This is a genomic window from Archangium lipolyticum, from assembly GCF_024623785.1.
GTDB classification, from domain to species: domain Bacteria; phylum Myxococcota; class Myxococcia; order Myxococcales; family Myxococcaceae; genus Archangium; species Archangium lipolyticum.
On record NZ_JANKBZ010000036.1, the window covers coordinates 1 to 57,671 of the forward strand.

General features: G+C 68.1%; 38 protein-coding genes (1 of these 38 running past the window's edge). 19 read left to right on the forward strand and 19 right to left on the reverse strand.

Features of this window, described 5'->3' with window-relative positions:
- Nucleotides 1–1,483 precede the first annotated feature (1,483 nt).
- Both NR810_RS43760 and NR810_RS43765 read left to right on the forward strand, forming a co-directional pair.
- A complete protein-coding gene (locus NR810_RS43760; RefSeq protein WP_257461453.1) occupies nt 1,484–1,957 on the forward strand; it encodes a hypothetical protein in 474 nt (157 codons plus the stop codon).
- A gap of 429 nt (nt 1,958–2,386) precedes the next feature.
- The gene (locus tag NR810_RS43765; protein ID WP_257461454.1) at nt 2,387–2,788 is read left to right on the forward strand and encodes a DUF4386 domain-containing protein; all 402 of its coding nucleotides are present in this window, start codon (nt 2,387–2,389) and stop codon (nt 2,786–2,788) included.
- Nucleotides 2,789–2,808: 20 nt separating this feature from the next.
- Here the strand turns inward: NR810_RS43765 and NR810_RS43770 are convergent, their stop codons facing one another.
- A complete protein-coding gene (locus NR810_RS43770; RefSeq protein ID WP_257461455.1) occupies nt 2,809–3,039 on the reverse strand; it encodes a hypothetical protein in 231 nt (76 codons plus the stop codon).
- 32 nt (nt 3,040–3,071) lie between these two features.
- A complete protein-coding gene (gntD, locus tag NR810_RS43775; protein WP_257461456.1) occupies nt 3,072–4,094 on the reverse strand; it encodes a guanitoxin biosynthesis L-enduracididine beta-hydroxylase GntD in 1,023 nt (340 codons plus the stop codon).
- Nucleotides 4,095–5,177: 1,083 nt separating this feature from the next.
- On the opposite strand from gntD, the gene NR810_RS43780 reads away from it, so the two are divergent.
- Nucleotides 5,178–6,524 (forward strand): ABC transporter substrate-binding protein, encoded by a 1,347-nt coding sequence (locus NR810_RS43780; protein ID WP_257461457.1) that lies wholly within the window; start codon nt 5,178–5,180, stop codon nt 6,522–6,524.
- A gap of 120 nt (nt 6,525–6,644) precedes the next feature.
- Here the strand turns inward: NR810_RS43780 and NR810_RS43785 are convergent, their stop codons facing one another.
- The gene (locus tag NR810_RS43785) at nt 6,645–10,088 is read right to left on the reverse strand and encodes a tetratricopeptide repeat protein (RefSeq protein ID WP_257461458.1); all 3,444 of its coding nucleotides are present in this window, start codon (nt 10,086–10,088) and stop codon (nt 6,645–6,647) included.
- A 906-nt stretch (nt 10,089–10,994) separates the two neighbouring features.
- On the opposite strand from NR810_RS43785, the gene NR810_RS43790 reads away from it, so the two are divergent.
- Nucleotides 10,995–12,080, forward strand: coding sequence for a serine aminopeptidase domain-containing protein (locus NR810_RS43790; protein ID WP_257461459.1), 1,086 nt, complete (start codon nt 10,995–10,997; stop codon nt 12,078–12,080).
- A 14-nt stretch (nt 12,081–12,094) separates the two neighbouring features.
- On the opposite strand, the gene NR810_RS43795 is transcribed toward NR810_RS43790, so the two are convergent.
- Both NR810_RS43795 and NR810_RS43800 read right to left on the reverse strand, forming a co-directional pair.
- A complete protein-coding gene (locus NR810_RS43795; RefSeq protein WP_257461462.1) occupies nt 12,095–12,727 on the reverse strand; it encodes a TetR/AcrR family transcriptional regulator in 633 nt (210 codons plus the stop codon).
- A 352-nt stretch (nt 12,728–13,079) separates the two neighbouring features.
- Nucleotides 13,080–15,350, reverse strand: a complete 2,271-nt coding sequence (locus NR810_RS43800) for an alpha,alpha-trehalose-phosphate synthase (UDP-forming) (RefSeq protein ID WP_257461463.1) — start codon at nt 15,348–15,350, stop codon at nt 13,080–13,082.
- 123 nt (nt 15,351–15,473) lie between these two features.
- On the opposite strand from NR810_RS43800, the gene NR810_RS43805 reads away from it, so the two are divergent.
- Nucleotides 15,474–15,755 carry a hypothetical protein gene (locus NR810_RS43805; protein ID WP_257461465.1) on the forward strand — a complete coding sequence of 94 codons (282 nt, stop codon included), beginning with the start codon at nt 15,474–15,476 and terminating at the stop codon, nt 15,753–15,755.
- A 241-nt stretch (nt 15,756–15,996) separates the two neighbouring features.
- On the opposite strand, the gene NR810_RS43810 is transcribed toward NR810_RS43805, so the two are convergent.
- Both NR810_RS43810 and NR810_RS43815 read right to left on the reverse strand, forming a co-directional pair.
- Nucleotides 15,997–17,121, reverse strand: a complete 1,125-nt coding sequence (locus tag NR810_RS43810; RefSeq protein WP_257461573.1) for a trans-sulfuration enzyme family protein — start codon at nt 17,119–17,121, stop codon at nt 15,997–15,999.
- 347 nt (nt 17,122–17,468) lie between these two features.
- Nucleotides 17,469–18,656, reverse strand: coding sequence for a hypothetical protein (locus NR810_RS43815; RefSeq protein ID WP_257461466.1), 1,188 nt, complete (start codon nt 18,654–18,656; stop codon nt 17,469–17,471).
- 167 nt (nt 18,657–18,823) lie between these two features.
- Between NR810_RS43815 and NR810_RS43820 the strand changes: the two genes are divergently transcribed.
- Nucleotides 18,824–19,924, forward strand: coding sequence for a LysM peptidoglycan-binding domain-containing protein (locus NR810_RS43820; protein WP_257461467.1), 1,101 nt, complete (start codon nt 18,824–18,826; stop codon nt 19,922–19,924).
- 24 nt (nt 19,925–19,948) lie between these two features.
- Here the strand turns inward: NR810_RS43820 and NR810_RS43825 are convergent, their stop codons facing one another.
- Nucleotides 19,949–21,244 (reverse strand): hypothetical protein, encoded by a 1,296-nt coding sequence (locus NR810_RS43825; protein ID WP_257461468.1) that lies wholly within the window; start codon nt 21,242–21,244, stop codon nt 19,949–19,951.
- 139 nt (nt 21,245–21,383) lie between these two features.
- Between NR810_RS43825 and NR810_RS43830 the strand changes: the two genes are divergently transcribed.
- The 3 genes from NR810_RS43830 to ligD all read left to right on the forward strand — a co-directional run bounded on the left by NR810_RS43830 (nt 21,384) and on the right by ligD (nt 27,279).
- The gene (locus tag NR810_RS43830; protein ID WP_257461469.1) at nt 21,384–22,874 is read left to right on the forward strand and encodes a C39 family peptidase; all 1,491 of its coding nucleotides are present in this window, start codon (nt 21,384–21,386) and stop codon (nt 22,872–22,874) included.
- Between the two features lie 176 nt (nt 22,875–23,050).
- A complete protein-coding gene (locus NR810_RS43835; RefSeq protein ID WP_257461470.1) occupies nt 23,051–26,107 on the forward strand; it encodes a sensor histidine kinase in 3,057 nt (1,018 codons plus the stop codon).
- 107 nt (nt 26,108–26,214) lie between these two features.
- Nucleotides 26,215–27,279 (forward strand): non-homologous end-joining DNA ligase, encoded by a 1,065-nt coding sequence (gene ligD, locus NR810_RS43840; protein ID WP_257461472.1) that lies wholly within the window; start codon nt 26,215–26,217, stop codon nt 27,277–27,279.
- Nucleotides 27,280–27,301: 22 nt separating this feature from the next.
- On the opposite strand, the gene NR810_RS43845 is transcribed toward ligD, so the two are convergent.
- The 4 genes from NR810_RS43845 to NR810_RS43860 form a co-directional block, all read right to left on the reverse strand.
- Nucleotides 27,302–28,483 carry an ATP-dependent DNA ligase gene (locus tag NR810_RS43845; RefSeq protein ID WP_257461474.1) on the reverse strand — a complete coding sequence of 394 codons (1,182 nt, stop codon included), beginning with the start codon at nt 28,481–28,483 and terminating at the stop codon, nt 27,302–27,304.
- Between the two features lie 120 nt (nt 28,484–28,603).
- On the reverse strand, nt 28,604–30,055 hold the full coding sequence (locus tag NR810_RS43850) for a hypothetical protein (RefSeq protein WP_257461476.1): 1,452 nt from the start codon (nt 30,053–30,055) through the stop codon (nt 28,604–28,606).
- Nucleotides 30,056–30,376: 321 nt separating this feature from the next.
- The gene (locus NR810_RS43855) at nt 30,377–31,285 is read right to left on the reverse strand and encodes a UbiA family prenyltransferase (protein ID WP_257461477.1); all 909 of its coding nucleotides are present in this window, start codon (nt 31,283–31,285) and stop codon (nt 30,377–30,379) included.
- Nucleotides 31,282–31,785, reverse strand: a complete 504-nt coding sequence (locus tag NR810_RS43860) for a hypothetical protein (RefSeq protein WP_257461479.1) — start codon at nt 31,783–31,785, stop codon at nt 31,282–31,284. The genes NR810_RS43855 and NR810_RS43860 overlap by 4 nt, the downstream gene beginning before the upstream one ends.
- Nucleotides 31,786–32,018: 233 nt before the next feature.
- Here NR810_RS43860 and NR810_RS43865 point away from each other — a divergent pair, with 233 nt between their 5' ends.
- Both NR810_RS43865 and NR810_RS43870 read left to right on the forward strand, forming a co-directional pair.
- Entirely contained in the window at nt 32,019–33,761 is a 1,743-nt protein-coding gene (locus NR810_RS43865) for a DUF4231 domain-containing protein (RefSeq protein ID WP_257461481.1), read from the forward strand.
- A gap of 14 nt (nt 33,762–33,775) precedes the next feature.
- Nucleotides 33,776–35,095 carry a toll/interleukin-1 receptor domain-containing protein gene (locus tag NR810_RS43870; protein WP_257461482.1) on the forward strand — a complete coding sequence of 440 codons (1,320 nt, stop codon included), beginning with the start codon at nt 33,776–33,778 and terminating at the stop codon, nt 35,093–35,095.
- On the opposite strand, the gene NR810_RS43875 is transcribed toward NR810_RS43870, so the two are convergent.
- Nucleotides 35,024–40,993 carry a type I polyketide synthase gene (locus NR810_RS43875; RefSeq protein WP_257461483.1) on the reverse strand — a complete coding sequence of 1,990 codons (5,970 nt, stop codon included), beginning with the start codon at nt 40,991–40,993 and terminating at the stop codon, nt 35,024–35,026. The two genes, NR810_RS43870 and NR810_RS43875, sit on opposite strands and share 72 nt — an antisense overlap.
- A 102-nt stretch (nt 40,994–41,095) precedes the next feature.
- Here NR810_RS43875 and NR810_RS43880 point away from each other — a divergent pair, with 102 nt between their 5' ends.
- The 5 genes from NR810_RS43880 to NR810_RS43900 all read left to right on the forward strand — a co-directional run bounded on the left by NR810_RS43880 (nt 41,096) and on the right by NR810_RS43900 (nt 48,000).
- A complete protein-coding gene (locus tag NR810_RS43880; protein WP_257461485.1) occupies nt 41,096–41,863 on the forward strand; it encodes an enoyl-ACP reductase FabI in 768 nt (255 codons plus the stop codon).
- An 84-nt stretch (nt 41,864–41,947) separates the two neighbouring features.
- Nucleotides 41,948–42,502 (forward strand): DUF2165 domain-containing protein, encoded by a 555-nt coding sequence (locus tag NR810_RS43885; RefSeq protein ID WP_257461486.1) that lies wholly within the window; start codon nt 41,948–41,950, stop codon nt 42,500–42,502.
- A 128-nt stretch (nt 42,503–42,630) separates the two neighbouring features.
- The gene (locus NR810_RS43890) at nt 42,631–44,277 is read left to right on the forward strand and encodes a hypothetical protein (protein ID WP_257461487.1); all 1,647 of its coding nucleotides are present in this window, start codon (nt 42,631–42,633) and stop codon (nt 44,275–44,277) included.
- Nucleotides 44,278–44,518: 241 nt separating this feature from the next.
- Nucleotides 44,519–45,487 carry an ABC transporter substrate-binding protein gene (locus NR810_RS43895; RefSeq protein ID WP_257461488.1) on the forward strand — a complete coding sequence of 323 codons (969 nt, stop codon included), beginning with the start codon at nt 44,519–44,521 and terminating at the stop codon, nt 45,485–45,487.
- Complete coding sequence (locus NR810_RS43900) at nt 45,484–48,000, forward strand: ATP-binding protein (protein WP_257461490.1); 2,517 nt, start codon at nt 45,484–45,486, stop codon at nt 47,998–48,000. The genes NR810_RS43895 and NR810_RS43900 overlap by 4 nt, the downstream gene beginning before the upstream one ends.
- A gap of 15 nt (nt 48,001–48,015) precedes the next feature.
- Here NR810_RS43900 and NR810_RS43905 read toward each other — a convergent pair whose 3' ends face one another.
- Nucleotides 48,016–50,460, reverse strand: coding sequence for a PAS domain-containing sensor histidine kinase (locus NR810_RS43905; RefSeq protein WP_257461492.1), 2,445 nt, complete (start codon nt 50,458–50,460; stop codon nt 48,016–48,018).
- Between the two features lie 88 nt (nt 50,461–50,548).
- Nucleotides 50,549–51,178: a TetR/AcrR family transcriptional regulator gene (locus NR810_RS43910; RefSeq protein WP_257461493.1), complete on the reverse strand. Its 630-nt coding sequence runs from the start codon at nt 51,176–51,178 to the stop codon at nt 50,549–50,551.
- 125 nt (nt 51,179–51,303) lie between these two features.
- Between NR810_RS43910 and NR810_RS43915 the strand changes: the two genes are divergently transcribed.
- Together NR810_RS43915 and NR810_RS43920 are read left to right on the forward strand one after the other, a co-directional pair.
- On the forward strand, nt 51,304–51,744 hold the full coding sequence (locus tag NR810_RS43915; RefSeq protein WP_257461495.1) for a nuclear transport factor 2 family protein: 441 nt from the start codon (nt 51,304–51,306) through the stop codon (nt 51,742–51,744).
- Nucleotides 51,745–51,746: 2 nt separating this feature from the next.
- Entirely contained in the window at nt 51,747–52,601 is an 855-nt protein-coding gene (locus NR810_RS43920) for an ergot alkaloid biosynthesis protein (protein WP_257461497.1), read from the forward strand.
- 37 nt (nt 52,602–52,638) lie between these two features.
- Here NR810_RS43920 and NR810_RS43925 read toward each other — a convergent pair whose 3' ends face one another.
- The 4 genes from NR810_RS43925 to NR810_RS43940 form a co-directional block, all read right to left on the reverse strand.
- Nucleotides 52,639–53,121 (reverse strand): GFA family protein, encoded by a 483-nt coding sequence (locus NR810_RS43925; protein WP_257461498.1) that lies wholly within the window; start codon nt 53,119–53,121, stop codon nt 52,639–52,641.
- 82 nt (nt 53,122–53,203) lie between these two features.
- Nucleotides 53,204–53,371 (reverse strand): hypothetical protein, encoded by a 168-nt coding sequence (locus NR810_RS43930; RefSeq protein WP_257461500.1) that lies wholly within the window; start codon nt 53,369–53,371, stop codon nt 53,204–53,206.
- 177 nt (nt 53,372–53,548) lie between these two features.
- Nucleotides 53,549–55,840, reverse strand: a complete 2,292-nt coding sequence (locus NR810_RS43935) for a molybdopterin-dependent oxidoreductase (protein WP_257461501.1) — start codon at nt 55,838–55,840, stop codon at nt 53,549–53,551.
- Between the two features lie 166 nt (nt 55,841–56,006).
- The gene (locus tag NR810_RS43940; protein ID WP_257461502.1) at nt 56,007–56,945 is read right to left on the reverse strand and encodes a LysR family transcriptional regulator; all 939 of its coding nucleotides are present in this window, start codon (nt 56,943–56,945) and stop codon (nt 56,007–56,009) included.
- Between the two features lie 111 nt (nt 56,946–57,056).
- Between NR810_RS43940 and NR810_RS43945 the strand changes: the two genes are divergently transcribed.
- Nucleotides 57,057–57,671: the 5' portion of an MBL fold metallo-hydrolase gene (locus NR810_RS43945; protein WP_257461506.1), read on the forward strand. Its footprint extends 387 nt past the window's final position; 615 of the gene's 1,002 nt are visible here — the first part of the coding sequence; the start codon lies at nt 57,057–57,059; its stop codon lies off the right edge, out of view.

The window sequence follows — 57,671 nt, forward strand, 5'->3', positions numbered from 1 at the left end:
GGACAAGGAGAGAATGCGTTTGGCGTGCAGGTCCTCCTCGAAGAGCGACTCCAGGAACTTGTGCACCTGCTGGTCATTGAGGCGTGGCTTGCGCATGACCGCAGAAGTAATAGCGCCCGTCCTACTTCTCGCACCACTCAGCCTACACACCGCTCCCTTGCTCCCCTGCTAAAATGAGGGGATGGCTCAGCCATCGGGGATGAACGGGCCGCCGCGCCCGAGGTGAGGTGAGCCTCAGCCTCAGGAATTGGAGGTGGCACCGCTGCCGCGCCAGGAAGGGTGTAAGACGACTCGTAGGTGGCGAGGTGTCGTAACGAGTTCTTTGACACCTTCCCGGTTGCCGCCGAGCCCCTTCGGCCGAGAGACGGGCGGGCTCCGGGAGAAGGGGATACGCTTTGAAATCCCTTTCGTCACGAACGTCTGGTCTCGTCTCCATTGGGGTATGAGAGGATGCGGAGCTCCTGATGCGCAGGGCCCCGTGCAGTGGGTTCCATCTCGGTACAACATCCGGGCGCATTCTCAGGACGGCCGGCTCGTTCATTGGCTCCAGGAGGGAAGAATGAGCACATCGGGTATGGCGGCACTTTTCGTTGCTTCTTTCGTACTCGTCAGCGCTCCCTCCAGGGGTCAGCCGGATCCCACCCATCAAATGGCGCTCGTCGGGTTGAAGCATGAGGATGCGCTCACTTCGGGGACGATGGAGCTACGGAGTCAGCCAGTATCAGGGAGTGGGGCAACAACGAGCCAATGGTCTTTTCGGCTACGCCCTGCACCGCAGGGGGCATTCACACACATCGATCTGGTACGGGAAGTTCGGGGCTGCACCCCTGAGCCTACGCGAGAGCAGGGCTGCGGGCGCGCGAACATCGACCTATTCGAGAACCTGGTGTGGGTTCGCTATGCCGACCCTCGCAAGGGCGTGGGTATGGCAGTGGAGTTGAAGAACTTTCCAAGTCCGAGCACACTTCGCGCGCTACCGGCAGAACTCGTGCGACTGTCTTCGACACCGACCGGGCGGAATGGCGAGTTCCAAGTCGATGTCGTGCTGGGCCGAGCCCGCCCGGACGTCTTGCGCACGAGTTTTACCGCCCTTTTCGGGGACACCTCCTACGAACTCCAGGTGGAATACGCGCTCAACAGAGGACGAAATGGGCCGACACTGCGAGAAGCAGCGGTGTTGCCCTTGGTCGAGTTACTCGCACGCATCGTCGACAGTGAGGCGGGCCGCTCCCCAGTCACCATCCGGGAGTCAATAGACGTGCCCGTCCATGAAGGTGACGGAAACCCCGGTGGCGTCTGTACTCTCTGCGATTTCTGCTCGGATTTGCCCGGTGGTCACACGCTGGGCGGCTGCCTCGGTGGAGGCGGCCCGGGCGGCGGCAACGGTGGAGGCGGCGGGCAATTAACCTCCGGGAGGCCTACATCACGTCCCGGACCGTCGGGGCCTTGTTCGGTCACGAACGAAGAAGCAACTCAACTGCTCGTGCAAGTCCTGTTCTCGGAGTTCTCGTTCGTCGCCTTCTGCGAATCGTCTCTCTTCTCGGTACCTGCAGCCCCCGTGCAGTTGCTCTTCGAGCGCGACAAAGACATCTTCAGTCGCTTCATGGACACAGCGACCGACGACCCCTCCTACACCTGTGCGGAGTGCCTGTTCCTAAATAACGACAAATTCCGTCTCGGCACCGGAACACGCCCGATGGGCCCAGGGTTGCGGTCGGTGGCAAGCATTCTCAACCCCAAGTGCATCAAGAGCCTGGACACGCTCACCGATCCGTCGAATGCCACCGAGCTGGCCGCTATGAGAGACATCGCAGATAAATACCGGAGGGGGCTTGCCTCCTGTAAGAGCAACTGTGATTCCGGGCCCGCGCCGCACCGAGCATACTGCCGCTGTGGTGCATTCTACCTGGATTACGCGCCACCACCCCACCCTGGAGATGCGGCGTGCGTGCCGTGAACTTTGGAGTCGTCGCGTATAGGCGGGCTAGAGGCCAGGTTGAGGGGGAGGGCTGGAGCGGAGGAACCGAGGAGGGCCGCTGACGGGGGCTGCCCGAGCAGTGCGCCAGGCTGGTGGAGAAGCCGCGCAGCCCCTTGGAGTACACGCCGGCCCTGGCTCGGGATGGAGGACCCCAGAGCGGCGCCCGGGTAGGTATCCGCGAGCAGCAGCGTGCCCGTTCGGGATGGGGCGGGCCTGCCCCGGTACGTGGAGCGGGACTTCACAAGAGCGCGGCGGTGCACGTCAGCGGACGCTCCGCCGACGCGTGACCACCAGCACGGCTACCGCGAGCGCCGACAATCCGAGCCATGCACCCCTCACGATGAGGCGGTACACCCTGCTGCCGGGAAAGTCGTTCTCGTCCGCGATGAGGAGGTTATCCCCTGCGCCTTGTTGCTCATCCCGCTGAGCCAGGAGTACATCAGCTCGGGCGCGGCGGATGCCGCCCATTATCAAACGGCGGGCTTGTTGCTCAAACAGGCCAGGTATCTGTGTTTGACGCCCATGATGTTGTTTTTCCTGGGTCTTGGCGGCGTCATTCTTGCCAGCTTGCTGTGGAAGTCCCGGCTCGTTCCACGGCCCGTTTCCGCGGTCGGTGTCGTTGGGTACGCCATGTTGTTGCCAATGGCCATACTTCCTTTGTTGGGTGTTATCGATACCTCGCCGAGCGGCCGAGGAGCGATTCTCGCCATTCCAATCATGGTTTTCGAGATCATCCTGATGCCGATATGGCTGTTGGCAAAAGGCTTCAACCCATCGGCGCTCGAAGCCAGGCTAGCCACCCACTCCTGAACGCCGTCCGGCACCAGCGTTCAGGGCGACGGCCGAGGGGGCCGCAGCAGGAGGAAGTCGCCTTCCACGATCTCGGCGTCGCCGTGGTCGACGGGCAGCACCGCTTCGGTGTGCACCAGCGGCTGGCGCTCGGCTCCAAGGGCGAGGCCGTCGACATTCTCGTGATGACGGCAACCCCTCCCATTGCAAAAAGCCACACTTCGTGCACCTCCATTGGAAAGGTGGTACCGCGGAACGCGCGAGTTCGTCATGTTCGAGAGCTCCTGGGAGTTGAGTTCCCCACTCAGTGGATCACTCGGGAGTCCGAGGCGAGGCGGGCTTCGCGAGACTTCCTCAAGTCCCGAGTGATGTTGAGACGCTTGAGCCAGCGATCGCGCCCATCATGGCGTGCCTTGAATGGCTTGCGGCCGTGGACCGCCTTGTAGTTGTCGATGAAGCAGAAGTCGCCGGGCTGGAGTACCAGATCCGTGAGCGCCGCATCCACCTGACGAAACAGCTCATCCAGTGCCTGCTGTGCCTCCTCATTGTCCTGAACCGGGTCCGTGAGGTACGGGTCCAAGCGAATATACGGAGAGCTGGTCGCCCCAAAAAGGACGGGAACCTTCCGCGGGCGGCTCACCGTCTCCTCGATCTTCCGGTAGGACACTTCGAGCTGGGCGTCCAATTCGCTGGTTTCCCCCCGGTACTTCACCCGGTGTGACTCGTCAGGACGGATGGTGTAGTGTGGCTCGGAAAGGATTTGAATCTGCTCCGGCGTGAGGCGGATCTTCTCCATCGAAGCGAAGGTGGTGGCGACTGAGTCAGGGTTCTTCAGGCACATCATCCCGAGGTAGTCACCACGGAAAGGATGGAAAGCGTCCTCCGTGTGCCAGAAGAGCCCCTGTTCGCCCCCACTCCCGAGTTGCTCTGTTTCATGTCCTCGAATCGGGAAGATGTCATGGACGATCCGCCCGTCCTGCTGGGTGGCCCATCCAATCGGGTCACCCAGCAGGGCGCCAAAAAGGACGAGGAGCATTTCCTCGGCCACCGAATTGGTGGAAGGGTGCTTCTCCTTCCAATGCCGCGGAGTCTGGCCGATCTTCTCCTCGTTGATTGGATAGCCAGAAATGACGCAAAGCGCGCCCATTGGTTCGGTGAGCCGGAAATCACGCAACACGCCACGAAGCCTGCGCGGAAGCTCGTGCGCGAAGACGTCCGCACTCCGAAGAAACCGCGGATCCTCGGCCGAGTCGTAGCGAGAGGTGAGCTCCCCAAGCAACTCTTGGATGGATTCAATCTCCGAGCGCTCCAATATAGTCTTGTTCATGCCGATCTCCGTTATTGATAGGAACCTCGTTCGGCTGCTACGAACGAGGGTTGAGTGATCGCGCGGGTGAGCCCGCGGCGGTACCAGGTGGTATCCGCCAATCCGGCAGAACGAGAGCGGGCCTGGGTTGCGCGCAAGCCCCCGGTGCACCCGGTTCCTGATGCCTCGGCTCCACGGGAATCTCGATGTACAGCTCACTCAGGCTCTATTCATCGTCTACGACAAAAATGAGCCTCATCGCATCCACCGTTCGCAGTGACCCGATTTCGACCGTTGATGGGGTGGAGTCGTGTGCTGGCCGTTGTGAGCGAGATGACGAGTGCGTTGCTCCAGGAAGCTCGAAGCATCACGAGCGCGCATCCGAGCAGGCAGTCGTCTGCCCTTCTGGAGACCCGGTAGGGACGGCTACTCGTGCGAGCCTTCATTCCGACGGCGAAGAGCTCGACCGCACGCACCAGCCGCAGCCAGAGCAGGTACGTGCGAAACGGCAACCCCGTATGCTCGACGAACAGGTGGCGGGTCCGCCCCGGCGAGCTCCCCCAAGCAGGAGAGGAGGGAGCGAGCGTGGCCCCCCAGGCAACGGTCAGCAAGGAGCCAAAGAAGGAGAGGACACCGCGAGTGGACCAGGCGCAGCAGCTGCGCAGGGGACTGCCCGGCACGCGTGGTGTTGAGCCTCGAGCCGTCACGCTGCCAAAGAAGCCCACGCCCCTGCTGCCTCCCCCTGGGGAGCCACCTGGGCCGGCGTGTGCCTGAAGGGGCTGTACCGCCTCTGCACCGGCACGGCGCACAGCCCGCGTGGCACCCGGCAGCAGCCCTCCTCGACCCCTCGGTTCCAGCCCTCCCCCTCTACAGTTCCCCTATCCCGCCTATACGCACAACGCCTTTGTGGCGCGCACCCATGAGGGCGTCGTCGGAGTCTGCATCGACTTCAATGTGCTGCCTGCCGAGGACGATTCAGCAGAAACGGATTGAACACAGGCCCAAGCGTCAGGAAGTCAATCGCTGGATGCATGAAGCGGCCTGAAAGGAACCCAAGCGACATACGTTCACCTCCGGAACCGTTGGAGTTTTACAGGAGGAAGAATGCGCAACGTGCTGAAGGGACTCGCCATTGCCATGGTCCTGACCAGTCCCGCCCTCGTCCATGCGGAGAAGGTCACCATCACCATCGCGTGTGGCCCCGAGGACGAGGAGGAGCGCAAGCAGTGTAAGAAGGGCGCGGATGACTGGGCGAAGAAGACGGGGAACGAGGTGTATTTCGCGCTCGTGCCCCCGGACCGGAAAAAGCAGTTCAACTCCTTCAAGGAGCAGCTGGAGGCGAAGCGCCCGGATGTCGACGTGTACCGCGTGGACGTGGTGTGGACGGGCCTGTTGGCAGAGCACTTCATCGATCTCAAGCTCTACGTCTCCGAGGAGGTGCTCAAGCAGCACTTCCCCGCCATCGTGCGGAACAACATCGTGGGCGGGAAGCTGGTGGCCATGCCGTGGTTCGCCGACGCGGGCCTTCTCTTCTACCGGGCGGATCTGCTGAAGAAGTACGGGTACGGCCAGGAGCCGCCGCTCACCACCTGGCAGGAGTTGGAGGAGGTAGCCAGGAATATTCAGGAGGCCGAGCGCAAGGCTGGCAACGGCAAAATGTGGGGCTTCGTCTTCCAGGCCAAGGCGGACGAGATACTCACGTGCAATGCGCTGGAGTGGATCGACTCCTTCGGCGGGGAGACCATCGTCGCGGAGGACGGCAAGGTCACCATCAACAACCCGCAGGCGGAGAAGGCGTTGACGATGGCGGCCAGGTGGATCAACGACACCCCGCCCTACTGGCCCATCTCGCCCCGGGCAGTGCTCGAATATGGCGAGAAGGAAGCGCTCGACTTCTTCCTGGAGGGCAACGCGGTGTTCATGCGCAACTGGCCGGAAGCGTGGGCGAAGGCCAAGGGCAGCAAGGCGAAGTGCAGGGAGAAGGGGAAGTGCGAGGTGGCGGTGATGGCGCTGCCCAAGGGCGGCAAGGACGGCAAGACCACCGGCACCCTGGGCGGCTGGCATCTCGCGGTGTCCAAGTACTCCAAGCACCCGGAGATCGCCGCGGACCTGGTGAAGTACCTGACGAGCCCCGAGGAGCAGAGGCGCCGCGCCATCAAGGCGGCCCACAACCCCTCGGTGATGGCGCTCTACAAGGACCAAGAGGTGCTGGAGGCCAACCCGTTCTACATGGGACTGCAGGAGACCTTCACGAACGCGGTGGCGCGGCCCTCGCAGGTCACGGGTCGCCAGTACGACTCGGTGAGCTCCGCGTTCTACAACGCCGTGCACGCCTTCCTGACACCTCGCCTGCCGGGCACGTCAGAGGAGGTCAAGCTGAAGGACCCGAAGAAGACGCTGAAGGACCTGCAGAAGACGCTCGAGGACATGAGCAACGAAGGCAAGTGGTGAGCAGCCCCGGCGGTGCCTCGACGGCCACCGCTGGCAGGCCCGCACCGCCGCCAGCCAGGGTCCTGGCCCTGGTCCGGCAGCGCATGCGCTCGGCATGGCCGTTCCTCCTGCCCACGCTGGTCATGCGGGGCCTCTTGCTGAACCCGCCGATTGCAGACACACCGGCGCGGGCTTGGTCGGGACCTCACCGTTGGAGAATATCTTGTCCTCCCGCACCTGGTCGTTCTGGCGGATTTGCTCCAGGAGAGACCTGGCCCTCTGCCGCAGGTCCCATATCCGTCCCTCGTCGGAGCCGCCCCGCGCCTCCAATCGAGCGGCCTCGCACCGATAGGCCTGCGCGAGGTCCCACCAGAACTCGTCGAAGATCGCATGCTTGAACTTGCTCTGATCTATCTTTTCTATCTTTTCGATCTCTCGGATGGCATCGAGGGGGCGAGCCCGTCCGAGGAAGACCTCCCCCAACGCGGAGATGGCCATCGCCCACTGGGTCTTGTCGCTGCTGCCGCTGCTCAATTCGCTCGCCCTGCGGGCGAACTCCTCCGCCAGCTGGCCCTCCTCCTCACTCGGCCCGAGGGGATCATGGGGAAAGCGGAAGCTCCACTCCCAGAAATTGTACGCATAGCGGAGCATCGCATTGACGTTGGTCGGATCGAGATTGATCGCCTGCTCGTACTCCATGAGCGCCGCACGATAGATGCGGGAAATGCGGGAAACCATTTCGCGACGGCTCTTGTCGTCGTACCAGATACCCTCCCAATCCCAGACGATGTCGCCATACCTATCCGCCCGGAAGACGTGAGCACTGGCATCCTTGCTCAGGAGCATCATCGGAGCCTCTTTGCCGAGCCGGTAGTCCATCCTGGCCGCGCCGCACTGGAACGAGACCTTCCGCAAGGGGTCATTGGAGCGCGCCGCGGCCCCCTTGTAGTACTTCGAGGCCTCTCGGAAGTGCAGAAGCCGGGACCGCTCCGCCCACGGGGGGAACGCCCGTGGCAGCGGCTGCTCGCCGTCTGTCAGGGGACACTCCTGGCGCACCCCGTCAAAGCCCTTCGTGAATTGGGGCCGCTCGAAGAGCATCCCGAGCGTGCCCTGCACGTGAGCCGCGCTCTCCCGGATGTCCGAGACGATATGCCAGGTGGTGGGCAGATTCCCGTACACCCTCTCCGCGCGCTTGCAATAAAAATAGGCCCCAAGGCGCTTCTGGGAGGCCAGGTCCGCATGGCTTTCCGCGTTGGCCGCATTGAACCCCAACAGGCAGAGCCCATAGTAGGCCTGGGTCTTCTCCAGTTGATGGCCCGGGAACTGGATGACCCGTTGCCAGAGGACGCGTGCCTCGCTCTGCCTCGCATCCGTCTTCCCCGATATCATCATCGGCTCCGGCGTCGGCGGGGAGGCGACCGTCGTCCGTTGCAGGAAGCCCGTCGGGCCGGAGTGGAAGGACATGGAGGCCAGGGCCACCAGACCGGGGAGGAACTGGGGGTTGAGCGTGATGCTGGTGCGGAAGGCATTGGTGGCCTGGTCCGTCTGACCATCCGTCTGCAATGCAATCCCCAGGCTGTAGTATGCCAGGGTAAACCTGGGGTTCACCCGGATTGCCTCGCGAAACCGCTCGATGGCTAGGCCCAGAGAGTCGTAGTCCGACGTACGCACGAACGACTCCCAGCTCTCCACCCCCTGGTGGAAGGACTCGAAAGCCTCCCGGGAGCGGGCGATAGCCTCTCGGGAGCGGGTGATGCCGGTATCCTTCAACCGGGGGTCCTTGCTGATGATCTCGAAGGCCAGGTCCCGGGTGAGGCGCGAGACGGCGTCAGCGAGCTTCGGCTCGGCCGACAGCTGGTTCTTGTCCAGCTCGACCCGCCAGGACTCTCCGTTGCTGCTCCTGGCAAGCAGGATGTAACGGGTCTGCTCTTCATAGAGGGTGCCCCGAATGACGTTCACGCCCAGCAGCGCGCGCACCGGAGCCTGGATGGGCGCGGCCAGCATGCGGAAGGGAACCTTGATGCCTCCACTGAGCTCCAGGACCAGGTTCTGGGTGGCGGCGGCCGAGGTCCCGGACGTGTCCGACGCATAGCCGAACTGCTTCATCTGATGGGTGTCCCCAGGCTGCTGGAGCATGACCTCCGGCTGGAGCACCCACTTGAGGTCTCCGAGGGCACTCATGAGGCTCTCGGCGAGGGTCTGGCCAAGCGCCTGCTCCTGCGCCTGCTCCTGGGGTGCGGAGAGCCCCGTGACCATGAGGGGCTCGATGACCGTCTTGCCCGCGTTGGGCACCTCGTTGGCGGCGATCAGGAGGACCAGGGTCAGGGGGAGCGTCGCCAGCAGGAGCCGGAGGGGCTTGCGAGCACTCAGCCAATCGTATCCGCGTTTCAGGTGCTCGCCGGCCCGGGTGAGCCACCTGGGCCGGGTCACGCGCCCCTCCGGGCCGGGTTCCGGCGAGCCCTTCATGGCGGACGAGCGCCAATGGCGGAAGAGCTGGAACAGTGGCCCCTCCAGGAGCGTCTCCGCCAGCACGAAGGCGATGAGGAGCACCCCGGCCAGGGAGAAGAGCATCCCGAACTCCGAGGAGAAGAGCAGCATGGCGATGAGCCACGGCAGGGCGAGCAGCGCGCCCATGACGATGCGCCGGCACGGCAGCGACAGCCCGGGCAGTTCGACGCCCCTGAGCCGGCGGGCGGCGGCGACCACCGCGAGGGTGAGCATGCCCGCGAGCGCCGCCCAGAAGGGCCATGGATGAGCACCAGCTCCATGCAGGGAGAGATGCGGGGAGAGCGCGACGAGCCCCACTCCAATAAGCCCCATGCCAATGGTCCACGAGATCGCCACCAGCGCCTCGTGGCGCCCCTTGCGGAGCCACGCCCACCGGCGCTGGAGCTCCCGCAGGAGAAGAGAACTCCAGAGGCCCAGGCCGAGGGGAACGGCCAGCATGAAGCAGAGGCGCCAGACCAGATGCCACAGATAGGCAGATGTCGACTCCGTGAACTCCGCCCGGCCGAAGCTGAGGAGGGCCAGCACGGAGATGAAGGCCGCCGCCAACCCGGCGAGACTCTCGAGGGAGCGCACCCGAAGCAGGTCGAGCACGCACCCGGCAAGACAGAGGCACAACCAGAGGAGCAGGGGCGGCGACCAGAGGTCGTAGGAATAGATGGGTGGCAGTTCCGGCTCGTTCAGGCCGCGGAGCGGGTAGATTTGGATGGCCGCCAGCACCGCGACGAGCACGCCAGGGCCAAGCCGCCATGCCAGGGACTTGAGCAGACCCTCGCGAGAGCCGCCATGACACGAGTTCCAGGCCAGTCCGGCTCCAATGGAGATTCCCCCGAGGAACAGGTACATCCCGATCCGGGTGAGTGTCCTTCCCTGCACCAGCATCACACCGAAGCCGGAGCTGACCACCAGCCGCCCCTGGATGAAGAAGTGGGCCCAGAGCAGCACCCACCCCGCGATGACGAGCAGGAGCAGCCCCCAGGCCCGCTCATGGGAATCCCGTCTCGGCCGGCGGAGGAACCAGAGGCCCTCGAATGCCAGCAGAGCCGCAGTCAGCGCGACGGCGATGGCGCTCTGTCCCATAAGCGAACCCTTCTGCGGGTATACATGCAGTATGCCTGGACGCATTCCGCCCCGTGGCCTCACAGGAAGGAATGCCGGAGCCGGGAGACGGCGGAGGAGCCCAGCGCCAAGATGTCGCACTCGGTTCGTTTGTTACCGGTGCGCTACGTCCGAATCGAAGATCACAGTCTCCTGGCCAACCTCCACTTCGCCGTACCTGAGATCACCGGCGCGTTCGTAGACGTGCAGGACGGCACCGGTGGAAGCCAGCTGTGTGTCGACAAGCCGGAAGGCCCCAGGGGTCGTGCCTTCGCCGAACAGGCGCTTGCCGGTGCTCCCCCAAGCAGGAGAGGAGGGAGCGAGGGTGGCAGCCCAGGCAGAGGTCAGCAAGGAGCCAAAGAAGGAGAGGACACCGCGAGTGGACTGTGCGCAGCAGCTGCGCAGGGGACTGCCCAGCACGCGTGGTGTTGAGCCTCGAGCCGTCACGCCGCCAAAGACACCCACGCCCCTGCTGCCTCCCCCTGGGGGGCCACCTGGGCCGGCGTGTGCCTGAAGGGACTGTAGCGCCTCTGCACCGGCACGGCGCACAGCCCGCGTGGCACCCGGCAGCAGCCCTCCTCGACCCCTTGGCTCCAGCCCTCTCCCTCAACAGCAGCTGGCAGGAGCCGCTGCCCGCGTACTGCAACTGAACGCCGCTGGTCTGGACGCCGATCGCGGAGCGCGGCACAGCCGCTCCACCTCGCCTTGTGTGGGCGGCGGCAACGGTTCAAAGAGCACGCTGCCCTCTCCCTGCACGAAACGTCCGTCCCGTGGGTCCCCGAAGTCGTGGAGCACCTCGCCGGACAACATAATGTGAGCACACCTCACATTCATGTGATACAACCTCACATTCATGCGTGTCGCCACACGCTTGTCCGGAGGGGTGCCGTGAAGAAGACGCTGATGCTGATGCTGGCCGTGTCCTGGATGTGCGCATGCGCGCAGGTCGCGAGGCCAGCGGGACAGTGGGCCGTTGGTTCGCGCACCTGGGTGGCGGCGCACGAGCCCGAGGTGCTCGACGTGCTCGCCGACGCTCCCGGCACCGTGCGGAAGCTGCCGGTGAAGGCGTATTTCCCCGTCGACGGGAAGGCGGGAGAGCTGTCGGACAACACCACCTACACGCCCGCGGGCAACCCGGTGCTGGTCTTCGTGCATGGCACGGGCAGCGAGCTCGACGCCCATTCCTACCTCGCCGAGGAGCTGGCGAGCCGCGGATGGGTGGTGTTGACCGCGGCGCACCCGGGCCTCGCGCGCACCGCCGACTACCCGAAGGACCCGAGCAGAGGGCCGTCGAAGAAGCTGCAGGAGCTCCTCGCGAAGAGCGCCTTCGGAGACCCCTTCGTCCGCGACGCGGTCGAGCTGCTCGAGAGCGACGTGCGGCTCATGGTCAGGTCCGCGGCGGCCGAGCTGCCGGGACTCTCCCTCGACCGGATCTCCTATGGCGGACACTCCATGGGAGCCGTCGTCACCATGGGCCTCTGCCGGGAGCCCGAGTCGAACTGCGCTGCCTTCGTGAACCTCGACGGCCCGCCGCTGGCCGACCTGGCCGACGCGGGTGAGGGCTCCTCACGCATCGAGCCCAGGCCGGTAACGAAGCCGATGCTGATCGTCACCTCCGAGCTGATGACCACCGGGGAGAAGACGAAGGACCTGTGGGCATCGATCGACGCGCAGGCGCGGCTCGGTGACGCGCCCATGCTCTCGGCTCGGCTGTTGAAGGCCGGCCACCTGGATCTCTCCGATGCGCCGATGGACATGGGCCATGTGCTCATCGGCCTGCTGTTCGGAGAGGGAGCGGCGGGCAGCATCGATCCCGTGCGCGCCGTCGACTCCACCAAGGCCGTGGTGGCCCGCTTCCTCGAGCGGTACGGCCACTGCGATGCGCGGGCCGACGTGCTCCAGGAGGTCCGCGCGTGGCCCGAGCTCGAGGTGCGTGACGCCCGGCGGCTCGACGAACCCCCCACCTGTCCCTGAGCGGCTCGCCGGGCTCAGGGGCGGCGCGGCCCGGGCGCCAGCGTGGCTTCGAGCCCCTGGCCGAGAACCCCCGTCACCTCGAAGGCGAGGCGCTCGGCCGTTGCTCCGTCGACCTCGCCCAACAGGCCATCGACGAGCATCCGCGCCAACCCGAAGACGAGCGCCTGAGCCGCCAGATGCGCGGCGCTGCGAGCCGTCACCTCGGCGCTCACGGACGCCGCGGAGCCGCCGAACGCGGCCTCCATCGCCTTGCGAGCCCCCGTGTTGAGGCTGGCCACCAACTCGGACTCCTGGAGGGTCTCGGCGCGCGTCAGGATCCGGAAGTAACCCGGCTCCTCGACGGCGAAGCGCACGTAGGCCATGGCTCCCCGGCGTTGGGCCTCCCCGGGATCGGTCTCACCCGCGGTCGCGGCCTGCATGCGCGCGATCAGCCGGCGGGCGCCCTCTTCCGCCACGGCGACGAGCAGGGCCTGGCGTGAGGGGAAATGGCGGAAGGGCGCCGTGCCCGAAACGCCAGTCTTGCGCGCCAGTGTCGACAGCAGGACCGCGTCGACTCCTTCACGAGCCGCGAGCTCGACCGCTGCCTCCATCAGCGCGGTGCGGAGGTCTCCGTGGTGGTACTGGGAGCGGGATTTGCGCTTCGCCATCGTCGGTGGGCGACCCTAGCACTTCTGGAGGCAGGATCTGCCCAGGGGCACCGGGGCCAGCTTCGCAGGCCGCGTCGGCGCCCGGGTGAATGTGCTCGTCAGTCAGGCCGGCTGCCAGCGGGTGGCCCGTGGCAGCCGGCCAGTAGTAGACGAGCAGTCGCGGCCAGCGGGCCGTGGTGTTGGTGTACTCGCGCGAGTCGTACACCGAGCGGCTTCCCGGGGAGTCGAGCTTGAAGGAGATGACCCCCTCCGAGGCCAGCGCCTGCTGCGCGGGCGCCACCAGCTTCGGGCTCGCGTTGACGCCCACCTGCGTCGTGTACTGGTCCGCTCCTCCCTGCGAAGCCGGGGGGACTCAGCCCACGCGCTGTCCCCCTCCGGGGACGAGGTTCAGCCCCCGGCCGGGCAGCCGCACGTTGAGCCTGTCCCTCTGGCGCAGCCGGGCCGCGTCCACCAGCATCCGCCCCGCCCAGCGGTACACGTTGAACTCGGCCACGAAGGCGCGCAGCGAGCGCATGCGCGCGGCCTGCTCCTCCCGGGGCATCTCCACCGCGGCGAGGATGGCGGCGCTCGCTTCCTCCAGGTCATACGGATTGACGATGAGCGCCTCGGTGAGCTCGCGCGCCGCCCCGGTGAAGTGGCTGAGCACGAGCACGCCCTGCTCGTCCTCGCGCGCGGCGATGAACTCCTTGGCCACCAGGTTCATCCCGTCGTGCAGCGAGGACACGTAGCAGAAGTCCGCCGCGCGGTAGTAGCGGAACACCGAGAGCGGCTCGTGGTGGGCGCGCAGCAGGATGATGGGGCGGTAGTTGCCAGTGCCGAAGCGCTGGTTGATGCGCTCGGTGAGCGCCTCCACGCTGGCGTTGAGCTGGCGGTAGCGCTCGATGACGGTGCGGCTGGGCGCGGCGAGCTGCACGAAGGTGAGCCGGCCGCGCAGGTGGGGGGCGCGCTCCAGCGTGCGCTCCACCGCGAGCAGCCGCTCTTCAATGCCCTTGGTGTAGTCCAGCCGGTCCACGCCCACGCCGAGCAGCGTGTCCGGAGGCAGTCCGAGCTCGGCCAGTACGGAGGCGCGGCACTCGCGCACGGGGGGCGTGGCCTGGGCCCACTGGCTCGGCCACTCGATGGAGATGGGGTAGGGGCGCACGAGGCTCTGCCGCTTGCGGTGCACCACGGCGTTCTGCTCCCGGTCCAGCCGCGCCTCCAGGAAGCGGTCCACCGCGTCCAGGAAGTTGTTGCAGTGCGCCTGGGTGTGGAAGCCCAGGATGCTCGCGCCGAGCATTCCCTCCAGCAGCTCCACGCGCCAGGGGCAGATGCCGAAGCGCTCCGAGTTGGGCCAGGGGATGTGCCAGAAGGTGATGATGGTGGCGCGGGGCAGCCGCTCGCGAATCATCCGGGGCGCGAGCGCGAAGTGGTAGTCCTGCACGAGGATGACGGGGTCCTCTCCCTCCACCTCCTCGCAGACGGCGTCGGCGAAGCGGCGGTTGACCTCGCGGTAGTGCCGCCAGTCCTCGGCGCGGAAGAGGGGGCGCGTATCGGCGATGTGGCACAGCGGCCAGAGGCCCTCGTTGGCGAAGCCGTAGTAGTAGCCCTGCTCCTCCTCCTTCGACAGCCACACGCGCCGAAGCGTGTAGGACTGCTCGCCCGGAGGCACGCGCACGCGGCCGTGCGCATCCGCCGTCTCGTGGTCCGCGCTGCCGCTGCCATGCGCCACCCACACGCCGGAGCACGCGCGCATCACCGGCTCGAGCGCGGTGACGAGCCCGCTGGCCGGGTGCGACACCTGGATGCTGCCGTCCGGGGCGCGCTGGTGGATGTAGGGCTCGCGGTTGGCCACGATGATGACGCGCTCGCCACTCAAGTGCCGCGTCAGCGTGCTCTTGAGCCGGTTGGCCGTCCACGTGCCGCCCTCGCCCTCCTGCTCCTTCTCCTGGTGCAGCCGCTCCACCAGCTCGCGCACGTCCGCGAGGATGGGCTGGAACTCGCGCGCGGAGCCCTGCTGGCCCTCTCCCTGTAGCAGCCGCCGCAGTTGCTCGCTCCACCCGCGCCAGGAGATGCGCGCCGCGATGAGCGTCACCACCGGGGCCGCGATGGCCAGGATGGCGAAGGCCGCGAGCAGGAAGGCCTGCGTCGTCCCCTCTCGCCGCTCCACCCAGCTCAGGTCGTGCACGAGAATGACGTAGCCCCGCACGCGCGAGCCCTCCAGCAGTGGCACCACGTTGGTCTGCACCTCGCCGCCCTTGAGCCGGGTGCGCACGGCGAAGGGGGTGGGCTCCCCGGAGTCCCTACGCTCCGGCCCCGCCAGGGAGCTCCGGTCGCCACACCCGAGCGTCCCCGGATACTCGGGCGTGCTGGCCAGGCGGTGCGGGCTCGCGTCACAGATGGCGGCGGCCATGATGCGCTCGTCCCGGGTCAGCTCCCCCAGCAGCCGCGCGAGGCCCTCCCCATCCCCCAGGGCCATGCGCTCGAGCAACGAGTCGCGGGCGCCACTCACCGCCAGTTCCGCCCTCAACCGCATGTCCTTTTCGAACCAGGCCCGGGTGGTACTGCCCACCGCGAACAGCGCCACCCCGGTGAGGACGGCGAGACCCACCACCAGTGCGATGATGAACCGTACGGAGCGTGTCATTCCAGGGCCTCCTTGGCAGATGATAAGTACCCACTTAACATGTGCCGCACCGCGGGGATACCCCTGGGGCTCCAACGACAGTGCAATGCGTCAGTTGTCCGACGGGCAGCTGGAGGAGTGGTGATGAGCGTCCAAGAGAACAGTGCTCCCTTGATGGTGCCCGCGGGGCAACCGCGCGCCCATGAAACACTGCTGGAGCGGTACCTGAACCTGCTCCGGGACGACCCGCACATTCTCGCGGCCACGGCCCAGCCCAGCCGGGAGCACACGTTGCAGTGGGCGGCCGATGAGCTGCGGCTCACAGCGTCCACGCTGCGCGGCGCCACGCGGGAGGACGCCGAGTACGAACTGGAGCGCGTGCTTCACGAGGTCCGAGAGCGGTTGGGCCTGGCTTGGGGGCGCTGACGCAGGCCTCCAGAGGCAAGGGCCCTCAGCTCCGGACGGGCACCTGGTAGCGCTCCGAGGGATTGTGCTCGCGCGTGGTGGACAACGATGACGTGCTGCACCGCCTCACCGTGCCGGTGCTCGTGTCCCACGGGCTGGAGGACCGGGTGGTGCTCCCCGAGTCCAGGTGTCGCTCTATCCGGGCATCGGCCACTCGGCCCTTCTGGGCGGATGCGCGACCTCGGTGAACTGCAAGTGGGACCTATTCGTCCCGCAGGGCCGAGGTGAGGTCTGCCCAGAGCTCCTCGACGTTCTCGATTCCGACGCTCAATCTGAGGAGAGAGGGGGGCAAGTGCTCCTGGCCGGGGATGCCTGCACGGCGCTCAATCGTCGACTCGACGGCCCCCAGGCTGGTGGCGTGTTGAATGAGCCTGACCCGCGAACACACCGCGTCGGCCGCCGCGGCGTCGCCGCGAACGTCGAACGAGATGATGGTGCCGAAGCCTTTCAGCTGAGCGCGCGCGATCGAGTGTGTCGGGTGGCTGCTCAGTCCCGGGTACCGGGTATGGGCGACACGAGGATGTGCCTGCAGGCGCTCCGCGAGGACCATGGCGTTGGCCTGGGCTCGCTCGAGCCTGAGCGCCATCGTGCGTGCGCCACGCACCGCGAGGTATGACTCGAGTGCGCCGGGCGTGGCTCCGTTCAACTCACGCGAGCGCCGCAGGGCCGCGCGGAGGTCGTCGCGCCTCACGGTGACCACCCCGGAGAGGAGATCTGAGTGCCCCCCGATGAACTTGGTGGCCGACTGGAAGGAGACGTCAGCGCCCAGGTCGAGCGGCCGCTGATTCAGGGAGGTCGCGAACGTATTGTCGACTGCCACGAGGGCAGTTGGCTTTCGGGCGGCCGAACAGATGGCGCGCACGTCGGCCACGGCCAGCAACGGATTCGACGGAGACTCCAGCCAGATGAGGTCTGCGTCCGCGCAGGCCCGTTTCCATCCCTCCGTATCGTCGACCGCCAGTCTGCGGAGACTCCAGAGGCCCTTTTGCCTCCCGGACTCAGCGAGCCCGACCACGCCCTGATAGCAATCGTCCGGGATGACGACCTGCGACCCGACGCGCAGTTGGTCGAAGATCGCGGCGACGCCGGCCATGCCCGAGGCGAACGCGACGGCATGACCTCCTTCCAAGAGCCCGACTATCTCCTCGAGCGCCTCCCACGTGGGCGTGCCGTCGTCTCGTGCGTAGGCGCGTTCGGTACCGAGGACGAAATTCGAGGCTGGAACGGGTGGCCGGTTCAGCGGCGCCCCAGGGCGTCGGTCGCGTCCTGCCGCGACGAGCAGTGACTCGGCTGATGAGATCCCCGCGAGATGTAGGTCCGTGCTCATGCTCACGAAGGTATACTGCGGTCGTCAGGAGATGCAGTAGCCCCCGTTTCGGAAGGATGGCGACGGGCGGAGGTGGGTCTGACATTTCGGACGGGCAAGACCAGCTCCATCCTTCCGCTCGTCCACGCGTGCTCTCCCTGGCCTCCCTGTCTGCCCCAAGGCCTGGCGAGCTTCTTCGCATGGAGCCTTGTGAATCGCCTTACATCCATCTGGTCAAGCGGCTCACAGCGTCCTCGCAACGCATTGGGCAGAGTGGCCTCACCTCCACACGGTAGCGGTTCCGCCCCTTGAAGGACTCTCGCGGCGGCGGCCGGGTGCGCACGGGTTCCCCCTGGGGCGTGGGGGGGTCAGCGGGCCGGCCAGAAGGTGGTGGCGCGCGCCGTGTCGGAGCGGAACGCGAGCTTGTTCGCGCGCAGGTCATAGAGCCGCGGGTGCGTGCCCACGCGCTCGGCCGAGACGAGGAGGAACGGACCCCGCGTGCTCACGGAGACCAGATCCGAGTCCCGGAAGCCCACGTCCTTCAAGGGCTGCAGCTGTCCCCCGGTCTCGACGACGATGTGCCCCGTGGTGTATGCGCCCTCGCCGGTGACCTGCCAGACGTAGAAGGAGCCGGCCGGCGTGGTGCCGTGGGCCCAGCTCCCGTACGTCTCCACTCCTTCCGCCTTGACCTTCTCCACCAACGGAGCGGGGACGAGGGGAAGGAGCTTCGCGAGCTGCGCCTCGGTCGGCTCGGGACCCTCCTCATCCAGCTGCGAGCGCAGCATGTCGGTGGAGCGGGGGCCCTGCCCGGAGGCTGCATCCAACGCGCTGACGCCGAGCGACAGGTCCGCTCCCTGGCTGGTGCCCTTCACCTCCACTCGCTTCCACTGGCCGTCCTTGTCGAGCCGGTAGGCGTAGGCGATCGCCGGAAGGCCCTCGAGGTCCGAATCGAAGGTGATGGCCTGTCCATCCACGGTGATGGGGCCCTGAGCCTGCTGCTGCTCCTCGGACAACGAGCCCAGGGAGAGCGCCAGGAGGTCCGCGCCCTTGTAGCCGAGCTCCTGCAGCTCTCCTTCCACGGAGGGCACGGGCACCGTGCGCACCTCGCCCGAGGCCACCGTGACCTCGTACATCCGCTGGGGCGCGCCCGGCGTGGGCTTCTCGTCGGGATAGCCCTGGGGCGAGGCGTCCGGCGAGGAGTAGCCGGAGGACTGCACCGAGCGCGGGTCGAACCAGACGAGCGCCTTGTCCAGGTTCGTGCTCCAGGCCATGCGGGCGCCCTTGCAATCACCGTCGAAGGAGGCCACGACCGCTCGCTTCTGGGCGACCGGATCCTCACGCAGCCACTGGCACTTGCCGTTCTGGGCATCGAGGAGGGACAGGGTGGAGTCCGTCCGCGGCACCTCGGCGAGCGGGTCCTTCTTCACGGCGGCGGGAGCCGTGGCGGCCGGTGCGGCCTCGCTGGTCTTGGACGGGGTGGGGCCCGGGGGCTGCTCCTTCTTGCAACCGGTGGCGGCGGTGGCGAGCGCGGCGAGCAGCATCAGACGAGACTTCATGAGTAGGGTGCTCCGGTGATGGGAACGGCCGCCGTCATACTGGATCTTCCAACGTGAGTGCCAGCGGCCTACATCCCTATCGGGGGGCGACTTGCCAATACCCTTCGTTCATCGCCAAAGTACCGAAGTCGGCACTGTTGGGCTGGTGTCCGATGCGAGGCTTTTCCATGGCACCCAGTGACGTCGTCTCCGCGCAGGCGCTTCAAGGCGATCCCGCTGTTCGGGAACTCCAGATGCTGCTCGTCCGGTACGGATACATGACCGACTCGCAGGTGCAGACGGGCCTTGGCATCCTGGGGCCGAAAACCCGGGAGGCGGTGGGCCGCATCCTGGCGGGCAAGCAGAAGGCGGCGCCCATCTCCGCTCCCATCCCCCTGGCCGGCAAGGCCGCGGACAAGGCGAAGGGGGAGGGCGCGATCGATACCCACTTCTACATCGTGCAGGCAGGCGACAGTCCGGAAGCGATCGCGAAACGGCTGGGCGTGAGCACGAGCCAATTGGAGGCCCATCCGCGGAACGCGTTCATGAAGGAGCGCCAGAAGAAGGGGGGGTATGCGCTCCAACCGGGAGATCGGCTCGCGATCCCCGACAAGGCGCGGCCGATGATCCGCAAGGAAGAACCCAAGCAGGATCCCTCCACCATCAGTGTCATGGTCGATTACCTCCTGGCCCTGACCCAGATGCATCCGGCGTCTTCCCTCCTGGGCCTGATGGGAATCGGGTCGGAGCAGCAGCCCGCGCCCAAGCAGCAGAACCCCGCGCCCAAGCAGGCCACCCCGAAGGCGTCCGGTTCCACGAAGAACGCCTCGGAGATGCTGCCGTTGAAGGGCTACTCCAAGAAGCATGCGCGGATGTTTCTCGATGTCATCCTGACTGAGCCGATCGAGTCCGCGTTCCTCGTGCTGCTGCCCTACCTGCCGAAGGTCACCGTGATGACCTCGGGCTACCGCTCGGATGACGATCAGGCGCGGCTCATCCAGAAGTACTACGGCCGGCACAAGGGCAACCCGCTCGAGAAGGACGTCGAGAAGCAGCGCCAGTGGCTCGTGAAGAAGAAGGGGCTGAAGATCGCCCGGGTCGGCTCGAGCCCCCACCGCACCGGGCTGGCGTTCGACCTCTCCGGTGGCAGCATCGATGACATCAACGCCGCGGTGCAGAAGTGCGCCAGGGAGCAGGGCAGCAAGTTCCCCCTGCTCAACACCATCATCGAGAGGAAGCAGAACTGCCTGCACGTGAATCTGAAGCCGACCCTCACCAAGACCTCCTAGCGAGGATCGGCCTCGGGCCGGCGCTCACTTCTTCTGGAGCGCGGCCTGGGCGGGCTCGACCTGGAGCTCGCCCTGCACGACGGTGAGCTGCCCCTCCCGCACCGCGCAGGTGGCCTCCTCGGGGTACACAAGGTACACGGGGTTGAGCGTCTCCGGTCTGCCGGGCTTCAGCTCGCTGGTGGCCACCCGCGACTCCGGCTTCTTGCCGCTGTCGCTGTCGCTGTAGACGAGGCCGATGCCCAGGAAGGGCAGGGTGGGCAGCTTCACCTTCAGCCGGTAGCCGTTGCCACCGGGCAGCACCGCGCGCTCCACTCCGAGCGTCTCCTTGGGCGCCCCGAAGGCCGGGAACACCTTGCCATCGGCGATGCGGATGCTCCACTGCATGGGCTTCTGCGCCTCCGTGGGCGCGCCACAGCCGGTGAGCTGGTGGGGTGCCATCGGCGCCAGCCAGAGCTCCACGTGGTCGTCGTTGAGCCAGGTGGCGCTCGGGCCCGTCCACTTGTCATCGAGCACCTCGACGATGAGCGTGTCCTCCGCCACCAGCAGGGCCTTCAGGGAGGCGTCCTGTTGGTTGCCGAGTTGCTCCTTGCCCAGCAGGATGGCGTTCGCCCCGAGGTGGCACTCGCCTTCTCCGGAGCCCAGCCCGGTCTGCTTCCACCCCCCCTGGAGATAGGCCTCGTCCACCTTCACCTGGGGCAGGTACGGAAGGGTACGCTCTCCGAGCGAGGACTGGCCCGGCCGGCACTCGGAGGGAGCACGGACGACCTCGCCGCGCAGTGCCGCGTAATCCCAGAACTCTCCATCCTCTCTTTCCTGTCCGGAGGGGGAGACCCGGGTGGATTCATTGTTGTCGCTCATCAGGCGCAGCGGGGAGAGCTGTAGCACCCGCGTGGTGGTGAACCGCGTTCCGCGCCGCTCGCCCGACTGCATGTAGCGGACACGGTTGTTGCTCACCGCCAGCTTCTCCTCGCGCACGGCGCCCTGGCCGTCGTTGCACACGGACAGCAGGAGCTGGGCGGGCTGCTCCGGGCGGACCAGCCACCACTCGGTGGCCTCGCACTGCCCCTTCACCTTCTTCGGTCCCGGGTCCTTGCGTCCTTCGGGGCCGAATTGACGCCCGGTGAACCGGGCGGCCGTCTCCAGGCTCGTCCACCCGAGCGACAGCCGCTTCACCTGCAGTGGATGGCCTTGCTCGTCCTGGCCCGCGTCGCGCGTCTCCACGACGCGGCAGGGCTCGCGTTTCGCGCAGAGTGGATCGGTGGAGGCCGCGGGCGGAGCGCCCAGCAGGGAGAGAATCAGCAGGGTACTGGTGGCGTTCATGCGGCTCAGCCTACACTGCTACCTATTGGCTGCGGCGTGTGAGTGGGGGCGGTGAACCCAGGTCTTGTCCACGGCCCAAGTCGATTGTCAGAGTGCCGAGTCGGGCTCTCTCTTGCTGGTGTCTCCGTGAGGCCGAGTCATGTCACTCAATGACATCTTGTTTCGCTACAACTCCACCGGCGCTTCGGCGGCCACCGCGAAGCAGGACAAGCTGAGCCCAGGGGTGAAGGCCTCGCATCAGATGGCCAAGACCGACCTGCCCCGGTTGCAGAAGTACGCCGCTGAGTTCATCGCCATGGGCAAGAAGTACGGACTGCCCCCGGCGTTGCTGGCCGCCATCGCCAGCCGGGAGACCCGTGCCGGCGCCCAGCTCGATGACAGCGGGTACGGGAGTAATGGCGCCGACTTCGGGCTCATGCAGGTGAACGAGCACTCCCACGTCCTGAAGGGAGGGCCCTACAGCCGTGAGCACATCGAACAGGCCACCGGCATCCTCAAGTCGTTCTACCAGGCGGTGATCAAGAAGCACCCCTCCTGGCCGAGCGATCAGCAGCTGCGCGGCGCGGTGGCCGCCTACAACTTCGGTGTCTCCAACGTGCGATCGCTGGAGGGCATCGACCAGGGCACCGCCAACGACGACTACTCCAGTGACATCTGGGCGCGCGCGCAAGCGCTGGCGCCCCTCTTCGGAGGCGCGAGCACGACCACGCCGCTCGTGGTCTCCACCCAGACTCCGAGCCAGCCCCAGCCCGGGCCGAAGACTCAAACCCAGACCGGGCCGAAGACCGGGAGCCCGACGCCCAAGAGCTCCTCTCCGGGCTCCCAGGGGGAGAAGGGGACTCCACTGGTGAAGGACCTGCAGCTGCTGCTCGTCAAGTATGGGTACATGACCGAGCAGGAGATGAAGACGGGCCCGGGCCTCCTCGGTCCGAAGACGCGGGCGGCGGTGGCCCGCTTCCTGGAGGAAAAGACTCGAATCACGTCGGGCAAGCCGGCGGGCACCAGGACCACCGCGGGCACGACCCCGAGCAAGGACCCGGCGCTGACCCTACCGATGAAGTCGGTGGCCATGATCGACGGCGTGCCGCTCTACAAACAGGGCGACAAGGACTGGGGGAAGCTCTACCTCGGTGCCAGGGAGAACCTCACCATTCATGCGGCGGGTTGTGCGATGACGTCCACCGCCATGGCCATCAGCAAGATCTCCGGCCGGCCCATCAACCCGAAGGAGCTCGACGAGTACCTGGACACCCACGGTGGATACGGGGGCGACTCCGGCAACGGCATCATGTGGGACGTGGCGGCGCAGGCCCGGGGTCTCAAGGCGAAGCGGCTGTCGGGTTGTTCCCTGGTCACCATCGACAAGGAACTGACCTCGGACCGTCCCGTGGTGGCGGGCGTGCACTACAAGGCCGGCAGCGCGGGTGGCGCCAATGGCACCGATCACTGGGTGACCATCACCGGCAAGTACACCGAGGGCGGGCAGATTCGTTACGCCGCCCACGATCCGGCCACCGGGGAGAAGTTCTCCTTCTCGGTGGAGGGCAACAAGCTGCGGGCCAACGACGACGCCTTGAACAACTACGTCACCACGGGCGAGTTCTGCGCCTTCAAGGCCGCCACGGCGTGAGCGAGCGGGAGCTCCAGCGTGGCCGTCGCGACGGCGGCTTCCAGCAGTCGCCCGCCAGCATTCCACCGGGACACCGCGCCGGGTGTGAAACAGCCGGGAGATGAGAACGCGCCTCTCCCTCGATTCCAGATGTGATACCCGCGGCGTGTAGATTCCGCTCCGTGGAGAACACCGGTATGACGTCACGCGAGTGGCTCGGATGCATCACGGGCATCGGCTTGCTGATGTGCTGCGCGTTCGGCGGCGCGCACGCCGCGGAGCCGGGCCGCGTCATCAAGGACTTCCACCATACCGCGTGGACGCTCAAGGACGGCGCACCCGCGGGGATCTGGGTCATGGCGCAGACCGAGGACGGTTGGCTCTGGCTGGGCACGTCCGCGGGGCTCTGGCGCTTCGACGGGGTCGTGTTCGAGCGATACGACCTGCTGCCGGAGGGAAGCACGGCGCCGCGCTCGGTCAGCACTTTGTTCGCCTCCCGGTCGGGTGGATTGTGGGTGGGCTACTCCTACGGTGGCGCCAGCGTCCTCGAGGGCGGCGTGGTCACCCATCATGGCACCAAGGAAGGCCTTCCTCAGGCCATTCCGATCGAGACCTTCGAGGAGGATGGCGACGGGCGGATCTGGGTGGGGACCGCCAAGGGTCTCTACGTGCTCGAGCAGGGGGCCTGGCAGCTGGCCGACGCGCGGTGGGGTTTCCCGGCACCTGACAACACCGCGTTCGTTCGAGACCGGACGGGCACCCTGTGGGCCTCCAGGGACGACGGCGTCTATGTGCTTCGCATCGGTGCGCGGCGCTTCGAACGCGTCGAAACGGACGCACGTCCAGGCGCCTCCTTGCATCGCACGAACGAAGGAACCCTTTGGAAGTACGACGACAGGGGATTCAGCCCGCTTCTCGGTCCCGACGTGCCGTCGCGGTCGGCCACATTCTCCGAAACCGCGTCACGGTACGCGAGCCCGCTGCTCTTCGACCGAGAGGGAGCCCTCTGGACGGTCTCCTGTCCCGTCTCCCTGTGTCGTACCGAGACCCCCTACGCCTTCGGCCAGCCCTTCCGCGGGCGGGCCCTCACCGGCGACACCTTCTCGGCGTTGGAGGGTCTGTCGTCCGATGTCTCGATGACCCTGCTGGAGGATCGTGAAGGCAATATCTGGGTGGGGACGAAACTCGGGCTCGACCGTTTCCGGCGCAACGACGTCATGACCGTCCGGTTTCCCAAGCCGCTGGTGTACTTCGCTCTGCTGCCCGGTGAAGCCGGCGAGATGTGGGCCGGAACGGCGTCCGATAGCCCCGATATCGATCGCTTGTGGCGGCTGGATCCGCTCCCGAGCCTCGTGCCTGGCTTCGCCGGCGAAGTGACGGCGGCCTATCGCGATACCGACGGCGGCATGCTGCTGGCCGGTCGCGCAGGCGCGTGGCGCTTCGCTGACGGGAAGGTCACACCCCTGCCCATTCCGAAGAAGGAAGAGGGCGTCAAGGTGCAGGCCATCACGCGCGACGGTGCCGGGCGGCTGTGGATGTCCTTTCGTGCGTCGATCGTCTACAGGCTGGACGGCGACACGTGGACACCGCGTGGGGGGATCGCCGACCTGCCGGAGCTGCCTGCCACCCGCGCCGTGACAGACGAGCAGGGGCGCGTGTGGTTGGGGTACGGCCAGAATACGCTGGCCATCGTGGATGGCCCCACGGCGCGGGTGTTTTCCGAGGCCGACGGATTGCGGACGGGCATCGTGAGCGCGATCCTCCCGGGCCCGGACGCGCTCGTGGGCGGTGAGCTGGGACTGGCCGCCTTCGACGGGCGACGCTTCCGTCCGCTCGTCGCCACGCGGCCGGACGTGCTCACCGGTGTCACGGGTCTGCTACGAACGCGGGATGGGACGCTCTGGGTGAACGGTAACGCGGGCGCCGTGCGCATCTCGGCGGACGACCTCCGCCGGGCGCTCGCCGAGCCGGGCTTCCAGATGCCCTTCAAGCTCTTCGACATGCAGGACGGCATGCCGGGAGCCGCGCAGCAGGTCCGTCCCCTGCCGACGCTGGTCGAAGGCACGGACGGGAAACTCTGGTTCGCCGCGACGAACGGGCTCGCGTGGATCGATCCGGAACGCATCCACCACAACCCCCTGCCTCCGTCCGTGGTGATTCGCTCCCTCATCGCCGGTGACCGTCGTCATGCGCCGCGGGCAGACCTCCGGCTGCCGCCGCTCACGCGCGGCTTGAAGATCGAGTACAGCGCGCTCAGCCTCGCCGTGCCCGAGCGTGTCGCCTTCCGCTACCGCCTCGAGGGCGTGGACGATGGCTGGCAGGACCCGGGAACACGGCGCGAGGCCATCTATACGAACCTCGGGCCGGGCCACTACCGCTTCCATGTCATCGCGGCCAACGACGATGGCGTGTGGAACGAGCAGGGCGCATCGGTCGCGTTCGAGATCGAGCCGACGTTCTTCGAGACCCGCGGGTTCCTGGTGCTCTGTGTGCTCGCCGCGTCGGGCGTGTTGTGGCTGTTGTACGTCCTCCGCCTGCGGCAGATGACGGCGCGCGTGCGCCAGCGCCTGGAGGAGCGCCATGCCGAGCGCGAGCGGATCGCCCGAGAGCTTCACGACACGCTGTTGCAGGGCATCCAGGGGTTGATGCTGCACTTCCAGGTGGCCACCGCGCGCCTGCCTCGGGGCGAGCTCCGGGAGGGGCTGGAGCGGGTGCTCGACCGCGCGGATGACGTGCTCGTCGAGGGCCGCGACCGGGTGCGGGAGCTGCGCGCGTCGAGCGGCGGCATGCAGGACCTCGCGGACGCGTTCACGACGCTCGCGGGCGAGTTCGGCGGGAATGACGCCCCGGCCTTTCGCGTCCTCGTCGAAGGGGCGTCGCGCCCGGTGGATCCGCTCGTCGCCGATGAGCTCTACCGCATCGGCCGGGAGGCGCTCTTCAATGCCTTCCAGCACGCGGACGCGAGCGAGATCGAAGCCGGGATTTCGTATGGCGTGGACGCGCTGCGCCTGCGCTTCCGCGACAATGGGCGAGGGATCGAGTCGTCAATCCTCAGCGCTGGCCGGGCCGGCCACTGGGGACTTCGCGGCATGCGCGAGCGGGCGGAGAAGATGGGGGCGCGCCTGGACATCCTGAGCGGCGTGGGAAAGGGCACCGAGGTGAGCCTCTCGCTCTCCGCCGACCGGGCCTACGTTCCGCGTGCCGGGGACAGATGGCGGCGCTGGATGCGTCGCGTCTTGCGTCTTCACGGATGACCCGGACACGAACGAGGCCTTCGTCCTCCACGTGCTCGCCCGCCGGGCAGTCGGGCGCTCCCCCCCTCACTCCGTTCACCCGTCACGTGTGGATCTACCTTGAGGACATGTCCGACGCGTTCACCCACCTGGAGGTCGCGGGCCGTCACGTGCGCATCAGCCGGCCGGAGAAGGTCTTCTTCTCCGCGCGCGGCGAGACGAAGCTCGACCTCATCGAGTACTACCTGGCCGTCGGTGAAGGCGTGCTGCGCGGCGTCCGCGAGCGCCCGTGCGCCCTCAAGCGCTACCCGGACGGTGCCGAAGGCGCGTTCTTCTTCCAGAAGCGGGTTCCGGCCGGCGCGCCCGAGTGGCTCCAGACCGCCGCGGTGACCTTTCCCAGCGGCCGGAGCGCGGACGAGCTCTGCCCGGTGGACCTGGCGCACATCGTCTGGGCGGTGAACCTCGGCTGTCTGGACTTCAACCCCCATCCGGTACGCCGGAGCGACCTCTCGCACCCGGACGAGCTCCGCATCGACCTCGACCCGCAGCCGGGTGTGCGCTTTTCCACCGTGCGTGAGGTCGCCCTGTGCGTGCGCGAGGTGCTCGAGGATCACGGGCTCGTTGGATACCCGAAGACGTCCGGGTCGCGCGGCATTCACGTCTATGTCCGGCTCGCACCGCACTGGGACTTCACCCAGGTCCGCCACGCCGCGCTCGCGCTCGCGCGTGAGGTGGAGCGGCGCATGCCGCGCAAGGCGACGAGCGCCTGGTGGAAGAAGGAGCGCGGCCAGCGGGTGTTCGTGGACTTCAACCAGAATGCGAAGGACAGGACCATCGCGTCTGTCTATTCCGTGCGTGCCAACCCCGAAGCGCGCGTGTCCTGCCCGCTGCGCTGGGACGAGGTCGCGGACGTGGAGCCCGAGGAGCTCACGCTCGCCACGGTACCCCGGCGCTACAAGAAGCTTGGCGACGTCTGGGAACAGATGGATGCGCGTGCCTTCACGCTCGACAGCCTTCTCGAGCTCTTCGAGCGACAGAAAGCCGCGGGGCTCGGTGAAGCTCCCTTCCCTCCGCACTTCGAGAAGCAGAAGGACGAACCGCTCCGTGCGCCGCCCCGCGAGGGCGCTCTCCGCGCGAAACCGGCGCTCGCGGCACGTGCGAAGCGACAGCCGCGTCGCGGCGGAAGCCGTTGAGCCGGCGTCAGGAACGGCGCATTCAATGGGCCGGGGAGACCTCGGGCCCGGAGGCGAAGACATCGGCGAGCTCGGCCGGGACCGAGCGCTCCAATTGCGCGTAGGTGCACGAGCGCGGCGTCCGGTCCGGGCGCCACCTCCGGAAGTGCGTGGCGTGACGAAAGCGCATGCCCTGCAGGTGGTCGTACGCCACCTCGACGACGAGCTCCGGGCGCACGGGCTCCCAACTCAGGTCGCGCTTCGCGCTCCAGCGGCTCTGGGCCCCCGGCATCCGGACCGCGTCGTCCACCACCTCCGCCCACTCGCGCCAGGGGTGCGTCTCCATCGCCCGCTTCCGGTACGGCTCGAGCTTCTTCGCGAGCTCCACCCGTTGCTTCGCGGTGAACCCCGTGGCGACGCCCGCGTGCTGCAGCGTGCCTCCCGCATCGTAGAGGCCGAGCACCAACGAGCCGATGCCCTGGCCGTCCTTGTGCCAGCGAAAGCCACCGACGACGCAGTCCGCGGTGCGCTCGTGCTTCACCTTGTACATCTCGCGCTTGCCTTCGAGGTACGGCAGGGCGAGCGGCTTGACGACGACACCATCGAGCCCGGCGCCCTCGAAGCGGCGGAACCAGGTCTCGGCCACCTCGCGGCTGCGCGTGGCAGGCGTGAGGTGGATCGGCGCGCGGACACCCGCGAGCGCTTTCTGGAGCAACGTCCTGCGCTCGTGGAAGGGCCGCGGCCGCAAGTCCCGCTTGTCGAGCGCGAGCAGGTCGAAAGCCACGAACGAGGCGGGCGTCTCCACCGCGAGCTTCCGGATGCGTGAAGCCGCCGGGTGGATGCGCTGCAACAGCGCGTCGAAATCGAGCCCGCCGTCCTCGCCCACGATGACGATTTCACCGTCGACGACGCAGCGGCGCGGCAGATGCGTGCGTATCGACTCGACGAGTTCGGGGAAGTAGCGCGTCATCGGCCGCTCGTTGCGGCTGCCGAGGATGACCTCGTCCCCGTCGCGATAGACGATGGCGCGGAAGCCGTCCCATTTCGGCTCGTAGAACACCTCGCCTTCCCCCGGAAGCTCTCGCTCCAGCCTGGCGAGCATGGGCGACACCGGAGGCATGACGGGCAGCTTCATGAAGGGAAGCTGGGCCCGACCCGCGCGGCGATCAACCCGGAGCGCGGGTGTCTCCGCCGCTGATGCCTGCTCGCTCAGCGACCGGGTCATCCAGCAGGAGGCGCTTCCTCTACCCACCCTGAATCCCCGACACCCAGAACACCTGGTGAGGTGAGGCGGGCCTGGCGTCTGGTTCACGGACGCCAGGCCCGCGGGGCGAAGACGCTCGAACTACGGCCTGCGCCAGCCCACCTGGAGACTCACGCTCGACGGCGCCTTGCTGCATTCGACGTCGAGCGTGGAACTCCACGACCCACGGTAGGTCAGGTTCTCCGAGGTCAAATCGATTGACTTACCGGAATCGAGGAAGACCACCGAGCGGCGACCATACTTGTCGACATGCGTGAAGCTGGCGTTGTAGGGGCTGCTGTTCTTGACGGTGGTGATCAGCATGTCATCGGACTCCATGCCGACCTGCGTCGGGTTGCCGACGCCGGTCACCGAGTACGGACCGCAGGTATTGATGGCGGTGCGCAGGGTGACGAAATCAGTCCCGCTCGTGTAGCGGCAGACATTGCTGATGCAGCTGAGCGCCGCCGACGTATCGCTATCGCAGGGCGAGCTGGTGGGGCAGCACTCCTCGCCATTCCCACCACAGGGCGGAGGAGGCGGGGGGGGAATCTGCTCGCAGCGGTCGGTCGAATTGCAGAACAGGCCGTCCCCGCACGAAATGGTCCGCTCGAGGCAGCAGCGACTGCCCTCCACTCCGCACGGCCGCGAATGGCAGGTGTGCTGGGTGCCGCCCCCGTGGAAGTCCAGGTAATAGTACCGCTTGCCCATATCGCAGCCGAGGTAGCTGTTGCCGTAGCACGCGAGCTGGTTCTCGCCACCGCAGTCATCGCGGAATTCCTGCAGCGGGACGTCCATCCAGTCCACCAGGCCCGGCTTGAAGATGATCAGCCCGAACATGATCACGCGCTCGCTCGTGAACCGAAAGGTGAAGGTCGGAAACGCGGCGGGGAGCCCATTGCGCACGGAGTAATCGTTGGCGGCACGGAACAGATGGCCCACGTCCGCCGTGGCGGGGAAGCCCAATTCGCAGGAAGGCACCTCACGGAACTCGACTGCGTCGGAGCCCCAGAAGTGGACTCCGCGGACCTCCACGCCGTTGACGTTGCCCATGTGGAAGGTCGGAAGGGCTCCGACGAATCCATTGCTGGTGGCGTATCTGTGCGCGGCCCGGAACATCTCCGGGACGTTCTCGATGGAGGCGTTCCCGAGCTCGGACACCGGGACGTCACGCCAGGTGGCGGAGCCGTGCTTCACCAGGAACGTGCCGTTGAAGATGGTGCCATTTTTCTCGGCCTGGTGATGATTGCGGAAGCCAGTCGCGTAGCCCATGCGCCTGGCTTGTTCATGGGTGGCCTGGTGCATCCAGGCCCAATCCGTTGGCCACGGTTCCGAGGTCGGGGGCACGTGGTAGGTGGTGCTTCCACAAGGATTGGGAGGGGGAGGCGGAGGGGGAGGCGGAGGCGGAGGGCAGGTCTCGCAGATCGCCTTCGCGGAGACCTGCCCCAGCTCGGAGAGCTCATCCGCCCCGGTGGGAACGGTGGGCCCGCAGGCGGACAGGTACAAGCCCGCGAGCAGCGCGGCGAGCGGCTTCAAGACATGGTGCTTTCTCATGCGGTTGTTTCTCTTGGATGGTCGTACCCGTTCACGGGCTTGTGCACGGGTTCTGGGCGCCCCTCTCCCTGACTCGGGTTCCCATGTCCCGGTGCTTCAGCATCTGGCGTGCCAGCGCGGCCATTCGAGCGGCTTCAGAGAGGAGCTCCGCGGGATATGCCGCGGGAGGAGGGCGGCGCTCCCTGTTCGCCGCGTGTGGTGACCACGCACCCGCGTGTCGACCGCACGCAACGGGGTTCCTCGCGGGTATCCGCACCCGTGCGGAATTCTCAGAGCAGGAGAAGGCGCTGCCGGGAGATGCCAGCACGCGGCCTGGGGTGCCTAGCGGCTGAAACCGGAGAGCACACCAAGTCCGAAGAGGAGCAGCGTCTGCATGAGCACGAGGAGGTGGGACCAGCCGCGCCCTGTTTCGATGTCGAACCGCAGCCACACGAAGGTGAGCAGCGGGTTGATGAGGATGAGGGCCCAGATGCCAGGCAGCGTCCGGGTCAGGACGGCTGTCCCAACGAGCGCCACGATCAGCAGATTGCCCACGTGGACGAGACGTCTCGCGGCCGGAACGCCCAGCACGACCGGCAACGAGGGGATGCCCGCCACGGCATCTCCACGGACATCACGGATGTCCCAGAGGACCTCCACCGTCCAGACCGCCAGGAACATGCAGGCGGCGGCGACCCAGAATGCCACTCCGAGGCCGGCGCCGGAATGCAGGCCGGGATAGAGGACGGTCATGAGCGTCCATCCGAATGCGCTGCTCACGTTCTTGATGCCGAACAGACGCTTCAGGCCGAAGCTCTCCATTCGGGAGCGGAATGCATAGAGCCAGCCGAGCAGCAGTCCGATCAACACCACCAGCACACCGGTCGCGCGCCCCACGAGCAGGGCACCCCCGAGCGCGAGAATCGACCCGAGAAGGCAGGACACCCGGATGAGCCCCCGCGCCTGTTCGGCCGCGGCGAGCTCGTCTGGACAGTTCACCGCGTCCTCGAGGACATCGTTGAGCCTGTTCCACTGGTAGATGCTGAGCACCAGCACCGGAACCACGAACAGGTCCACCCCCAGGAGGGGAATGCCCATCATGCGTCCCCAGGCCCAGGTCGCCGCGAGTGAGCAGGCGGCCACATGGAGCTTGTTCCGGATGAGCCACTGGAGAGCGGCCCGCCACGTGCCCTGGTCGCGGTGCACGGGGACTCTGTGAGCCAGCGACAACCGCAAGGGACGGCTGCTCATGAGTGGAACTCCGAGGGCGGGTGCTGCCCCTCCGAGGCCTGCTTCGGATCCGGCGGTGGGGGAGGCGCGCCGGCTCGGGAGGGCCGCGGCTCGGGGCAGTTCTCCTCGACGACCCGCTCGTCCCGCCCGCGATCTCCCAGCACGTACCCGGCGATGGCCCCGAGCAGCGTCGAGACATGCGAGCTCTCCAATTGCCCCACCAGGCTCAGGGTGACGATGACGATGATGATGTACGTCACCGTGACGAACTTGATGAGCGGCCCCCGTTTCACGAGATCGATGAGATCACCCAAGGCATTCTTCCGGGCGAACAGCCAGGTAATGGCCACCCACGCGACGGTGATGGCGGCAATGCCCAGGCCGTACATCGCCAGGACCAGGTTGGGTGTCAGCTCGAACGGCTTGGGGCTCTCGGGCGCCTGAGCCAGGACGAGGACTGGCATGAGGATGAGTCCGACTGCCAGGGCGAAGCGCGAGCCTTGGTGCGATCTGATGGACATGGCGGACTGAGCCTCCGAGGTGGAGGATAGGGCGCCGAAGCCTGACGGCCAGGAGCCCTTTCCCGCTCAGCCCCGGAGGGCGATATCCCGTGCTGCCTTCATGACAGCCCTCTTCCCCGGATGCGCGGAGGAGGGTCGCGTATCCGAAGGTCGGGGTAACAGGTCTGAGACGGACACCGCTACATCCCCTCGGACGGATGGGAGGAGGTCGGAGCTGGCATTACCTTCCGTCCATGTCGGAGCCCCGCACCGGGGACATCCCCTTTCCCAATGGGAACCGTGCGAAGTGGGTACGTGCTTCGCCCGGGGAAGATCCTCGCGCGCTCATCCATGCGCTCGACCTGCCCCGGCCTCGCGCCCTCATCCTCCTGCTCGGAGGTGCCAACGGGTTGGCGCCTGAACTGAACGCGCGTCTGCGGCAACTCCTCAGCCGAGGGGTGGCCCGCTGCGCCGTGGAGACGGGAGCCCTCATCCTCGATGGCGGCACCTGGTCCGGCGTCATGGCCCTCATGGGTCAGGGGGTGGCCGAGCGCGGTTACCGCTCGCTGCTCGTCGGCGTGGCTCCCTCGCAGCTCGTCACCTGGCCCGGAGGCCCCTCCGGGAATGGCGCCGGGGAACGGACGCCGCTCGACGAGAACCACACCCACTTCGTCCTGGTGGAAGGCGACACCTGGGGCGGGGAGACGCCCACCCTCTACACGCTCGCCTCCGCGCTCGCCGAGGGCGGCATCCCCGTGGTCGTGGTGCTCGCCAACGGCGGGGACGTCGCCCGGCAGGAGGCCCTCGCCGCCGTCCGCCATCACTGGCCCCTGGTGGTCCTCCAGGGCTCCGGCCGGCTGGCGGACGAGCTCTCCACCCAGGTGTCCCGGCCTTCTTCCGACATCGCCGACCCGGTCCTCGCGGAGATCCTCTCCGATGGCGACATCTGCCTCTTCCCGGTGAACGGCTCGCCGCGCGACCTCAAGCACCTGCTCCACCGCGAGCTGCGCGAGGACTCCATCCTCAAGCTGGCCTGGCAGCGCTTCGCCCTCTACGACGCCAATTCCACCCGGCAGCAGCGCATCTTCCGGCGACTGCAGTTCTGGAGCTTGACCCTGGGCTTCCTGGGCACGTTCATCGCCCTGCTCGACACACAACTGATCCTCCTGAGGCTCATCGAGGAGAAGGGCCGGGTGGATGGGTTGTTGAGAATGCTCATCGTGCTCCTGGCCGCGGCGGTCACCGTGCTGGTGGCCGCCTCCAGCCAGTTCAAGGCCGGCACCCGGTGGATCCTCCTGCGCGCGCACGCCGAGGCACTCAAGAAGGAGATCTTCCGCTATCGCTGCCGCATCGGCCAGCGGAGCGAGCCCAGGTCGGGCCGGTTCTCCTGTGAGAGCCGGTTGGCCAGCCGGATGAAGTCCATCAGCCGCCAGCTCCTGCAGACAGAGGCCAACCTCTCCGCACCGCGCACCTACCGCGGCCCACTGCCCCCTCCCGGTTCACTGGCCCCCGGCGATGACGGCTTCAGCTGGCTCACCCCCTTCCGGTACGTCCGCTACCGCCTGGATGATCAGCTCGGCTACTACCGGCGGAAGATAGACAGGCTCGATCGGAGCGCCCACCGGATGCAGTGGCTCACCATCCTCGCCAGCGGCACGGGCACGGTGTTGGCGGCGATGGGGGCGGAGCTCTGGGTGGCCCTGACGACGTCGCTGGTGACGTCCGTCACCGCCTGGCTGGGCTACCAGCAGGCCGAGAGCCGTCTGATGAAGTACCACCAGTCCACGACCGACCTGGACAACATCAAGGCCTGGTGGAGCGCCCTCTCCCTCGAGGAGCAGGGCCGACGCCGCAATTTCGAGAACCTCATCGACAGCACCGAATTCGTCCTCCAAGCGGAGCTGACGGGCTGGGTGCAGGAGATGAGGGACACCCTGGCCCGGATGCAGGCGCGACACGAGAAGAAACCGGGAGAGGCCCAGACGGACAAACACTGACCGAGGGGGCAGGGATGGCACGAATCTTCGTCAGCTACCGGCGGGAGGACAGTCCGGGGCACACGGGCCGGCTCTATGACCACCTGGTGGCCCATTTCGGAGAGAGGCTCGTCTTCCGGGACATCGAGGCCATCGCGCCTGGCGCCGACTTCGTACGCGCCATCGAGGAGGCAGTCAGCTCGTGCGGCGTGCTGCTCGTCGTCATCGGCCCGCAGTGGATCAACGCCCGGGACAAGCAGGGACGGCGCCGGCTGGACAACCCCGGGGACTTCGTCCGGCTGGAGGTGGCCGCGGCCCTGTCGCGCAACGTGCGGGTCATCCCCGTGCTGGTGGGCGGCGCCACCTTCCCCTCCGAAGAGGAGCTTCCTCCGGCTCTCGCCCCCCTGGCCCGGCGCAACGCCATCGAGATCAGCGATCCCCGGTTCCGCACCGACATGGCGAACCTCATCGGCGCCATCCAGGCCGCGCTCGGTGGAGGGCGTCCACCCGGAGAGCCCACTCCGGGACCCGGAGCCCAATGGCGTCGGTGGGGCGCGGTCGGGTTCGTCATCGCCCTCACCGTCGTGGTGTTCTCCGGGATTCTGTGGGTGTGGGAGCGAGCGCCCAAGCCGACAGATGACATTGGAGGCGCCGGGGACGCGGGAGTGGCCGAGGGACTCGCTCCGGCGCGGACGCAGCAAGAAGAAGCCATCGGAGGCGCCGGGGACGCGGGAGTGTCCGAGGAGCTCGCTCCGGCGCGGACGCCGCAAGAGGCCATCGGAGGAGCCGGAGATGCGGGGGTGACCCCATCGGGCACAGCGAGAACCAAGAAACGAACGTCACGCTCATCGCGCGGAGACGCGGGTGTGGTGCAACCACCGCTGGACGCGGGGAGCGACGCGGGTGTGGTGCAACCACCGCTGGATGCGGGGAGTGACGCGGGCGTGGTGCAACCGCCGCTGGATGCGGGGAGTGATGCGGGTGTGATGCAATCACCGCTGGACGCGGGGAGCGACGCGGGCGTGGTGCAACCGCCGCTGGATGCGGGGAGTGACGCGGGTGTGATGCAACCACCGCTGGACGCGGGGAGCGACGCGGGTGTGGTGCAACCGCCGCTGGATGCGGGGAGCGACGCGGGCGTGGTGCAACCACCGCTGGATGCTGGGAGCGACGCGGGCGTGGTGCAACCACCGCTGGATGCGGGAACGATGGACGAGGATGGGGGAACCGCTGAGCTGCTGAGCACTGCCGCGCGAAGAGGAGCCCTCCGAAGGCTCCTCACATCAGACATCGGCGAGCTTCTGGAACTCGAGCCCGCTCCACGCTTCCAGGAGCCTCCCGTCATCTCCCCGTAGCCACACGTCGAACCGGCTGGCCGTCCCGAGGTGCGACCGCGGCGCCGCGGTGGCCTCCACCTGCTCGCCTTCTCGCGCCTCCTGGAGGATGTGCACCTGCTGGATTCCCACGGGCAGCCCGGCCTGCTTGCGCGCGGCCCAGAGGAAGATGCCAGCGGCTTGAAGGGCCACCTCCCGCGCCATGGCCCGGACGCGGGCCGAGGGGGCAAGGTCCTCGCCCAGCGGCGGCCGGAGCGGCTTGGAGCGGGCCAGCAACATGTGCTCGGACATCCAGGTCGACTCCACGGCCTGGAAGGAGGGCCCATGGAAGAAGAACCGGTAGATGGCCTCCGCGTCAGGGCCGGGAGCCGTGGGGCGGGCCGTGGGCGCCTCGGGTACGGGGAGGGCTCCGCCCAGGAGCAGCTCCGCCCGGTGATGGAGCGTGTCCCCTACCTGGATGTGTGCCCGTGTGATCAGCCCCTCGGGGCCTGCCTGCCCGCGCTCTGCCCGCACGGTGGCTTCCCTCGGCTTGTCCGCGAACACCTTCAGCGGAGCGGCGAAGGACAGGCCCCTGATGGACGTCAACGGCAGCTCGGGGGCCACGGTTCTCGCCGCGAAGGCCATCAGCTCGAGCCCCACGACTCCGGGCAGCAGCCCTCCACTCGTCGCGCGGTGATCTCTCAGGAAGGCGCAGTTCTCCATCGCCAGCGAGAAGGAGTCGACGCGCTCCGCGCCTGGAACGAACAGCTGGTTCCGGGTGGGGAGTGGCGGCTCGAAGGCAAGCACACCCGGGAGCCTGCCGCAGATCACCCACTCGCCGGGCGCACCCGGCCCCACGGCCGCGCGAAGGATCTTCACCCCCTCCCCGGGAGGGAGGAGATCCATGCCGCGCTCCCGCATCACTGGCGCGAAGACCACGGCCATGCCCACGTCCGCCCAGGCGGTGAAGTCCAACGCCGTGCCACCGAAGGCCAGGCAGAGCTTGGAGAGGACCTCATTGGCCGCGCCGTAGTCGATCTGCCCCGCGTTGCCGAACCTCCCGGTCACGGAGCCGATCGTGCAGAGCTTCGCGGGTGCTGCGGCCCGAGCCAGCGCTTCCAGCCCCGCCACCTTGGGCAGCAGGACCTGGTCCAGCTCCTCTTCCCGCTTCGAGAGCAGGCTCTTGCTTTGATCCACGCCCGCCCCGTGAATCACCGCGTCCAGCCTGCCGAAGCGCCGCCGGACCTCCTCTACCGCGGCGATCATCTCCTCCGGGCGGGAGGCATCCGCGGAGAGGTAGAGCACCTCGGCTCCCATCCGTGACAGCTCCTCGAGGGTCGCCTCGACCTCCGCCTGCCGCGTCAGGAGCTCCGCCTGGCGGTTGACCTCGGAGGTGGAAGCCCCCGCGCCCGCCTTCTCCCTGGCCAGCGCGCGGATGCGCGTCCGATCCAGGCCCGCCGCCACGCTCCCTCGCGGGGTCCTGCCCACCAGCGCGAGCCGGTAGCCTGCTCGGGCCAGCTCCAGCGAGGCCCGGGAGAGGATGCCCCTGGCTCCACCCACGAGGAGCACGACCCCGCCGCGCGGCAGCTCCCCCTGGGAGAGCGCCGCGGCCCTCAGGACCGGAGCCCGGCGCACTCCCTGGTGGAACGCCACCTCCAGGGGCCCGGTCTCCGCGCTCAGCTCGGCACCCAGCGCCTCCAGGTCCTCGGCGGTGGGCGAGCTGGACAGGTCCGCCACGGTCACCGCGACGTGCGTCTTCTCCTCCGACCACTCCCGGCCCACACTCTTCCAGGCGCCTGCCGCCGCGGCCGAGCCCGCGAGCGCCTCCGTGGTGGTGGACGCCCCTGGTTCCAGCCCCAGCCCTCCGCCCATCCTGGTGAGCACCACCACCCGCGCGGGCCGCCCCGGAGAGCGGCTGATCGCCCTCGCCACGCGGAAGACACGCCTGAGCGCGGCCTGTGCCGCGGCGGTGGCCGAGCCCTTTCCTGGCGCCAGGGCACAGGCATCCACCAGGTTCACGCCCTCGAGGCTGCCCAGCGACTGTTGGATCTCATCCTCGCTCATGGAGGGCGGGATCATCACCTTGCGTCCAGGCAGCTTCTGCCAGGGGGCCTCCGGGTCAGCGTCCGGACAGAGCACGGCCAGCGGCCGGTGCCTGGCGGAGAGCGCTGGCGGCGCCGCCTCGAGGAAGAGCCTGCGAGCGAAGAGAGGTGCCTTCAGCGGCTCCGCGTCACCCGGCTCGGCGATGGGCGCCGGCCGGGCAACGTCAAAAGGGCGCTGCGGGCCTCCTCCGCCCACCCGTTCTTCCAGGTAGGCGATCAGGCTGCGGAGCGTGGGGTAGTTGGACAGCCGGAAGCCATCATCCCCCGTGAACTTGAACTCCTCCCGCAGCGCGAGGAGCACCTCCATCTGACGGATGCTATCGATGCCAAGCTCGGACTCGAGGTTCGCGTCCAGGTTCTGCTGCAGCTCGGAGAGCTCATAGCCGGTCTTCTGGACCACCCGCTGGAGGACCCGGGTGGTCAGCTCCACGGCTGGAGAAGCAGAAGCCGCGGGGATGGGAGCGCCCGGAGGGGGAGCGCCGCGCACGGCGGCCATCCTCTGCTCCAGGTAGCCGATCAACTTCCGGAGCGTCGGGTAGTCCGAGAGGCGGAAGCGGTCATCCGGGGGCAGCTGGAGCTCGTCTCGCAGCGACATCGCCACGTCGATCTGCCGGATGCTGTCCACGCCCAGCTCGGACTCGAGCTGGCTATCGAGGTCCAGCTCCTCCTTCGTGTACCCGGTCTTCGCCGCCACCCGCTCGAGGACCCAGCTGGTGAAGTCCGTGATGGGACCTGGGGCAGCGGGTGGGGCGACGGACGCGGGCGGGGCGATGGGAGCGGGCGCGGGGGCCGCCTCCGGCGCCACGGGAGGGAGCCCGGGCAACGCCTGGAGCGCCGGCGCGCCTGGAGCGAGCGAGAGCGCGGCCCGGTAGGAGCCGGCGAGGTAATTGGCGAGCAGCGGCGCCTGCATCGCGACGAATTGCCAGAAGCGCGGATCCTGGCTCACCCCATCCAGCACCGCGAACGAGCCCATGAGGGGGACGAGCGGGACCGCGGCCGCGGCGGGCTGCGCCACGGGGGCCGGGGCCGTGGGCTTCATCGGCAGCATCGGTGGAAGGAAGGGAGGCCGGGGCGCCACCTCTCCCGCGGGAGCAGACCGCCGTGCCGTGGGGTCGCCGTAGGGGACCTGCCCATCGGCCACGAGGGAGGCCATGGCGCGGCCCAGCGTCTGCACCTCTCCGAGCTTCGGGTGACACAGGTGCAGCGACCGGTGCGGCCGGCCCTTGAGGATGTCGGAGACGAAGCCGGCCTGCGCTCGCTTCGGTCCAACCTCGATGAAGGTGCGCACCCCATCGGCATAGGCCCGCTCCACCATCTGGATGAACTCGACCGGGCTGGCGAGCTGCTGGGCCAGCGTGGCGCGAATCCACTCCGTCGCGCTGGGGCCGTCCGGATAGTAGTCGCCCGTGACATTCGAGAGGATGGGCACCCGCGGGGCCTTCACCTCCATCTTGTCCAGCTCGCGCCGCAGGGGCTCGCTGGCCGGCGAGACGATGGCCGAGTGGAAGGCATGCGACACCGGCAGGAACACCGTCTCCAGGCCGGCGGCCTTCATCCGGGCGTCCGCTGCCTCCACCGCCGCCGTGGCCCCTCCGACGATCGTCTGGGTATGGCAGTTCTTGTTCACGATGACGGCGTAGCCCTCGATGCCTTGGAGCAGTTGCTGCACCTGGGCCTCGCCCGCGCCTACCCCGAGCATCAGCCCGGGGTCCTCCGTCTTGACGTTCGCCATCGCGTCTCCGCGGGCGGACACCAGCTTGAGCGCCTGGCCGAACTGGAGCACCCCCGCCGCCACGCAGGCGCCGTACTCCCCCAGCGAGTGGCCCATGACCAGCTGGGGGGTCACCAGCGGAGTCAGCAGCCGCCGCAGGGCCTCGTCACAGGCGAGCATCGCCGGTTGGAGGATCTCGGTCCGGGTCAACTCGATGAAGGCATCATCCGGATCCTGGCCCGGCTCCACGTAGAGATAGGAGGACAGCTTCCGGGGCAGGAGCGCGCTCATCACCTCGTCGGCCTCGTCGAGCGCCTGCTGGACGAGGGGGTAGCGCTTGCGGAGCTCATCCAGCATCCCCACGTACTGGCTGCCCTGGCCGGGGAACATGAAGGCCACCCCGCCCCCCACCACCGGGCCCTCGCGGAAGGAGATCCCCAGCGCATCGAGCCTCGCGGTGCTGCCGCCCTTCTCCAGGAAGGTGCCCGCGGCCTCCAGGCACCTGGCACAGCTCTCCGCGTCCTCGGCGAAGAAGGCGAGCCGGACAGGGGCCTCACCCAGCAGCGGACGCGCGCACAGGCGCTCCGCCAGAGCCCGCGCGGAGGGGGCCTCGGCGCGGAGCCTGGACAGCTCCGCCAGCAGATCCTGGCGGCTGTTCGCGCCCAGGGCAATCACTCCCAGCCCCAGCGGCAGCCCTGGGCGCTGGGTCGGCCGGGGCGCACGCTTCCGGGCCGTGCCGGGCTCCGCCTCTTCCAGCACCACGTGGTAGTTGATGCCGCCGAACCCGAACGCACTCACCGCGCTGCGCCGGACCTTCGAATCCCAGCCCTGCGGCTCCCGGGGCACGCGGAAGGGCGACGACTCCAGCTCGCAGCGCGGGTTGGGGGTCTCGAAGCCGGCGTGCGGTGGAAGGGTGTCCTCATGGAGCGCCAGGGCCGCGCGCAGCAACCCCACCGCACCCGCCGCCCCCTTGAGGTGGCCCAGGTTGCCCTTCACGGAGCCGATCGCGAGCTGCCCTCTGCCGGCGTCCTTGAAGATCTCGCGCATGCCGTGGATCTCGACCGGATCTCCCAGGGGTGTGGCCGTCCCGTGCGCCTCGATGTACCCGACGGTGGCCGGATCCACGCCGGCCTGCCGGTAGGCCTCCGACATCGCGCGCATCTGTCCATCGGGGTTGGGCGCCACCAGCGAACGGCCACGGCCATCCGAGGAGGAGCCGATCCCCCGGATCACCGCGTAGATCCGATCCCCGGCCGCGCGCGCATCGGAGAGGCGCTTGAGCACGAAGACCGCCGCGCCCTCACCCATGATGAAGCCGTTGGCCCGTCTGTCGAAGGGGAAGCTCCCCTCCGCGGAGAGCGCCCCCATCAGGCAGAAGCCCACGTAGGACGGGATATCCATGAGGAAGTCCACCGCCCCCGTCACCGCGAGATCGCACTTGCCCGACAGCAGCAACCGGCAGGAGTTGTCCACCGCCGCGAGCCCCGAGGCACAGGCCGCATCCACCACCTGCGCGGGCCCCTGGAAGTTGAAGTAGTGAGCCACCCGAGAGGCGGTGATGTTCCCCAGCAGGCCGGGGAGCGAGTCTCCGTCCACGCTCTTGAACTGGCTGTACCAGGAGGCGCGGAGCTCCTCGGTCAGCGAGCCTCTTACCGCCTCCGGCAGACCGCGGACGGACGGCAGCCGCGCCACCGTCTCCTCCAGCACCGGGTGGAGGAGACGGAACCAGGCTTCACCCTTGGCCTGCGTGCCCCCTTGGAGGTTGCCGAAGTACACCGCCGCGTTCAGCCCCTCCGTGGGGCCACGAATCCCATAGTCCGCCAGCGCCTGCCGCGAGGCCAGGAGCGCCGCCTTCTGGGAGAGGTCCAGCTGCGGCTCGGTGGATGGCGCCAGGCCGAATTCCTTCGCATGGAAGGAGAGCCCCTTCACCACCGACCCCAGGCGGGAGTACGGCCGCTCCGCGTTCTTGCGCGAGGGATCGAATAGGAAAGAGGGCCAGATCTGCTCGGGAACGGGAGCGATCGAGCAATGGCGCGTCAGCATGTTGTTCCAGAAGGCCGGCACATCCAATGCGTCCGGTAACACCGCGCCCATGCCGACGATGGCAATCCGCTCGTGCTGGTTCATACTGGGCAATCTAAACCCAAAGCACACTTCCCACCTCGGCGGTGGGGCCGTGTTTGATTCATACTGTGCAATCGAAACCCATCGCATCCAGTGGAGTCAGCGATGTTCGACCTTTCTGGAACCAGAGCGGCGATCTTCGGCCTCGCCAACGAGGACAGCATCGCCTGGCACGTCGCACGGGCGCTCAAGCAGGCGGGAGCCAGCATCCACGTGGGCTACCAGCAGCGCTTCAAGAGCCGGGTCCTGCAGGCCCTCAAGGACGCGGACTTCGCTCCGGATGGCCTCCACCGGTGCGATGTCACGGACCCGGCCGAGGTGGACGCGTTCTTCACCGCCGTGGGGGGACCGCTCCATGTCATGGTCCACTCCATCGGCTTCGCTCCGCTGGAGACGTTCGGCAAGCCCATCTCCGAGCTGTCCAGCGCCGAGTTCTCCCAGGCGCTGGAGATCTCCGCCTATAGCTTGCTGCGCCTCACCCGCGCCGCGCTGCCCCATCTGGCCGGGCCCGCGAGCGTGATAGCCATGACGTACCTCGGGTCCACCCGGGTCGTGCCGGGATACAAGGTGATGGGGGTGGCCAAGGCCGCCCTGGAGTCCATCGTGCGGGAGCTGGCGGTGGAGGTGGGGCCCCGGGGGGTCCGGGTCAACGCCATCTCCGCCGGCCCGATCCGCACCCTGGCCGCGCAGGCGGTCTCCGGCATCGACGTGATGCTCGAGCGCTACGCGGAGGTGGCGCCGCTGCGCACCCGCGTCGAGGCCTCCGACGTAGCGGACACGGCGCTGTTCCTGGCCTCCAGCGCGTCCCGCAAGCTCACAGGCCAGGTGCTGTTCGTGGATGCCGGCTTCTCGATCCTGGGGGCAGTGGGCTGAGGGTTTGTCTTTTCAGGGCGGGCTCCTCGGGCGGGGGGCGTCACGATGTATGCTGACGGGCACCCACCAGGGGTCACACCGCCCATGAATACGTCTTCCTCCACCACCGGTTCCCGCGCGCTCGACCGATTGCTCGACCTTGGGACGCTGCCGGTGGTCTGCACCGTGCTCACGGGGCTCGTCGCTCTCTACATCTTTCTCGTGGCGTTCGGGAACATCACCGACCCGGACACGAACGAGGCCTTCGTCCGCCACGTGCTCGCGATGGACACCACGTTCCAGGACGAGGACCTCATGTGGCGTGCCATCACCAACAAGACGGTTCAGGACGTGGCCTACGTCGCGATCATCGTCTGGGAGTCACTGACGGCCGTGGTCTTGTTCTGGGCGACGGCGGCCTGGGGGCGCGCGTTCCGAACCGGCCAGTTCGACCGTCCACGCCGGCTCTCCACGGTGGGCTTGCTGATGTTCGAAGTCCTCTTCCTGGGAGGCTTCATCACCATTGGCGGGGAGTGGTTCGCGATGTGGCAGTCGAAGACCTGGAATGGGCTCGATCCGGCGTTCCGCAATGCCATGATCGCGGCAGTCGCGCTCGTCCTCATCCATTTGCAGGCGCGAGAGCCGAGCGCGACCTCGTGAGCGGCTCGAGGCCGAGATGCTCGTCGAGTAGCGGAACGAGTCCCCACCACGTGGGGTCCGGTCCTGGGAAAATGGAGGATTGAAATACCCGATGTAACCGGCCCTGCGTGTCCCCCGTACGGGGGAGCATGACTCTCCGAACCACGAAACAGCTTCCGTCGATCCGCTCCACCGCGCTTCCGGCCGCTGCCCGTCTGAAGCAGGCGGCCACCGCCCAGACCGCCCCGGCCCGTCCTCAGCGCCCCGCGTCGCGCGACACGTTCGAGCTGAAGACTCCCAAGAAGGCAGGCCCCCAGCTCCAGCTGTCGGGCACCCACCTGAATGCCGCCGCGTCGCTCCAACTCAAGACGGCGGCGACGGTGGCCCACGCCAATCCCCTCCTCACCCAGGCCCGGCTGGCCGCACTGGGTGGCAAGGGCATCCTCGGAACCCTCGGTCTGCCCGGGACCCGGTTCAACTCGCTCGATGGCGCGCCCACCGCGCGCCGCGGAGACGCGCAGACCGCCGCCGAGCTGTACAGGCAGCAGGCCCTGGAAGCCTCCAACGCCGGCGGGGCCTACGGCGCCGACGAGGTCTACGCGGCACTGGGTCCCGACTCGCCGCTCACCCAGGCACAGAAGGATGAGTACATCGCGCTCCTGGCGACCGAGCACCCCGAACTGCTCACGCAGAGCGCCGAGCTGCCCTACACCGATGGCGCCACGGTGGTCTATGGACCCGAGACCCAGAAGCTGATCGCCGATGCCATCGCGCACGCGCACGAGGCCGGCGTCCTCTCCGACGCCGAGCTGCGCGAGACCGCCTCCACCTTCGAGAACCCCACGGAGTTCGCGCTGCTGCTCGCCCTCGGCGACGACACGGGCGAGGTGGGCGGGCCGCTCGACGTCGTCGGCCAGTACTACCAGCAGCAGGCGGGGCGTACCGACGACCCCGAGGCCGCGTCCCGCTACCGTGTCGCCACCGCCCTGGCCTTCACGTCCTCCGAGGCGCTGATCGCCGAGCGGCTCCCCACCGAGGAGGCGCGCGTCAAGGCCTTCTCGACGGTCGCGCTCCAGATCGACGAGCAGTTCCAGGGAGGCATCTACCCCTCGGCGGAGGCGCTCAACGCCGCGGCCCAGGACCAGTTCGCGGAGAACGCAACGCGCCTGTTCGGCCTGGCGGGTGAGGAGATCGCCAGGAATCTGGCCACCACCACCGACAGCCCCTTCAACTCGGAGTCCGCTCCGAGGGGCACGGACATCCTCGCCCAGTTCTTCGCCGGGACGCTCCTGTCTCCCCGTGGCAGCGAGCTGCAGGTGGACGGGCGGCCCGCCAGCGAGGTGCTCACGCGCGGCTTCGAGGCGGCCTACAACTATCTCTGGAGTCAGGCCGAGAGCCTCCCGCCCGGTTCCGGCAGCCAGAACGAAGCCTTCCAGAAGGTCGGCGTCTTCCTGGGCGCGGTCGACATCGCCGCCGAGCGGGTGGAGCGGCAGGAGCTCGAGCCCGAGGAGGAGTCGAAGGCGCTGAAGCTCCTGGCGGACGTCCTGCTGGATGCGGTCAAGCTGCCGCCTGGCGTGGGGCCCATCGCCGAGGCATTGCTGGACCAGGTGCTGAACCCGGATTCCAACAACACGGTCAACCCCAGCATCGAGAACTTCGCCCAGCAATACATCCAGGCGTATCTCGACAGGGTCAGCGATTACGAGGACCTGCACCCCGAGACCGAGGCGACCAACAGCGTCGAGAACGGCTACCAGGAGACGCAGATCGAGGACCAGCAGGACTCGGACGGCTGACGCCTGACGGGCCACCGAGCCGCCGCCTCGCATGTCCAACGGTCGCGGGCTGCGCTCGAGATGCTCGGGCCGGGTATGCGGGTGCTGCGGCGGACACGTGAGGCCCGGCCACCTGGCGCACCTTTCTCTCCGGCGGGGGCCACCGTCCGGGGCATCGCTTCCTGAAGCGCTCGCACGGGCCGCCTTGCGGTGGCCCCGCCGCGTCCCAAGTCTTGGGTGAGGCGCCTGAGGAATAGTGTCCGTGCGAAGCCTCGTCCGGGTGTTCGGTCTGCTGCTTCTTTTCATCATGCCCTCGTGTGCTCGAGAGCAGACGGACCCGCTGCGCCTCGGCACCTGCCTCTGGCCTGGGAGCGAGCCCCTCTTCCTCGCGCGTGAGCTCGGCTTCACGGACGACCGCTCCGTCCGCATGGTGGAATACGCCACCCTGGGTGAGATCAACCGGGCCTTCCGCAATGGGGTCATCGACGCGGCCCTCATGACCCTCGACATGGCGCTCACGCTCCAGCAGCACGGCTTCGAGCCGCGAGTGGTGCTCGTCCTGGACTACTCGCACGGAGGCGATGCCCTCATGGCGCGGCCAGAGGTGCGGGGGCTCGAGGAGCTCCGGGGGCGGAAGGTGGCGGTGGAGGATCTGACGACGAGCCCGTATGTGCTCGGCCGGGCGTTGGCGCAGGCGGGGCTCCAGCCCTCGGACGTCCAGATCGTCCGGATACCGGTGGATCAGCAGGTGCGCGCCTACGAAGCGGGACGTGTGGACGCCGTGGTCACCTTCGAGCCCTTCGTGGACAGGCTGCGGCGCGCGGGGGCACACGAGCTCCTCGACAGCAGCGCGTTGCCGGAGGAGATCATCGACGTGCTGGTGGTGCGAGAGGATCGCCTCGAGCGGTACTCCCGTCAGGTGGAGCACCTGCTCCAGGGATGGTTCCAGAGCCTGGAATATCTGCGGCGCTCCCCGGACGACGCGGTGGCCCGGATGAGCCCACGTCTCGACATGAGCCCCTCGGAGTTCACCACGGCCCTGCGGGGCCTGCGGCTGCTGTCCCTCGACGAGAACCGCGCCCTGCTGGGAGCCCCCTCTCCCGCGCTCGTCGAATTGGCGCGGCCCCTGCAACGCTTCATGCTGGCACAGGGGCTGATGCAGGAGCCCATCCAGCCCGAGGAGATGCTGGATGCTCGATTCCTCGAGGAGGTTCGGGAGGACGGGAGATGAGGCGCTCCCGGGACCGCCAACCCGGAGACCGTGCGAGGAGAGGCCGGGGTCTGCCCCCCCTGCGCATCACCCTCCCGCTGGTCCTGCTGATCTTCGCGGCGACGTTGGGCCTCTACGACCTGCGGCAGAGCTCGCGCGTCACCCTCCAGCAGATCGAGGCGTACACCCTCGAGGGGCTCACCCATCGGCTGGGAGAGAAGCAGGCTCACCTGGAGCTGCTCCTGCGAATGCGGGACCTGGAGCAGACGCAGGGGGAGATCGCCAGCCTGGGGACGGATCCCCATATCCAGACGGCCCTGCTCATCGACGAGACCGGCACGGTGGTCGCCTCGACCCGGCGCATCGAGCTGGGCCGGCCGGCCCGAGCCCTCCACCCCGAGCTGTACTCCGGGGATGCGGAGCACCGGATGGAGATGGCCCGCCAGCACCTCGCCGCGAGTGTCCGGGTGACCCCCGAGGGTGGAGCCCTGGTGGGCTGCTACCCCGTCCTGGGGCCGCCACACCCGGGGATGCTCTCCCCCCCGGCGGTCTGGCTCCTGGTCGTCGAGCGGGATCTCACCACCCTCAAGGTGCAGGGACTCCAGCAGGTGCGGCTGGGCGTGATGAAGCGCAGCCTGATGATCGGCCTGCTCGCGGGGCTGCTCTGGCTCTTCTCCTACTTCGCCCTCACCCGGAGGGTGGACCGGCTGGTCGCCGCCACCCGGAGCATCGCCACGCGCGACTGGGAGACGCGCTGCGGGCTCACCGGGCGCGACGAGCTCGCCCAGGTGTGCCAGGCCTTCGACGACATGGCCGATCATCTGCGCACGACCCAGTCCCAGCTCGAGGAGAGCGAGGCCCACGTCCGGTTGCTGCTCGACTCGACCGCGGAGGGCATCCTCGGAGTGGACCCCGACGGGTGCAGCACCTTCGTCAACCGCTCCGCCGTCCGGATGCTCGGCTATTCGGATGCGAGCGAGCTGCTGGGCCGCGATGCGCACGGGACATGGCACCACACCCGCGCGGACGGCACGCCCTACCCCGAGAGCGAGTGCCCCATCCTCCGGGCACTGAAGACCGGCACCCCGTACCACACCACGGAGGATGTCCTCTGGCGCAAGGACGGCACGAGCTTCCCGGTGGAGCGCTGGTCCCATCCCCTGCGCCTGGACGGCAGTCCGGTCGGCATCGTCTCGACGTTCATCGACATCACCGAGCGCAAGCGCGCCGAGGACACCCAGCGCGTCCTCCTCGAGGCCAGCACGCAGCTGGCGGAGCTGCTCGACGAGACGAGCACCCTGGAGCGTGTGGCGCGGCTGGCCGTGCCCCAGCTCGGCCAGTGGTGCGTCATCGACAGGGTGGACGACGCGGGGCGGATCCACCGCGCGGCCCAGGTGCACCAGGATCCGACCCGGAAGAGGTTGCTGCGCGAGCTGACGGAGCGCTACCCGCCGGGCTGGAACACGCTCCAGCCCACCGTGCACGTGCTGCGCACCGGCAGGCCGCTGCTCGCGACCGAGGCCACCCGGGCCCTGTTCCATACCGGCGACGCCGACGCGGAGTACCCGGAAATGCTGCGGCGGATGGGCGCGAGGACCGCCATGGCCCTCCCGCTCTCCGCGCGGGGGCAGACGCTGGCGGCCATGCTGCTGGTGTCGGACAGACCGGGTTTCGAGTACGGCCCCCATGAGCTGTCACTCGCCGAGGAGCTGGCCCGGCGCGCCTCGGTCGCCATGGACAACGCCCGGCTCTACCAGCAGTCCCAGGAAGCGGTGCGCCTGCGCGAGGACTTCCTCTCCGTGGCCTCCCACGAGCTGCACACCCCCCTCACGCCCCTGCGCCTGCACCTGCAGACGCTCCGGCGCGCGCTGGCCGCCAGCGCCGGCGGAGCGGGTGCCAGCCACCTGATGCCGAAGGTGGACAAGGCGCTCGAACAGGTGAAGCGCCTGTCCCAGCTCGTCGATGATCTGCTCGACGTCTCCCGCCTCACCTCCGGCCGGCTCCGCCTGCAATTGGAGGAGGTGGACCTGGTGGAGCTGACCTGGGATCAGGCCGAGCGTTTCTCCGAGCAGGCCAGCGCCGCCGGCTGCCAGCTGCTCGTCACCATCGAGGGGCCCACCGTGGGTCACTGGGACCGGATGCGCCTGGAGCAGGTCCTCACCAACCTCGTCATCAACGCGCTGAAGTACGGCGTGGGCCGGCCGGTGGAGATCCACGTCGCCTCGTCCGGTGGGAGGGCGCGCTGGAGCATCCGGGACCACGGCATCGGAATCGCCACCAAGGACCTCGGGCGCATCTTCGAGCGTTTCGAGCGGGCGGTCTCCACCCGGCAGTACGGCGGACTGGGGCTGGGCCTCTACATCTCGCGCGCCATCGTCCGCTCGCTCGGCGGAGACATCCACGTCGCGAGCCAGCCGGGAGCCGGCTCCGTCTTCACCGTCGAGCTGCCGCTCGAACCCGCCCGGGACTCGCGAGCACCCGGCGCCCCTCCACCGGAGCTCCACGCGGGGAGCCCTTCCGCGCCTGGACCCTGAGCGGGTCCGCCCCGTTCATCGTTCGACGCCTTCCTCCCGCACTGGGTGGGAGGAGCGGGGCAGGCGCACGGTGAAGGTCGAGCCCTTCCTGGGGCTGCTCTCCACCTGGATGATACCGCCATGCATCTCGACGATCTGCCGCACGATGTAGAGCCCCAGTCCGAGCCCACCGTAGTGCCGTGAGGACACCGCCCGCTCGAACCTTCCGAAGATGAAGGGCAGACGCTCGGGGGCGATACCGATGCCCTGATCCCTCAGCGTGAGCACGGCCGAGCCCTCCTCGAGGGCCACCGTCACCTCGATGGGTGCCGCCGCGCCATACTTGATGGCGTTGTCGAGAAGGTTCGTCACCACCTGCTCGAGCCGGAAGCGATCCCACCGGCCCACCACGGGGGTGTCGGCCCGCAGCGAGAGGGGCGTGTGCGTGCGCGCCAGCACGCCCTCGAACTGGGCCACCACGTCGCGGACCACCTCCGAGAGATCCAACTCCTCCAGATCGAGCTGGATGTGATGGGACTGCAGCCGCGAGACATCCAGGAGGCTGTCGATGAGCAGGGTCAGGCGCCTGCCCTGCCGCTCCACCCCTTCCAGGGAGGCGGCCACCGTCTTCCACGCGGGCTCCTTGCCACCGCGGGCGAGCCGGAACAGGCGCTGGATGCCCAACCGCAGCGCGGTGATGGGCGTGCGCAACTCGTGCGAGGCGATGGAGAGGAACTCGTCGCGGGCCAGGATGGCCTCCTGGGATTCCCGGTAGAGCCGGGCGTTGTCCAGCGCGAGCGCTGCGCGCCAGGCCAGATCCCCGGCCAGCATCACGTCCTCGTCCCGGTATCGCCGCGGATCCCCCGAGGCGAAGGTGAGCGCCCCCATGGTCCGCCCCCGGGCCACCAGGGGCACGCAGAGCGCCGAGCGCAATCCCAGCTCCCTCACGGACTCCTGGTGCGCCCCCCCATGGTCACACAAGGGCAGCACCCCCTGCTCTCCGTCCGGCGCGGTGAGCACGAGCGGATGCCGGGAGCGGATGACCTCCGCGATGCCCCCCGGCGCCTCCACGTCCGGCACACAGGCCTCGAGCCGCCGGGCGATGGGCTCCCTCGAGGGCTCGGCGTGGGCCATGGCCACCCGGACGGCGCGCGAGTCCTCCCCCATCAGGTCCACCGCGCACCACTCGCCCAGGAAGGGCAGTCCCAGCCGGGCCACCGTCGTCAGCGTGGCATCGTAATCCAGCGAGTCGGCCAACACGCGGCTCGCGGACGACAGGAACTCGGAGCGACGCCGCGCCTCCTCCGCGGCGGCGCGGGCCTGCTTCTCCTGGTGCAGCAGCCGATCCCGCTCCTGCTCGGCCAGGCGGCGGCGGGTGATGTCGCGTCCAAGGATGACGAGCCCCTTGCGCTGTCCATTGGGGTGGTACAGGGGGACCTTGGAGACATCCACGATGCGGGAGCCTCCACCCGGCTGGGGAATGATCTCCTCCTGGCGCGTGGGGCCTCCCGTCTCCCACGTCCGCTGATCGCTGCGGTAGCAGGCGATGAACGCATCCCGGTAGAAGTCGTCGAGCTTGGAGAGCTCGAGGTCCGTCAGGCCCTGGTATGCCGAGCGCGGCAGGCGGAAGAGCTGGAGTCCCGCGTCGTTCGCCTCGAGCCAGCGGCCCTCGCCATCCTTGAGGTAGATGGCATCCGAGGTCGTCTCCAGGAGCGTGCGCAGGCGTTCCGCGTTCGTCCGCAGCGCCTCCTCCTCCTGCCGCTGCCCGGTCACGTCGAACGCGAGACCGAGCGTCCCCACGCACCGGCCCTCCTCGTCGAAGGCCGGCTCGACGCGCACCTCGATGGTGCGGTGGGACCACAGGGTGTCGTAGCGCGCCGGTTCGCCCTGGAGCGCGCGGCCGTGGGCGGAGAGCGCCAGGGAGGACGCCTCACCCGCTCCGAGCACCTCGTGCAGCAGCCTCCCCTCCAGCTCCAGTCCCGGCCCGGCCAGCTCCGAGCCCGCGGTGGCGATGAAGCGCAGCTCCCGGTCGGTGAGGTACAGGAAGGCGGGCATCTGGGCGAGCATCCGCCGGAGGACCGACTCGCGCTGCTGGAGCTCCTCCCTGGGCAACAGGAGACCCCTCATGGGCTGCGTCACTCCCGTCAGCTCCTGGACCTGTCCGGTCCCATCGCGAATCCCCCGGAGCGAGGTCAGGCACCACTGGGGGCTCCCGTCCGCCGTGACGGGCCGGTGGACGCATCGCCGGGCCCTCCCATCCGCCGCCACGGCGCGCAGCGTCTCCAGCGTGTGCTCCCGGTCCGCGGGATGCACGAGGTCCGTCAGGAACACGGGGTGGAGGCTGGCCAGTGCCTCCTCGGGTTGCCCTGAGAGCCAACGGGAAACGGGCTCCACGGAGAGGAGGCGTAGGCTCTTCGCGTCCGCCTTCCAGCAAATGGGGGAAGGTAAGTGGGGCTCGAGGTGTGAATGCCCCCAGTCCATCTCTAACGATGAGTGCGCCACCTGTTGAAGATGGCCGCCCGTCGACGTGGCTCCACCCGACTGCCTGGCAAGCCCCAAGATGTTCTCTTCACCCTCGGGGCCAGCCCTCCTCCGCCTCCTCGGAGAGCGCGCGCAGGCCGCCGAGTGTCAGGGTGGTGAGCCGCTCGAGGTAGTCCGGCGGGGTGGCTTGCCCCGTCACGATGAGACGCCAGTAGAGCAGGGCGCCGAAGAGATCCAGGGCGAGGTCGATATCGATGTTGGGTGACAGCTCGCCCCGGTCGATGGCCCGGCGCACCAGCTCCTGGGCCCGGGCGCGCCGTCCCTGCTGGATTCCCGTGCGTACCGCCGAGGCGAGCGCGGGCGTGCGTCGCATCTCCGCGTGCAGGTCCGGCAGGATGCGCGCGATCAGCGGCCGGCGCAGCAGGGCGCGGGTCTGCTCGAGCAGGGCCACGACGTCGCCGCGCAGCGAGCCCGTGTCCGGGATGTCGACCAGCTCGATGCCCACCTCGGCCAGCAGGTCCGACACCATCTCCAGCTTCGAGGGCCAGCGCCGGTAGATGGCCGCCTTTCCCACCCCGGCGCGCTTCGCCACCGCCTCGATGCTCAGCGCGGCATACCCCGTCTTCGCCAGCTCTCGGAACAGGGCGCGGGTGATGGCGGCGGTGACGTTGGTCTGGAGGACCGCCGCTCCGGCGACCTTCCTCTCCGTTCTTCGCATGGGCTTCCCCTTCATGGCCTTCACGTTACGACGATACGCTTGCGTTCCATCGCTCATTGTCCTATTTATACGTCGGAACGGAGACGTTCCAACGAAACCGTTCCAACGTAAAGGGGAGAGATACCATGTGGATGAGTCACCAGGAAGACGCGCTCAAGAACCCCCACATCCGGCTGTTCGTGTCGGGATACCGGGCCCTGCTCGACGGGGACTTCGAGGGCTTCGCGGACATGTGGGCCGAGGACGGCTCGATGGAGTTCCCCTATGCCCCCGAAGGCTTCCCGCAGCGGCTCGACGGCAAGGCGGCCATCCGTGAGCACCTGCGGAGGTTCCCCGAGATGCTGCGCATCGACCGCTTCAGCGAGCCGGTCTTCCATCCGTCGCAGGACGGGCGGGTGCTCATCGCGGAGTTCTCCTGCGAGGGGCGCGCCGTGACCACCGGCAAGCCGTACAACCAGAAGTACATCTCGGTGGTCGAGTTCCGGGATGGGCGGATCGTGAAGTACCGGGACTACTGGAACCCGCTGATCGCGCTGCGGGCCCTGGACATCATCAAGGAGGGCTGACCATGAGCAAGCCTGGGATTCTGGTGACGGGTGGTACGGGCAAGACGGGTGGCCGCGTCGTGCGGAGGCTGACGGAGCTGGGGTGGCCGGTGCGCCTGGCCAGCCGCTCGGGGAGCGGGCCCGAGGGGGTCGAGGCCGTGCGCTTCGACTGGAACCAACCCGAGGGCCACGCTCGCGCGCTGGAGGGAGTGGAGCGCGTCTACCTGGTCGCGCCGGTGGGGGAGCCGGATCCGCTGCCGATCATGTCGGCGTTCATCGAGCGGGCGCGCGCGGCGGGGGTGCGTCGCTTCGTGCTGCTCAGTGCCTCGTCGCTGCCAGAGGGCGGACCGGCCATGGGAGGCGTGCACCGGCTGTTGCGTGAGACCGCGCCGGAGTGGACGGTGCTGCGCCCCTCGTGGTTCATGCAGAACTTCTCCGAGGGGCAGCACCAGGCCACCGTGCGAGACGAAGGGGCGCTGTACTCGGCGACGGGCGAGGGGCGGGTGCCCTTCATCGACGCCGACGACATCGCGGAGGTGGGGGTCCGGGCGCTCATCGACGAGAAGGCGCACAACACGGCGCACCTGCTGACGGGGCCTCGGGCGCTGAGCTACGGGGAAGCGGCGGGCATTCTCGGTGCGGCGCTGGGCCGGCCCGTGCGCCACGTCAACCTGTCGGAAGAGGCGCTCGCCGAGCGCTGGAGCCGCCTGGGGCTGACGCGGGACTACGCCGCGCTGCTGGCGTCCATGGATGGAGCCATTGCCCGCGGGGCGGAAGATCGGACGACCGCCACCGTCGAGCAGGTGACGGGGCGGCCTCCGAGGGACTTCGTGGACTTCGCCCGGGCCTCGGTGTCGGCCTGGCGGAAGCAGGGCTGAGCCGTGCCGGCTTCTGGGTTGCCCTGGCGGTCGAGGCCTACCGGTGGCTGTTGCCTGCCGCCGGTTTCACGGCCTTCTTCGCATACTCCGCCGTCAGCCCTTCGTAGTCGCTGAACTCCGGGAACTTCGCGTAGCTGTGAACGGCGGGCGTGCTCGCCCAGGGGAGCTTCTCGCTCGTATACGTCTCGATGAACGGGGTGAACCAGCTGGCGTCATCGAGCATCGTCGCGCGGACGTTGACGAACATGTCCAGGCCCTCGGGCCGCGTGAACATCCAGCTCATGCAGTACGGGCAGAAGTAATGACGGGGCGAGCCGTGGAGGCCTCCAATGACAGGCTCGCCCTTCGTGACCAGGAACCCCTCGGTCGGGATTGCCACACTCAAGGAGAAGGCGCTCGCGCTCATCCGCTGGCAGCCCGTGCAGTGGCAGGCCATCGTGAGGAGGGGCGGTGCGCTGATCCTCAGCCGCACCTGTCCGCAACGGCATCCGCCTTCCCAGGGAAGATTCCAATCGTTCATGAGCGGAGTACCTACCCCACTCGACGGCCCTCGCCCAGTGGGAGAGGGGGGCGGTATGTGAGGTGGAGACCGTCCCTCGGTTCTAGGACGTCGGCTCGCGCGGTGCTTCAGTGCCTTCCTGCCGTTGTCCCTCGCGCTTGGGGGATGTGTCGTCCTCCTCCTCGCTCAGGCCGCTCTTGCGAAGCACATCGTGCAGACGATCCCCGTGGGGCTTGAGAGGTGGAGGAGAGGGTTTGGGCTTTTCGTCCATGGCAACCTCCAGAGGTGAGGTGAGGGTGCTGCCTTCCACCAAACTGGGGCCGCGCCTCGTCTCGCGCCCGGCCACACCGGCCTGTCTCCGTTCTGCTGCCTGCTCCCTGGGGATGCGTCGAGCCCCTGCCCGCCGGCCCGCTCAGCGGGAACGCGCCTCCGCCTGTCCCCCCGAGCCCTACGACGGCTCGGGGGCATCTTGGATGGCGCGCACGCTCACCGGGACGTGCTTGTGGTACGGCGTGCGCGCGAGCGGATCGCAATGCTCGCTCGCCGTGAGGCGATTGAGCTGCGGGCCGTTCGGCTCGCCCCCGCGATAGCGCATGCCGTATCCGTGGGGAAGAGTGACCATGCCCGGGCGGAGCATCTCGTCGAGCTCGATGGTGACGGGAATCTCACCCGCCGCCGATGTGCAGAGGGCGCGCGCACCTTGCCGCAACCCGAGCGCGCGAGCGTCGTCGGGGTGCATCCGCATGGCACCGTCGGGGTCGGTCTTCCGCCACGCCGGGTCACGGTAGATCTGGTTCGCGTTGTATCCCCGGCGCTCACCGGCGAGCAGCACCAGGGGGTGGTTCGACGAGGGTTCGTCGCGAAGCGCGCGAAGCGCCTCGAGCATCTCGGGGATGTCGAGATGGATGCGCCCATCGCGGTGCCGGATGAACGACCACGTGTCCTCGAGCTCATGCCGGGTGACGAGGGTGCCCTCGGGGCGATCCAGAATGGCGTGGAACAACGACACGCCCAACGTGAGCCGGTTGCCCCGGTGCCCGGCGCGACGCACGGCGGCGGGCTCCCGGTTCGCCATCTGGAGGGCCAGCGCCAGGAGGGGCGCCGCCGCGGCGGGCGGAACGCGCGAGGCGTTCGCGCGCGGAGTCCGGAGCGCCCTTCCCAGGGTACGGTAGATGATGGAGGCGGCGAAGTGCCGAAGCCTGGGCTTCCTCGCCAGCATGGCGCTCATCGCCGCGAGGAAGACGAGGTGCTTCGTGGCCGCGGGCTCGCGAGTGGCGATGCGCTCCAGCAGCGGGAATGACGCCGGGAGCTCGCCCATCGCCTCGAGCAGGCGCGTATAGAGCTCCGGCTCCGGCAGAGCCTCCGCGCGCGGCGGGAACACCGGGTGGCGCAGGTGGAATGCGTTGTCCGGGAACTCGAGGTTGAAGCCGGTGCACTCCCACTTCTCGAACTGTGTCGCTGCGGGCAGGACATAGTGGGCGAGCCGGGCGGTTTCCGTCATGGCCACGTCCACGACGACCAGCAGCTCGAGCTTGGAGAGTGCTCGCTCATAGGCGGCGGTGTTCGCGCCCGTGAGGGCCGGGTTGGCGCTGTCGACGAACATCGCGCGGATGCGGTCCTCTCCCTCATGTTCGATCTCAGCCGGCAGGATGTTCGGCGGGTAGAGGCCGGCGATGGGGTACATCTTGTGATGGGCCGTGCGGGGGTGCCGGGCCTCTCGCTCGTCGGTGTGGCCGAGCAGCGGGAGGAAGAGCGAGTGGAAGTTGTTCCCGCCTCGTTTGCCGAAGTTGCCGGTGACGAGGAACAGCAGCTTCTCGAGATAGGAATTGAGCGTGCTGTGGAGGCTCTGTTGCAGGCCGAGGTCGACGCGCACGCAGGCCGTGTGGGCCTGGGCGAAACCCCGGGCAACGCGTTCGACGTCGGCGAGCGGCACGTCGGCCCGGCGTACGAAGTCCTCGACCGGAATCGCGCGCAGCTCCGCCTCCAGCGCGGCGAAGCCGGAGCAGCGCCGCGAGAGGAACGCGCGGTCATGCAGGCCCTCGCGCACGATGATGGCGAGAAGGGCCGCCATCAGGAACGCGTCGGTGCCGGGACGAAGCTGCAGGTGGACGTCGGCCAGGCGAGCGGTCTCCGTCTTGCGCGGGTCGATCACCACCATCTGGCGCGCGGGGTCCTTCTTCAGCTCGCGCAGGGTATCGCGTGCGTTGGGGATGCCGTGCGCCTGGAACGGGTTGGTGCCAATGAACAGCACGAAGTCCGCGTGCTCCACGTCCTCGGTGAGGTGGCATCGCTGGTCTCCGAAGAGCCGTCCATTGACCCAGAAGTCGCCGGTCTTCTCTTGCGCGAGGGCGCTGTAGGTGAAGCGGCTTCCCATCGCCTTCGTGATCTGCCGGCCGTAGGCGCCTCCCAGGTGGTTGCCCTGACCGCCGCCGCCGTAGAACGCGAATGCCTGCCCACCGTGCCGTTCGCGGATGGCGATGAGGCGCCTGGCGATGTCCGCCAGCGCCTCGTCCCAGCTCACGCGTACGAAGGTGCCGTCGGGCTCGCGCCGCAGCGGATGCTCGAGGAGATCCGCGTTCTCCTGATAGTGCTGCAGCCGCGCGGCCTTCTGGCAGAGGTAGCCCTTGGAGACCGGGTGAGAGTCGTCGCCGCGAATGCTCGTGATGCGGGAGCCCTCGACTTCGACGCGAAGCCCGCAGTTGCGGGAGCACAGGATGCAGGCGGTCTGCTCGGTGGTCATGGCGGGGCCCCTTGCCAGATGGATAACGAACGTTATCTCAAAGGTGGGCGAATCATCGGTCGCCTTCGCGCTCAAGAGCGCACGTCATGCCATCGCTTCGCTGTTGAGAACCGCTGACCGGCGGGCCACGACGGATGGACGCTGAGGCTCGAGGGTGGACTTCATCTCACGATGGAACCCGCTCCTGGGCCGGCGCCCGGTGGGGGGTGGCCGCGCGAACGAAACGCTCCCTCAGCCATTGGTGCGCGGGATCGTGCTGGGCACGGGCATGCCAACCCATCGCGAGGTCGAATGGCGGCATCGGGAAGGGCAGTGGCAGGAGCTCGAGGCCCGACGCGTAGCGCTGGAGAAGCCTCCTGGGGAGTGTGGCGACACAGTCCGTATCGGCGAGGACGAGTGCGACCTGATTGTAGTTCGGGACGGTGACGGCGACACGGCGCACCTTGCCATGCCGCGCGAGGACGTCGTCGATCGCGCTATGAAGGCGGCCTCCCTGGGAAACCATGACATGATTGAGCTGGCAGTAGTCTTCGAGCGTGGGAGCCTCCCGGCCTCTTGGATGCTCCTTGCGCTGCGCGAAGCAGAACTCGTCGGTGAGCAGGAGCCGGCTCTTGAGCGCTTCGGGAATCTTGGTTGAGATGCCGATATAGAGGTCGATCTCGCCACGCTCCATCCGGTAGGTCAGGTTCTCCTCGTTCGGCGCGACGAAGCTCAGACGGATACCGGGTCCGGCGAGCTCGAGGATCTCCCGGGCCACGGCGAGACCGATGATCGTGAAGAAGTTGTCGTTGAGCGCGATCGTGAAATGGTGCTGCGCCTCCCGCGGGTTGAACTCAACGCGGTTCACGACGGCGCTTTGCAGGTCGAGAAGCGCCTGGTGCAAGGCCGGCTGCAACTCGAGAGCCCGCGGCGTGGGGGCCATTCCGCGACCCGCCTCGGAAGGAACGAGCAGGGGGTCCTTGAACAGCTCACGCAAGCGGCCAAGCTGGGCGGAGAGCGCCGGCTGACTCACGTTCAGACGGCGGGCCGCACGTGTCACATTCAATTCCTCGAGCAACACGTCCAGGGAAATGAGCAGGGGCAGGTCCGCCCGCCGGATATCCATTGCGACTATACCTCCTATAAACGCGCTCGACTCACGAGGGGCGCCGAGCCGCCGTATGTATCCACCCACGTGGTTCGCACCTGGCGCCACGGCATCCCCACGGGAGAAAACATGCGTTTCCATCGACTTCTTCTCGACAGCGTAGCCGCGGTGGCGGCCCTGTTCTCCGCCGCCTTGCCACTCGCCACCGAGGCGGCGTCGCCTGCTACCGCCGGAACAAGCGTCGCCCAACGGAGGGCGCAGGTACCGGGTGTCTATCGTTACCGCGTCGGTGACTTCCAGGTGACCGCGCTGTCCGACGGCACCGTGCCGCAGGATCTGCACGTGCTCCTCCAGGGAGAATCACCCGCGGAGATCGACAAGATGCTCCACCATGCCTTCTTGAGCAATCCTGTCGAGGCTTCCATCACGGCCTTCCTGATCGACACGGGGCGCCGGCTGATCCTGGTCGATACCGGCGCCGGCGGCTTGTTCGGGCCGGGCTATGGCGGCAAGCTCCTCGGCAGCCTCAAGCTGGCGGGATACGAGCCAGAGCAGATCGACGACATCCTGCTGACGCACATCCACACGGATCACAGCGGCGGTCTCGTCAGCGAGGGCAACAGGGTGTTCCCCAATGCCACGGTGCACGTCGGCAGGGGGGATCTGGACTTCTTCCTCAATCCCGCGAACCAGGGCGGCGTCAATGGCTATGACAAGAAGTACTTCGAGGAGGCGGTCAAGACC

Bases quoted from the DNA above. Each gene is read 5' to 3' on its own strand.
- NR810_RS43770 (WP_257461455.1), bottom strand. From the start codon at position 3,039: ATGACGAACTCGCGCGTTCCGCGGTACCACCTTTCCAATGGAGGTGCA.
- gntD (WP_257461456.1), bottom strand. From the start codon at position 4,094: ATGAACAAGACTATATTGGAGCGCTCGGAGATTGAATCCATCCAAGAG.
- NR810_RS43780 (WP_257461457.1), top strand. From the start codon at position 5,178: ATGCGCAACGTGCTGAAGGGACTCGCCATTGCCATGGTCCTGACCAGT.
- NR810_RS43785 (WP_257461458.1), bottom strand. From the start codon at position 10,088: ATGGGACAGAGCGCCATCGCCGTCGCGCTGACTGCGGCTCTGCTGGCA.
- NR810_RS43795 (WP_257461462.1), bottom strand. From the start codon at position 12,727: ATGGCGAAGCGCAAATCCCGCTCCCAGTACCACCACGGAGACCTCCGC.
- NR810_RS43800 (WP_257461463.1), bottom strand. From the start codon at position 15,350: ATGACACGCTCCGTACGGTTCATCATCGCACTGGTGGTGGGTCTCGCC.
- NR810_RS43805 (WP_257461465.1), top strand. From the start codon at position 15,474: ATGAGCGTCCAAGAGAACAGTGCTCCCTTGATGGTGCCCGCGGGGCAA.
- NR810_RS43810 (WP_257461573.1), bottom strand. From the start codon at position 17,121: ATGAGCACGGACCTACATCTCGCGGGGATCTCATCAGCCGAGTCACTG.
- NR810_RS43815 (WP_257461466.1), bottom strand. From the start codon at position 18,656: ATGAAGTCTCGTCTGATGCTGCTCGCCGCGCTCGCCACCGCCGCCACC.
- NR810_RS43820 (WP_257461467.1), top strand. From the start codon at position 18,824: ATGGCACCCAGTGACGTCGTCTCCGCGCAGGCGCTTCAAGGCGATCCC.
- NR810_RS43825 (WP_257461468.1), bottom strand. From the start codon at position 21,244: ATGAACGCCACCAGTACCCTGCTGATTCTCTCCCTGCTGGGCGCTCCG.
- NR810_RS43830 (WP_257461469.1), top strand. From the start codon at position 21,384: ATGTCACTCAATGACATCTTGTTTCGCTACAACTCCACCGGCGCTTCG.
- NR810_RS43835 (WP_257461470.1), top strand. From the start codon at position 23,051: ATGACGTCACGCGAGTGGCTCGGATGCATCACGGGCATCGGCTTGCTG.
- ligD (WP_257461472.1), top strand. From the start codon at position 26,215: ATGTCCGACGCGTTCACCCACCTGGAGGTCGCGGGCCGTCACGTGCGC.
- NR810_RS43845 (WP_257461474.1), bottom strand. From the start codon at position 28,483: ATGACCCGGTCGCTGAGCGAGCAGGCATCAGCGGCGGAGACACCCGCG.
- NR810_RS43850 (WP_257461476.1), bottom strand. From the start codon at position 30,055: ATGAGAAAGCACCATGTCTTGAAGCCGCTCGCCGCGCTGCTCGCGGGC.
- NR810_RS43855 (WP_257461477.1), bottom strand. From the start codon at position 31,285: ATGAGCAGCCGTCCCTTGCGGTTGTCGCTGGCTCACAGAGTCCCCGTG.
- NR810_RS43860 (WP_257461479.1), bottom strand. From the start codon at position 31,785: ATGTCCATCAGATCGCACCAAGGCTCGCGCTTCGCCCTGGCAGTCGGA.
- NR810_RS43865 (WP_257461481.1), top strand. From the start codon at position 32,019: ATGTCGGAGCCCCGCACCGGGGACATCCCCTTTCCCAATGGGAACCGT.
- NR810_RS43870 (WP_257461482.1), top strand. From the start codon at position 33,776: ATGGCACGAATCTTCGTCAGCTACCGGCGGGAGGACAGTCCGGGGCAC.
- NR810_RS43875 (WP_257461483.1), bottom strand. From the start codon at position 40,993: ATGAACCAGCACGAGCGGATTGCCATCGTCGGCATGGGCGCGGTGTTA.
- NR810_RS43880 (WP_257461485.1), top strand. From the start codon at position 41,096: ATGTTCGACCTTTCTGGAACCAGAGCGGCGATCTTCGGCCTCGCCAAC.
- NR810_RS43885 (WP_257461486.1), top strand. From the start codon at position 41,948: ATGAATACGTCTTCCTCCACCACCGGTTCCCGCGCGCTCGACCGATTG.
- NR810_RS43890 (WP_257461487.1), top strand. From the start codon at position 42,631: ATGACTCTCCGAACCACGAAACAGCTTCCGTCGATCCGCTCCACCGCG.
- NR810_RS43900 (WP_257461490.1), top strand. From the start codon at position 45,484: ATGAGGCGCTCCCGGGACCGCCAACCCGGAGACCGTGCGAGGAGAGGC.
- NR810_RS43905 (WP_257461492.1), bottom strand. From the start codon at position 50,460: ATGGACTGGGGGCATTCACACCTCGAGCCCCACTTACCTTCCCCCATT.
- NR810_RS43910 (WP_257461493.1), bottom strand. From the start codon at position 51,178: ATGCGAAGAACGGAGAGGAAGGTCGCCGGAGCGGCGGTCCTCCAGACC.
- NR810_RS43915 (WP_257461495.1), top strand. From the start codon at position 51,304: ATGTGGATGAGTCACCAGGAAGACGCGCTCAAGAACCCCCACATCCGG.
- NR810_RS43920 (WP_257461497.1), top strand. From the start codon at position 51,747: ATGAGCAAGCCTGGGATTCTGGTGACGGGTGGTACGGGCAAGACGGGT.
- NR810_RS43925 (WP_257461498.1), bottom strand. From the start codon at position 53,121: ATGAACGATTGGAATCTTCCCTGGGAAGGCGGATGCCGTTGCGGACAG.
- NR810_RS43930 (WP_257461500.1), bottom strand. From the start codon at position 53,371: ATGGACGAAAAGCCCAAACCCTCTCCTCCACCTCTCAAGCCCCACGGG.
- NR810_RS43935 (WP_257461501.1), bottom strand. From the start codon at position 55,840: ATGACCACCGAGCAGACCGCCTGCATCCTGTGCTCCCGCAACTGCGGG.
- NR810_RS43940 (WP_257461502.1), bottom strand. From the start codon at position 56,945: ATGGATATCCGGCGGGCGGACCTGCCCCTGCTCATTTCCCTGGACGTG.